The following is a 57169-nucleotide window of genomic DNA, read 5'->3' as shown; positions in this document are numbered from 1 at the left end:
GCTGTGGCGCCGCTTCGCGCCGCGCACTCAGGTCGCGTTCGGCATCGGCACCAACCTGACCCACGACTTCGGCCCGCAGTTCCCGGCGCTGGAAATCGTCATGAAGCTGGTGCGCTGCAATGGCAAGCCGGTCGCCAAGCTGTCCGACTCGCCGGGCAAGACCATCTGCGACGACCAGACCTTCCTCGCCTATCTGCGCAGCGTGTTCGACGTCGGCGGCAGCCGCTAACGGCTCCAGGGGCGGGCGCCCGCGGCCTTTCGCTCCGCGTGGCGCCCGCTACACTCCGGTTTTACCCGGCTTGGTCGCACGGGCCTTGTTGCTCCGCAGCGCATCCGGCACACTGTCGGGCGTTGCCTATGAAGAAATCCATCATGATCACGCTTACTCCACCGTCCAGGTCGCGCTGGCGCCGCTTTGCCGACGACCTGGTTCTGACCATCCTGCTCAACACCTGCGCCGGCGTGCTGGTGGACCTGGTGTTCGGCCAGCGGCAAGAGCTGTATAGCCAGGTTGTCTACTCGCTGACGGTCGGCGTGGTCGCGGTGGCCATCATCGACGGCGCCCGGCTGCTGCTGGGGGACCATCCGGCGCAGCGGCGGCGCTGGCGCATGCCGCTGCTGGCGCTGGGCGTCGCCAGCGCGCTGGTCGGCCATTTCAGCGCGCTGCTGATCGGCGGGCTGGTCATGGGCGACAGCTGGCCGGCCCAGGCGCGCTATCCGGCCTGGAAATTCCATACCGTCCTGTTCGCGCTGCTGTCGGTCGGCGCGACCATGTTGCTGATACTGAGCCGCGAGCGGCTGGAGCGCATCAGCGCCGAGCGCGGCGAAGCGCGGGCCCGCGCCGATGCCGTGGAGCGCCAGGCCCTGCAGGCGCAGCTGCGCCTGTTGCAGGCGCAGATCGAACCGCATATGCTGTTCAACACCCTGGCCAACCTGCAGGGATTGATCGAGCGCGATCCGCGCCAGGCCACGCATATGCTCGGCCAGCTGATCCTGTACCTGCGCGCCAACCTGGCCGCGACGCGCTGCGAGCATATCGCGCTGGCGCAGGAGTTCGACGCGATCGCAGCCTATCTGGCGCTGATGAACATGCGCATGGGCGAGCGCCTGCGCTACCACTGCGTGTTGCCGGACCCGCTGCGCGCCGCGCAATTGCCGCCGATGCTGCTGCAACCGCTGGTCGAGAACGCCATCGTCCACGGCCTGGAACCGAAGATCGAAGGAGGGGAGATCGCCGTGGTCGCCGCCGAGCGCGACGGCGCGCTGCAGATCACCGTGATCGACACCGGCCTGGGTTTGCCCGACGCCGCCGCGATGGATGCCGACGATAGCCGCGGCGTCGGCGTCGGCACCACCCGCGAGCGCCTGCAGGTGCTGTACGGCGAGCGCGCCAGCCTGGTGCTGGCGGCCCATCAACCACACGGCGTGCTGGCCCGCCTGACACTGCCATTGGAGTTTGCATGAACGCCACCAGCACTGAACGGCCAGCGCGCACGGTCCGCGCGCTGATCGCCGAAGATGAACCGATCCTGGCGGATGTGCTGGCGCAAGCGCTGCGGCAGTTGTGGCCGGATCTTGAGCTGTTGCCGATCGCGGCCAATGGCGTCGCCGCAGTGGAGGCGGCGCTGTCGCTGAGGCCCGACATCCTGTTCCTGGACATCAAAATGCCAGGCCAGACGGGACTGGAGGCCGCCCAGGAACTGGCCGAGCGCTGGGACGGCGGCGCCGCCTTTCCTTTGATCGTTTTCGTCACCGCCTACGATGGTTATGCGGTGCAGGCGTTCGAGCAGGCGGCGCTGGATTATGTGCTGAAGCCGGTCGATGCCGCGCGCCTGGCGCGCACCGTCCATCGCTTGCAAACCCGGTTGGCGGCCGATGCGGCGTCGGCCTCGCCGGCATGGCTCGGCGACGACGGCCTGGCGCGGCTGGCGGCGCAAATGCGCGCGCTGCTGCCTGCGCCGGCCACGCCGGCGAAGGCGCGGCTGAACGTGATCCGCGCGTCGGTGGGCAACAATATGGTGCGGCTGATACCGGTGGCGGACGTGTTGTATTTCCAGGCCTTGGACAAGTATGTCGAGGTCGTCACCGTCGAAGGCAATGCGCTGATCCGCGTCAGCCTGAAGGAATTGCTGGGACAACTCGATAGCGCGCAATTTGCCCAGATCAGCCGCAGCTGCATCGCCAACCTGCAGCACCTGACGGCGGCCCGCCGCGAGGACAACGGCAGGCTGACACTGCACGTGCGCGGGACGGCGGCCAGGTTGCCGGTCAGTCCGCTGTTCGCGCATCTGTTCCGCCAGATGTGAGTTCGACAACAATGATGCGCGGATATGGCCATGCCGTCCCGATGCATCGCCAGGCCATGGACATCCGCGCCCGATTTACGGTTAGAATGACTTTATGCTAAGGATATTCACCGACTGCCGAATTCGCTACGCTGGCGGGCTACGCAGCCATGTCCATGGCGCGCGCGCCCGCCGTGCGCCGTGTATGGATTTCATCTGCCTGGCCGCCATGCGCCAGGTATGCAAGCATCGGGCGGCCTGACATGGACGGCATGCTCTACCTCTATCTGACCAACGCCGCCATGTTCGTCGTGATCGGGGTGGCGCTGCTGCTGGTCTGGCGCCGCCACCGCAGCCAGACCTTCGCCCGCGACATGGGCCGCTCCACGCTGTTCGCCTCGCTGCTGGCGTTCGGCTACCTGGTGCACACCGAAGCGGCCGCGCCGTACGGCGTGCTGGGCCTGCCGCTGATACTGGCCGGCGCCGTCGGCAACCTGATCTTCCTCGCTTCCAGCGTGGCGCAGCTGGCCGGCCGCCGCCTGCCGCGCAGCGCCGCCATCGTCATCGGCGTGGGCGCCGCCGTCGCGCTGCTGGCGCCGGCGCCGGCCGCCAAGCTGCTGTTCTGGCCGCTGTTCAATCTGGCGGTGCTGATGGCTACCGGTGTGCTGGCGATGCGCTGGCTGTGGCGCACCCATGCGCTGGAACGGCTGGTCGGGCCGCTGCTGATCCTGCTCGGCCTGAACCAGCTGCTGCTGGTGTTCTACGGCGAGCAGGGCGTGGCCGCCAGCATCTTCTTCGCCACCTTGCTGCGCGCCGCCATCGGCACCGTCTCCGTGCTGTCGGCGCTGGAAGGCGCGCTGCGCGACGCCGGCAAGCTGGCCGCGCGCTTCCAGCTGCTGACCGAACACTCGGTGCAGGGCGTGGTCGTCACCGACGGCCAGCGCATCCTGTACGCCAACCCGGCGGTGCGCGGCATCTATGGCATGCCGCTGGGGCAGGGCAACTACGTGGTGTTTGCCGACCTGCCGCCGGAAAGCTTCAGCGACGAGCAATTGCAGCGCCAGCACCGCCTGCTGCAGGAAGGCAAGCTCGCCATCGCCAACTGGGAAGGCCGGCGCGAAGTGGCGGGCGGGCGCGAGCTGGAGCTGCGCTTCGAAGCCTGGCGCGTCGAATGGGACGGCGTGGCCGCCACGCAAATCCTGATCACCGACGACACCGAACGCAACGCCAGCGCCCGCGCGCTGGTGCACCAGGCCACCCACGACAAGCTGACCGGACTGCCCAACCGCACCGTGCTGATGCAGCGCCTGCGCGAATACTGCTACCTGGCCGACGGCTCGCTGCACTGCACGCTGGTGGTGCTGAACATCGACCGCTTCAAGCTGTTCAACCAGAGCCAGGGCCACGTCACCGGCGACCACGTGCTGAAAGCCTTCGCGGCCAAGCTCAAGGAAGCGCTGGGCGCGCGCGCCGAACTGATACGGCTGGGCGGCGACGAGTTCGCCATCGTCGATCCCGACGAAGGCAATGCGCGCGACATCGCCGAGCGCCTGCAAAGCGCCTGCGTGCAGGCGATCAAGGTGCCGGCCGGCGAATACTTCATCGATGCCTCGATGGGCATGGCGGTCTTCCCCGAGAACGCCGGCAACGCCGAAGCGCTGCTGCGCGCCGCCAACGCCGCCATGTACCAGGCCAAGCGCACGCCCGGCACGGCGCTGGCGATGGCCGAGCAGCGCTTCGAGCAGATGTCGAGCAAATCGCTGGACAACGAACAGGCGCTGCGCAAGGGCATCCGCAACCACGAAATCTACCTGGACTACCAGCCCAAGATCGACGCCGTCAGCGGCAAGCTGCTCGGCTTTGAAGCGCTGGCGCGCTGGGTGCGGCCGGGCGTGGGCATGATCAGCCCGGTGGAATTCATCGCCATCGCCGAGCGCACCGGCCTGATACCGGAGCTGGGCGCCATGCTGCTGGAGCTGGCCTGCCGCCAGATCGCCGCCTGGTACGCCGAGCTGGGCGACTGCATGCCGGTGGCGGTCAACGTCTCGCCGATGCAGCTGCTCAACCGCGGCTTTTTGCAGCTGGTCGAACGCGTGCTGAGCGAGACCGGCATCCCGCCGCGCTGCCTGACCTTGGAGATCACCGAAAGCGCGGCCGTGGACAACCTCGACGACACGCAGCTGCAACTCCAGCAGCTCAGCGCGCTGGGCATCGATGTGGCGATGGACGATTTCGGTACGGGGTTTTCGTCGCTGAGCATGCTGCGCCAGCTGCCGCTGAGCACGGTGAAGATCGACCGCGGCCTGATCGACCCGCTGCCGGCGCCGGACGCGGTGGCGGTGGTGATGGCGATCTGCCAGCTGGCGGCCGCGCTCGACCTGCAAGTGGTGGCCGAAGGCATCGAAACGCTGGAGCAAGCGGTGGCCGCGCGCGACGCCGGTTGTCACGCGCTGCAAGGCTTCTTCTACGCGCGGCCGCTGACGGTGGCCGACGCCGGCGAATGGATGCGGCGCCAGCAGGCCGGCGCCGACAGCGGCGGACTGGCCGGCCTGCTGGCCGGCTGACTACGCCGCCTTGGAGCCGAAGCCGCCCATGATGGCGTCGGCTTTCTGGCCCTCGTCTTCATCGTAGATATCGATGGTCAGCATGGCGCCGGTGCGCAGGCGGGCCTGCGCGGCGGCGGCCGGGCCGCCCGGCGTGAGGGAATCGAGCAGATTGCCGACCATGCTGGTCGACACGCTGGGCGGCAGCGTCGTATGCTTGGTCAGCTTGACGCAGGACGGCGGAAAGCCGCTGGCCAGCAGGGCGCTGCGGGCGCTTTCGGCGTCCGTCACCTGATCGAAGTTGCGGTGGATGGTGCGGGTCATGATGAGCCTCCTTCTTGAGACTGCGCAGTCATGGGCGGCTTAAAAGCCGGAGACCACGGTTTCGAAATGTTCCACTTTCGGTGGCAGGGCGAAATGGCTGCCCACCAGCCCGCGCCAGGTCAGGAAACCCTGGCTGCCGCGAAAATCGACCGTATGGTGTTCCACCGTCTGCCAGCCCACCACCAGGTGATAGGTATCGGGCACCTCGATGTCGCGGTCCAGGCGCATCGACAGGCAGCCGGCGGCGTTTTTGAACACCGGCACCGCCTCGGCCACCGCAGCCTGGAAGGCGGCGTGCGACTCGGGTTTGATGTACAGCTCGGCGATTTCATAAATCATCAGGCATTCCTTTCAAGATATGCCTCTATTGTGCCTCAAGCGCGGCCGGCGTGCGCAGGATGAACAACATCGCCTGTTGCGCCAGCTGCTGGATATCGGCGCCGCTGCCGGGCTTGTACCACTGCACGGTCCAGTTCAGCGCGCCGAAGATCAGCAGGCGGTCGAACTGCGAGGGCATGGCCCAGTCGCCGGAGCGGTGCAGGGCGGCGATGGCGTGGTCCCAGACGGCCTCGTAGCGGTCCTTGAGCGTGATGATGCGCGCGCGCGAGGCGGCGTCCAGCGAGCGCCATTCGTACAGCAGCACGGCGATGAAATGGTGGTCGGGCGCCAGCAGCGTGTGCAGGTGGGCCTCGACCAGCTTGCGCAGCAGCGCGCACGGCGGCAGCGGCTGGCGGGCGATGGCCTCGATCTCGGCCAGCGAGTGCGCCAGGCCTTGCTCCATGATGGCGGCCAGGATGTCCTGCTTGGTCTTGAAATGGTAGAACCAGCTGCCGGCCTGGATGCCGGCGGCGGCCGCGATATCGCGCACGGTGGTGTTGTCGTAGCCCTTGGTGCGGAACAGCTGGGCCGATTTCTCGATCAATTCCGCGCGCAAGCCGCCGCCTTCCCCTTTCTGGGGGCGGCCGCGTTTCTTCGGGCTGGGGGCGTCGAGGGCAGCGGCACTGGGCATGGCGTAGGTCGGGCGCGGTGGTGTGGCTTTCATTTTAATGCAGCGCGATGGCTGTGTTGAGAAAAAACCATACGGACACCGTATTTTGTGCTGCATCGCAACAACGTGGCGCAAGGATGGGCTTGAGGCAGATCAGGACTGCGGTTCGGAGCCGGGATTAAGCTGGCCGGACAGGGGTGGGCCGTGTGATGACAGCGAAAAATAGCGCGTTAGCTCAGCTTGACAACGGCCGGCATGGTGTCGAGGATGAGGTGATGGACGCCCAGATTGAAACATTGAGGCAGGAGAGCGGGCTTGGTTTCAGGGAAGTCAACGCCCGCATCGACGAGCTGCGCCGCGAGACCACGGAGCGGATAGACCAGTTACGCCGCGAGACCACAGCGCGGATTGACCTCTTGCGCGGCGAGACGATTACCCGCATGGATGCCATGCAGAGTCGCATGGACGCTATGCACCGTGATTTAGGTAGTCGTATCGACAATATGCACCGCGAGACTAGTGCCCGCATGGACGCCATGAACAGTGATTTGGGTAGCCGTATCGACAATATGCACCGCGAGACTACTGCCCGTATGGACGCCATGCACAGGGATCTAGGCAGTCGTATCGACAGCATGCACCGCGAAATCACCGTCCGCATCGACACGGTGATCTATGAAAGCCAGAAGCGTATGGATCGCAGCGACGCCCAGTTCCGCTGGCTGGTTGCGCTATTGCTTTCCGGTTTCCTGGGCATGTTCGGCCTGCTGGCCAAGTCCATGGCCGTGCTTTAGCGGGCTGGGGGAGTGTTGGTGCCGGTATATTTCCCGACCGCCGGCGCCGGTAGTAGCCGCCTCGGAGAGGCGCTAATTGGTCGTTCTGTGTGAGAACTGCGCTCACTATAACGGGCAAATATGACGGGCGTTTGACGTGCGGTTGAGAGTGAGGGTGCGTAGCCGGGCAAAGTGCGGTAGAATGAAGTTCTGTGGGGACGACCTGGTTTCGACGTGGGTTGCAAAGCAGAACAGGGCATACCGAGGCCTGGCTACCTCGTAAATACACCCAGAAAAACTTAACTGCAAACGATAACTCGTACGCACTGGCAGCTTAATTGCTGTTAGCTCCTAAACGCTTCTTCCCTGGGGCGGACCGTTAAAAGTCATGGAGTCATTTACAGGGAATCGCACTGTGAGGGGTCACTTCAATCCGTGCTAAATCTAAGGTGAATCGCTAGTCCAAAACGTGCACGTCCGTGTTGTACTGGTTAAATTAAATGATAGTGCTAAGTATGTAGAACTGTCTGTAGAGTGCTTGCGGACGCGGGTTCGATTCCCGCCGTCTCCACCACTGGATTCAAGAAAAAGGCCCCGGCGCGAAAGCACCGGGGCCTTTGTTTTTTAATCCTATGGCCGCAACCGGCAGCGGAACTCCCATCCAGCAGTCGATGTCCAATCCAAGACTCATAGCCGCCGGCGCGCGCGCCGTCCTTGTGCATAAAGGCCCGTCATGGAGAAGGAATCGAAGTCAGCAGGCGGCATTCCCTTCAGCGGGCTCATGGCCATCGTCATGCTCACGGCCGGCGGACTGTTCATCCGCGCCGTCCCGCTGGAGGCCACGCGCCCGCCGGTCAGCGAGCAGAAGATCGAACGCACCAGTGCCTCGCAGGACATGGATGCACGGCTTTGGCAGGATCCCTTTGGCGCCGTGGCGAGAGCGCGCGAGGAAGCCCAAAAGCACAAGCCGGCCCAGGCCAAGGCGGCCGACCGGCTGCGCAACGAGCGGTTGCGGGCAAGCATGAAGAGCCCGAACCGCACCAAGTCCAGGGTGGAGGTGCTCGCAGTGATGCTGCCGGGCGGTAGCTATTCGGAGGATATCGAGAGTCGGCGACGGATCCGCTACGCGGTGCTGGCCGGTCTGAATGCCAGTGGCCTGGTGCCGTTCGACGCCGAACACCTGGGTTATTTCTTTGCCGGTTCCCGCGACGCCGAAACACCAGATCCGCCGCTGCCTGAAGTCGTGCCCTTTGAATGGTTCGAACCCGGCACCCGGCAGGACAGCGCTACGGCCCCCTGGATGCTGGTCATGTGGGTCGACAGCGCCGGCTTCAAGACCTATCCGCTGCGCCAGTTGCGCGAACTGACCCGAGGCTTCGCCGATCTGCCGGTTAGCTGGCGCGTCCTCGGTCCCCACCGCTCGGATGGCTTGCGCGACATGGTGACGGAAGCTGAACCTCCCGGCGCCACGCCGCTGCCGGATGCGCCGCCCCTCCATATCTATTCGGCCGTTGCCACAGTGCCGGACACGCTCCTCGTTCCCCAATGGCGGTCCGGCGATACCCTGCCTCACTTTTTTGCCGGGCACAAGGTTAACCTGATACGCACCATCGGCGACGACGACCAGCTGGCGGATGCGATGATCAGGGAACTGGCCTTGCGCGGGCTGCATGCGGTCGAGCGCGCGAACAAGCAGGACGCGACTTGCCAGTTATGGAACATCGGCCCGGATACACCCAGCCACATCGCCATCGTCTCCGAATGGGACACGCTGTATAGCCGCAGCTTGCGCAACGAGTTCAAGGCTAGTCCCGACGAGCCCGGCTTTTGCACCCACCGCGCCAGCTATATGCGCGGCCTCGACGGACAACTGCCTGCCGCCGGCGGCGCCGACACTGCGGCGGCCAAGGCTGGCCAGGCCAAATTCGGGACCGAGAACAAGAATGACAGCCGCCAGCGCGATGGCAGCTACATCGAGATCGCCGAGGGACAGAGCCAGTTCGACTACCTGCGGCGCCTGGCAAAGCACCTGACCGAAGTCGACCGGGATATCCAGAAGAACAGCCCGGACGGCAAGGGCTTGCGCGCCATCGGCGTGCTCGGCTCGGACGTGCACGACAAGCTGCTGGTGCTGCAGGCTTTGCAGCCGGAGTTTCCCAACGCGATCTTCTTCACCACCGACATGGATGCGCGCTTCCTCCACCCGCGCGAGAAGGCGTGGACGCGCAACCTGCTTGTCGGCTCGCACTTCAACCTGCGCCTGTCGGAGATCATGCAAGGGGACATGCCCACCTTTCGCGACAGCTACCAGACCTCGGTCTTCCTGGCGACGCGCCTGGCCGTGGACGATGCGCGGCGCGCGCTGGCGGCGCGCACCGGCGCCGCATCGTCGAGCACAGCGCCGACCAGCCAGCAGACCATTGCCAACTGGTTGTCCGAGCCACGCCTGTTCGAGATCGGCCGCACCCAGGCCTTTGACTTCAGCCCGCCGCCGGCGGCGCCGGTGGCGGGCCACGAACCACGCAGCGCCTGCAAAGGTCCGGACTGGAGCCACTGCGGCGGCAGCCTCCATCCGATGCCCAGCCCCCTGTATCCGCGCTTGCGCATGGCCACGCTGCTGTTCATCGCGAGCCTGCTGGTCCTGATGCTGTGGCTGCCGCCTGTCCTGGTCAGCCGCACCGCGCGCCGGCGGCTGGTCAAGGTCTTCGTCATCGGATCGGCGGTGCAACGGACGTGGCGCTGGCAGACCTTTGCCGCCTTGTTCGTACTGGTGCAGATCGCGCTGCCGCTGCTGCTGGCCTGCTATTGGGAAGCGTTCGCCAACTGGCTCACCCGCGATGGCAAGCCGCTGGTCGCCCTGGAAGGCATCAGCTCCTGGCCGACCGAGGCCATCCGCCTGCTCACGCTGCTGCTGTGCCTGTATCTTATCTTTGCCGGCTGGAGCGCGCTCAGCCAGAATCTGGATGACATCATCGAGCACCTTCAGCTCGGGCCTTTGCGCAGCAAACTGCTGGCCGAACAGCGCGCAGCGGATCGTCGCCTGCCGCGTTGGCTGCGATTCATCAACATGTTTGCGCTGCACCTCGCCTTCCCGCCGGACGTGCCCGCCGGCCGCCCGGACGAGGACTTCCTGCGCCGATACATCGTGCAAAACCGTATCAGCGCGCGCGCCTTGCGCACCACCGCCGTCGTGCTGCTGGCCGCCGGCGGCAGCGGGTTCCTGTGGCTGGCGTTGCACGGCCCCACGTTCACTCCGCACCGGGGCGGCTTGTCGTTGACGGTGCATCATTGGCTGCACTCCCTGATGTTGATTGCCATGTATTTCCTCGTATTCTTTGTGGTGGACGCCACGATTTTTTGCGTGAGCTTCGTGCGCGGACTGCAGGGAGCCAACTGGCCGGCCGCTACGCTGGCCCAGTTCGAGAATGAACTGGGGATTCCGCGCGCCTACCTGAACGACTGGATCGACCTGGAGTTCATCGCCCTGCGCACCAGGTGCGTCACCCGTTTGATCTACTGCCCCTTTATCGTGCTGTCGCTCTTCCTGGTGTCGCGCAGCCCCGTCTTCGATCACTGGTACATGCCCGCCACCGGGTTCGTGCTGGCGGTGCTGGGCGCAGGGGTGGCCCTGGCCTGTGCGGTGACGCTGCGCTGCGCCGCCGAGACCGCGCGGCGCAATGCGACCAGGAAGCTGCGCAATGAGATCATGCGTGCGAGCGGCGAGGGCGCGGCGGACACGCCCAAGCCAGCCCAGCTCACGCTGCTGCTGGAACGCATCGAGCACCTGCACGAAGGCGCCTTCGCCCCCTTCTGGCAGCAGCCCTTGCTCAAGGCTGTCTTGCTGCCCTTTGCCGCGTTTGGCGGGACCAGCCTGCTGGACTACTTGGCGCTGGCGAATATCTAGGACAGATCCGGGGGCATGTCATGGGCAGAGGACGACCAAAGCAGGGCGAGCAGCCGCCGGCAAGCGAGGCCCCCGCCACCTACCGCAGCCACATGGCCGAAGAGCGCAGGCGGGCCTGCGAGCGGCGCAGCGCGATGTCCCTGAGCACACTGCGCAGCCAAGCCGATCAGCAATGGGGACTGGCGCTGTCGGGCGGCGGCATCCGCAGCGCCACGTTCTGCCTCGGCGTGTTGCAAGCGCTGAGCCGGATTCCTGCCGCTGCGCTGCCCGCTCCGCCCGGTGTCGCCAGGAGCGGCCAGGCCACCGCCGCGCACGACTGCCTGCTGGCCCAGTTCGACTACCTGTCCACGGTCAGCGGCGGCGGCTATGTCGGCAGCTTCTTCGGCAGCTTGTTCATTCCCGACCGCCTGGGGAGTCCCACGCCCGGAGGCCAGCCCCAAACCGACCAGCAGGCCGCGCAACAGGCCTACCAGGTGTTCACATGCGATCCCCCGCGCATGCGCGAAGCGCTGCGCGAGCATCTCGGCACGGCCGGTGGACGCGCCGAGATGGCCATGGCGTGGCTGCGGGAAAACGGCCGCTACCTGTCCCCGGTCAGCGCCGGCGATACGCTGTACGGCGCCGCGACCGCGCTCAGGGCCTGGCTGGGCATGCAATACGTGCTGGGCACGCTGCTGGCATGCCTGTTCCTGGTGCTTGCCCTGGCAAAGCTGGTCTACGGATACGGATTGGCTTGGGCTTATGCCGCTTATGGAGCGGCCGGCGCGGCCGGCCCGGGCGGACTGCTGCCCCAGTGGCTGAGGTTCGATGCCGGCCCTGCGCTGTGGTGCAGTCCGCTGTGGGATCTGGTGGCGCTGCTGGCGGCCGCATGGGTCGCGCCCTGCATCCTGGCATTCTGGCTCATCTATCCGCGCCCCAGCAGTACGATCGGCGACAAGCCCGACCTGCGGGCTGCGCTCACGTCCTTCTCCCGAAGCCTTGGCCGGCAATCGGGCTGGCTCCCGGCGGTCGTCATGGCTGGTTTGATCCTGCTGTTGAGTGGCGTCACGGCTGCCGTGTCCGCGCTGCATGACGCCGATTGGACTCGTCTGTTTTATGTGGCCGTCGCGACCTCGGGCCTGATGCTGCTGGCCATGATCTGGTGGTTCGGCACCAGCGTCGGCGACCACGCGGTGATCGGCAACCACCGTGTGGTGCTGACCCGCTGCCTGACCAGCGGCTTGCGCTGGAGCGGCGCCGTGCTGTTCGTCGCGCTGGCCGACACCGTCGCGCAAGGGCTGTACATGAACCCCGCGCTGCGGGTGCACTGGCTGTCGCAGCTGACGCTGGGCGGCGTGATGACCTGGCTGGTGCACATGACCCAGCACCAGATCAAGGCCGGCACCAGCCGCCCCAAATTGCGCTTGCCGCTGGACCTGCTGTTCGGCGTGCTGGGATTGTTGCTGGCCTTCGTCTTGTGCGTGTTCTGGGACATGGCGGTGCTGTGGCTCGAATGGAACGGCGGCATACCGCAGCCCGGCGCGCTCGCCGCGACACTGGCGGGCCGCTTGCCCTTGGTGTCGATCAGCCTGGCCTGCGCGCTGGCCCTGGTGCTGATCGTCGCGCACTATCCGCAATTTCTCAACCTGTCGACGCTGTCCGGACTGTACGGCGGCCGCCTGACCCGCGCCTACCACGGCGCCTCCAACGGCAAGCGCTTCGAGCACGCCTCGGCAGCGGCCCGCAGCTCCGCCGAACCCGACGCCAGCGACCATATCGACTATGCCGCCTACACCAGGAACCAGATGGCGCCCATGCATCTGATTAACATTTGCCTCAACCAGAACGTCGACCCGTCGGAACAACTGGTGCAACGCGACCGCAAGGGGCGGCCGATGGTCATCCTGCCCGGCATGCAGAACCATCCTGTCGTGCCCAACATCGCGGTCGACGGCCAGATCCTGCACCCGGACCCGGCCCTGCTGGCACAGAGCGACACGCTGACCATCGGCGAGTGGGTGGCGGTCTCGGGCGCCGCGGTCAGCAGCGGCATGGGGCGCGGCACCACGGCCGCCAAGGCTTTCCTGCTGGGCCTTGCCAACGTGCGGCTGGGACGCTGGTGGCAGTCCGGGATCCCGGCGAAGCCGGACGACGAGCGCAACCGCCTGGCCAGATGGATGCGCCGCTACTTCCCGACCCAGGTGTATCTGGTCGAGGAATTGACCGCCCATTTCCACGGACTGCGGCGCCGCTTTCACTACCTGAGCGACGGCGGCCATTTCGACAATACCGGCATCTACGAGTTGCTGCGGCCGGAGCGCCAGATCAAACTGATCGTGGCCTGCGACTGCGGCGCCGACCCCGCCTACCAGTACCACGACCTCGGCGTCCTGATCCGCCTGGCCCGGATCGACTTTGGCCTGGACCTGCGCCTGGCGGAGGGCGCGCAAGCGGCGGCGCTGGAGGACGCCTTCGGCAGTTTCGAGACCATGCGGCGGGGCGACCGCAACGGTCATTGTGCCTTGCTGCTCAACGGCTACCGTCCGGGCAGCGTACCGGGCGGCGCACCGGACGTGCGCATCGTCGTCCTCAAGCCGGTGCAGGTCGGCGCCATGCCGGGCGACCTGTGCACGCATGCCGCCGACCAGCCGCAGTTTCCCCAGCAGACCACGGCCGATCAGTTTTTTGACGAGGCGCAGTGGGAGAGCTACCGCAAGCTGGGCGCGCTGATCGCGGAGCGTGTGCTGGGGGCCGGCCAGGCGCATGCCGCCGTGCTGTGGCCATGCCTGAGCAGCTAGCGTGCGGCGCTGGTAGAATCGTTGTCCCAGTCTCTCCGCACAGGCCGCCATCCATGCTCAAATTCGCCCAACCCCAACTCGATGAAGACACCATCCAGGCCGTCGCCGCCGTGCTGCGTTCCAACTGGATCGCCACCGGCCCCAATGTGACGGAACTGGAGCGCGCCTTGTCCGAGAGCTTCAGCGGCCGCCCCTCGCGCGTGCTGACGTCGGCGACGGGCGCGATGGAAATCGCGCTGCAAGTATGCGGCATCGGCCCCGGCGACGAAGTGATCACCTCCGCGCAAAGCTTCTTCTCCGCGATGAACATGATCGTCAAGGTCGGCGCCACGCCGGTGTTCGTCGATTGCGAGCTGCACACCCGCGCCATAGACCTGGCGCAGGTGGAGGCGGCCATCACGCCGCGCACCAAGGCCATCATGCCGACCCACTTCCCCGGCGCGCTGGGCGACATCGACGCGCTGTACGCGCTGGCCAAGCGCCACCAGCTGCGCGTGATCGAAGACGCCGCGCTGGTGCAGGGCTCCTACTGGAAGGACCAGCCGGTCGGCGGCTTCGGCGACATCGCCACCTTCAGCTTCCACCCGAATAAAAACATGACCACCATCGAAGGCGGCGCCATCGTCGTCGCCAGCGAGGACGAGGCCAAACTGGTGGACCTGCTGCGCTTCCACGGCATCAAGCGCCTGCCCGACGACACGCGCGACGTCGCCGTCGCCGCCGGAAAATTCAATATGTCCGACGTCTCGGCGGTGATCGGCGTGCACCAGTTGAAGCAGCTGCCGCGCTTCCTGGTGCAGCGCGCCGCGCTGGTGGAGCGCTACTTCGAAAAATTCCCGCCAGTGCCGGGCGTGGTGCTGCCGCCGCAAGGCGTGCCGCGCCAGAGCTGGAATATGTTCAACGTGCTGATCCCCTACGAACAGTTCGGCCACACCCGCAAGAGCTTCCGCGCCGCCTTGCAGGAGCAGGGCGTGGGCACCGGCATGTCGTACGAAGCCTGCCACCTGACCACCGTCGGCCGCGGCTACGGCTACACCGACGGCCAGTTCCCCATCGCCGAACGCATCGCACGCGAAACCGTCACCCTGCCGCTGCACGCGTCGATGACGGCGGAGGATGTCGACCACGTCTGCGCCGTGGTCGCACAAATCCTCAAGGCCTGACCTTACATGCCGGGCGCCGGCACTTCAGGGATCTGGTTGCGCAGGCTGGCGTTGATGGTGTTCCAACCCTTGATCACGGCGATGGTGTAGCTGATCTCGGCGATCTCGTTGTCGGTGAAATGCTGCTGCAGCAGCGCGAAATCATCGTCGCTAGGGTGCTGGTGCGGGATCGCGTTGACCGCCTCGGCCCAGTTCAGCGCTGCGCGTTCGCGCTCGCTGAAGAAGGGCGCTTCGCGCCAGCCGGCGATGGCGTTCAGGTGGCGCGGATTGGCTTCCTGCTTGATCAGATCGCGCCAGTGCATATCGATGCAGACGCCGCAGCCGTTGATCTGCGATACGCGCAGATTGATCAGCTCCACCAGGCGCGGGCCCAGCGAACTTTTCTTGACGGTGCCGGACAGCGCGATCATCGCGTGCAGGTTGGCTGGCGCGAGCTGGAAGAAGGGGATGCGTGCGGAGTGGTTCATGATGGTGCCTTTCGTTCGTTTGAGGGCACACCATTGCGCCCTCCATACCTGTTAGACGCCCCGGCTTCACATCCTGTGACAGCTTTTTAAAAAAATCTCAAATAAATTGCGGCACACCGGTCAGCTTGTCCGGATTGCGCACGATGAAGATCGAAACGATGGCGCCGTCCTCCACCAGGAAGGACTGCGCCGACTCCAGCTTGCCGTCCACATAGCGGATCAGCCCCGGAGCGCCGTTGACGCGCGCCGACAGGTAGACGACCTTGTTCGGATTCTGGTGCTCCAGCGACCAGTACACCCCGGCCACGCGCCCGGCGCCGTGCAGGATGTGCAGGAAGGAGTTGACCTTGCCGCCGCCGTCGGCTACCAGTTGTACGTCGCCCGCCATCATCGCCTTCATGGCCGCGCGGTCGCCGACCTTGGCCGCCTCGATGAATTTACCCAGCAGGTCGCGGTGCTGGTCCTTCGGCACGTCGAAGCGCGGCTTCTGCTGCTGCACGCGCTCCTGCGCGCGGTGCACCATCTGCCGGCAGGCCGCTTCGCTCTTGCCCAGTACCTCGGCGATATCGGCATAGTCGTGATCGAACACCTGCCGCATCAGGAACGCCGCGCGCTCCTCGGGCGACAGCCGCTCCAGCACCCACAGGAAGGCCACCGACACCTCGCTCGCCATCTCGGCGCTGCTCTCGGGCGTGCGCTCGTCCAGTTCCACGATGGGCTCCGGCAGCCACCAGCCGACATAGGACTCGCGCTCCGCCATGCGTCCGCGCAGGCGGTCGATGGCGAGGCGGGTGGTGATCGTCACCAGCCAGGCCTCGGCCGACTGCACGGCCTCCTGCGCGCTGCCGTGCCAGCGCAGCCAGGCATCCTGCACCACGTCCTCGGCGTCTGCGCGCGTGCCGAGCATGCGGTAGGCGATGGAGAACAGTCGTGGACGCAGGGCGTCGAAGGCGATGGTGTCGGTCATGGCAGGTAAAAGTAGGAGTCGTTCAGCTTAGACGTGGCGGCATTCCATTTTGTGACAGTGTTGCACAACTGTTGATCCCATGTTGGTTTTGCAGCACCTCGCAGTGCAGCAAATGAAATACAACACTGTCCGAAAAATCATTTTACGTTCCCGCCGCAAGCCGCACCAATCCACAGCAGTGGCGATGCCTCTTTATCCAGAATGTGAATTTAGATGTACGTAATGATTCGTGTGCGCCGCAACAAATTTTCCCTACTCTGGCATGACTACTCAACAATAACGGGAACCGCCGTGGACAATCTACTTACCTTCCCCGACCAGTCCGGGATGACCTTGTCGATCCGCGCCAAGGCCTTGCTATTTCACGATCCGCGCTCGTCGGAACTGCTGCAACAGGTGGAGCGCATCGCCCGCAGCGACGCCACCACCCTGATCGTCGGCGAGACCGGCACCGGCAAGGAGCTGATCGCGCGCCACATCCACAACCAGAGCGGGCGGCGCGGTCCCTTCGTCGCGGTCAACTGCGGCGCCTTCAGCGAAACGCTGATCGATGCGGAGCTGTTCGGCCACGAAGCGGGCGCCTTCACCGGCGCCACGCAGGCGCGCTCCGGCTGGTTTGAAGCGGCCAACGGCGGCACCCTGTTCCTCGACGAGATCGGCGACCTGTCGCTGGCGCTGCAAGTGAAGCTGCTGCGCGTGCTGCAGGAGCGGCAGGTGGTGCGCCTCGGCGCGCGCCAGCCGATACCGCTGAACGTGCGCCTGGTGGCGGCCACCAACGTCGACCTGCACAAGGCGATAGCGGCCGACCGCTTCCGCTCCGACCTGTACTACCGCCTCGGCGTGGCGACCGTGCACCTGCCGCCGCTGTGCGAACGCACCGGCGACATCCTGCCGCTGGCCCGCCATTTCATCGACGTCTACAGCGGCAAGCTGAAACTGGAGGATGTCACGCTGTCGTCGGACGCCAAGGTGGCGCTGCTGTCCTACGAATGGCCGGGGAATATCCGGGAGCTGGAAAACGTCATCCACTTCGCGCTGATCGTCTGCCGCGACAACCAGATCCAGGCCGAAGACCTGAAGCTGACCGGCATCTCGCACCGCCATCACACGCACCTGGCGCGGCAGGCGCCATCCGCGCCGCCGCCTCCGAGTGCGGACAGCTTGCAGCAGCAGCTGTCTGCGCTGGTCAACAGCATGATAGACAGTGACCAGCCGGACCTGTTCGACCGCTTCGAGGAAGCCGTGGTGCGCACCGCCTTCGACTCCTGCCACCGCAACCAGGTGCAGACGGCGCGGGTGCTGGGCATCAGCCGCAACATCCTGCGCACGCACCTGAAGCGCTTCGGCCTGATCGGCTTCGACGCGGTGGGCGAGTTGGGTGCGGTGCCTGGCTCCGCCGGCCACGGCGAACTGCTGCAGCATTGATGGGGGCCGAAACCATGCGTCTACAGGCGCACCGGCTGGCCTGCGCGCGCGGCGAGCGGCAGCTGTTCAGCGATCTGAATTTCGAACTGCAAAGCGGCGAAGCCTTGTGGCTCAAGGGCGGCAACGGCAGCGGCAAAACCAGCCTGCTGCGATTGCTGTGCGGCCTGGGAAGGCCGCTGGCGGGGGAGGTGCGCTGGAATGGACGGCCTATCCAGCAACTGCGCGAAGACTATCACCGCCAGTTGATTTACTGCGGCCACGCCAGCGCTGTCAAGGACGACCTGTCGGCCTGGGAGAACGTCGCCACCGCCAGCACCTTGTCCGGCACCGCGTGCAGCCGTGAGCAGGCCGTGGTGGCGCTGGTCAGCGTGGGACTGGGCGGCGCGGCCGACTTGCCGGCGCGCGCGCTGTCTCAGGGGCAGCGGCGCAGGGTCGCACTGGCGCGGCTGGCGATCGATCCGCTGCCGCCGTTGCTGCTGCTGGATGAGCCCTTCGTCGCGCTTGACCAGACGGCCGTGCAGTCCCTGTGCCGCACGCTGAACCGGCACCTGGCGTCGGGCGGAATGCTGATCTACACCACGCACCAGGCGCAGGCCTTGCAGGCGCGGAGGCTGGAGCAGTTCGACCTGGACCGGCTGCTGCCATGCTGACCGCGCTGGCGCATGTGGTACGGCGCGACCTGCTGCTGGCCTTCCGCCGGCGCACGGACATTTTGAGCACGCTGACGTTCTTCGTCATCGTCTGCACCTTGTTCCCGCTGGGCGTGGGGCCGGAGCCGGAACTGCTGCGCACTCTGGGCCCCGGCGTGCTGTGGGTGGCCGCGCTGCTGGCCAGCACGCTGGCGCTGAATCGCCTGTTCGGCCTCGATCACGCCGACGGCACGCTGGAGCAGATGCTGCTGTCGTCCGAGCCGCTGGTGCTGATCGTGGCCGGAAAGGTGGTCGCGCATTGGCTGGTCAGCGGCTTGCCGCTGGTGCTGTTGACGCCCTTGCTGGCCTTGCAGTTCGGCCTGGACGGCCCGGCGACAACGTCGCTGGCTCTGAGCCTGCTGGTCGGCACGCCGGCACTGAGCCTGGTGGGTGCCATCGGCGCCGCGCTCACGCTGGATGTACGGGGCGGCGGAGTGCTGGTGGCCTTGCTGGTGCTGCCGCTGTACGCACCGGTGCTGATCTTCGGCGCCGGCGCCGCGGTCGCGGATGCGGGCAGCAGCACGGCCGAAGCCAACCTGTTGCTGCTTGGCGGCCTGCTGGCCGGCGCCGCCGCGCTGGCGCCGTGGGCCACCGCATCCGCATTGCGTATTTCATTGGAATGACTGAAGAAGGAACATCATCGTGCTGAGTATCCGAACCACCTACACCGCCGACGCGGGAGCGCCGCGCACCGGCCGCTGGCTGCGCTACGCTGCGCCGCAGGCCTTCTTCCCGTTGGCCGGCCGCGCCATTCCCTGGCTGCTGGCCGCCGCGCTGCTGCTGTCGGCGATTGGCCTGTATATCGGCCTGTTCGCCGCGCCGACCGACTTCCAGCAGGGCGACGCCTACCGCATCATCTTCGTCCACGTGCCTGCGGCCTGGCTGTCGATGCTGATCTACGTGGCGATGGCTTTCTGGGCCGCCGTCGGCCTGGTGCTGAATACGCGGCTGTCATCGATGATGGCCAGCGCGCTGGCGCCAACGGGCGCGTTGTTCACCTTCCTGGCGCTGTGGACCGGCGCGCTGTGGGGCAAGCCGACGTGGGGCGCATGGTGGGTGTGGGATGCGCGGCTGACGTCGGAGTTGATCCTGCTGTTCCTCTACATCGGCTTCATGGCGCTACAGGCGGCGATCTCGGACCCGCGCCGCGCCGACCGCGCCGGCGCGGTGCTGGCGCTGGTGGGCGTGGTCAACGTGCCGGTGATTTACTTCTCCGTCCAGTGGTGGAACACGCTGCACCAGGGCTCGTCGATATCGCTGCGCAGCGCGCCGACGATGGCGACGCTGATGCTGCAAGGGATGCTGATCATGACGCTGGCGCTGTGGGCCTACGCCATCGCCGCCACGCTGCAAAGGCTGCGCGCCATCGTGCTGGAACGCGAGCGGCACACGGATTGGGTACAACGTTACGTCACGGAGCAACGATGATTTGGGATAGCTGGAGCGATTTGATCGCGATGGGTGGGTATGCGAAGTACGTGTGGGGTTCGTTCGCCGTGGTGGCGCTGGTGCTGGCCGGCGAGCAGGCCGCGCTGGCGCTACGCCGCCGCGGGGCGTTGAAGGCGGCCCGCTCGGTGCAGGCATCGGGAACGCGCGCATGACGCGCCGTCAACAGCGCCTGGCATTGCTGGCCGCCGCCTTGAGCGCGTTGCTGGTGGCGGCCTGGCTGATACTGTCCGCGTTCCAGAAAAACCTGGTGTTCTTCTTCACGCCCAGCCAGGTGCTGGCGGGCGAAGCGCCACGCAACAAGAGCTTCCGTATGGGCGGCATGGTCGAACCGAACAGTTTGAAACGCGAAGCCGACGGCATCACCGTCAGCTTCATCGTCACGGACACGGTGCAGCGCCTGCCGGTGCACTATCGCGGCATCCTGCCGGACCTGTTCAAGGAAGGCAAGGGCGTGGTCGCGCAGGGAAAGCTGGGCAACGACCACCGCTTCGTGGCCGAGGAAGTGCTGGCCAAGCACGATGAAAACTACATGCCGCCGGATGCAGCCTACGCGCTGAAGAAGGGCCGTCAAACCGCCAAGGTGGACAAATGATCGCCGAACTGGGTAACTTCGCGCTGATGCTCGCATTGGCCCTGGCGCTGGTGCAGGCCAGCCTGCCACTGCTCGGCGCATGGCGCGGCAACCAGCGCTGGATCGCACTGGCGCGGCCTGCTGCTGCCGGACAGTTTGTCTTCGTCAGCGCCGCTTTCGGCTGCCTGCTGGTGGCGTTTGCCGTCAATGACTTCTCGGTGGCGTATGTAGCTTCCAATTCCAACTCGATGCTGCCGATTTACTACCGCGTGGCAGCGGTGTGGGGTGGGCACGAAGGCTCGCTGCTGCTGTGGGTGCAGATACTGGCCGGGTGGACGGCTGCGGTGGCGGTGTTCAGCCGCCGCTTGCCGCCGGCGATGACGGCGCGCGTGCTGGGCGTCATGGCGTGGATCAGCGTCGGCTTCCTGCTGTTCATGCTGTTCACGTCCAACCCGTTCGAGCGCCTGCTGCCGGCCGCGCGCGATGGTCGCGATCTCAATCCGCTGCTGCAGGACTTCGGCATGATCATCCATCCGCCCTTGCTGTACATGGGCTACGTCGGCTTCTCCGTGGCCTTCGCGTTCGCCATCGCCGCGCTGCTGGGCGGCCAGCTGGATGCGGCATGGGCGCGCTGGTCGCGGCCGTGGACGCTGGTGGCGTGGGCCTTCCTCACGCTGGGCATTTTCATGGGCAGCTTCTGGGCCTACTATGAACTGGGCTGGGGCGGCTGGTGGTTCTGGGATGCGGTGGAAAACGCGTCCTTCATGCCCTGGCTGGTCGGCACCGCATTGATACATTCGCTGGCGGTGACGGAGAAGCGCGGCAGCTTCAAGAACTGGACGGTGCTGCTGGCGATCGTCGCGTTCTCGCTGTCGCTGCTAGGAACCTTCCTGGTGCGTTCCGGCGTGCTGACATCGGTGCATGCTTTCGCCACCGATCCGCGCCGTGGCCTGTTCATCCTGGTCTTCCTGGCGATCGTCATCGGCGGTTCGCTGGCGCTGTACGCGTGGCGCGCGCCATCGGTGGGCTTGGGCGGCCGGTTCGCGCTGTTCTCGCGGGAGTCGCTACTGCTGTTGAATAACGTGCTGCTGCTGACGGCGGCCGCCACGGTCCTGCTGGGGACTTTGTATCCCTTGCTGCTGGATGCGCTGGACCTCGGCAAAATATCGGTGGGCGTGCCTTACTTCGAGGCGGTGTTTGTGCCGCTGATGCTGCCGGTGCTGGCGCTGATGGCGGCCGTGCCCTTCGTCGAGTGGAAAACGGCGGAGCTGCGGCCGGTGCTGGTGCGCTTGTCGCGCATCGGCCAGGCCTCGCTGCTGTTTGGTTTGGCGGCCTGGCTGGGCTGGAAGCTGACGCCGGCCGTCGCGGGCGGCTTGATGCTGGCGGTGTGGATAGTACTCGGCACGGCGCTGCATCTGTTCCAGCGCGCGGCGACGGCGGGGGAGGGCGTGTCGCTTGGCCGCCATCTTGGCAAGCAGCCGTTGAGCTACTGGGGCATGCTGGCGGCCCATGCCGGCGTGGCGGTGTTCGTGGTCGGGGTCACGCTGGTCAAGGGCGGCGAGGTATCCGAGGACATCAGCTTGCGCGTCGGTGACAGCATCGTCAGCAACGGCTGGCGCTACAGCTTTACCGCGCTGGAAAAAATCGACGGCCCGAACTACATCGCCGCCCGCGCCACCTTCGAAGTACGCGGCGCGGATGGCCGGGTGCTGGTGCTGCGGCCGGAAAAACGCTACTACACCGTGCAGCAGATGCCGATGACCGAAGCGGCCATCGATCGCGGCTTCACGCGGGATATCTATTTGTCGCTGGGCGAGCCGGGCAAGGATGGCGCCTGGGCGGTGCGTTTGCAGAACAAGCCGTTCGTCGGCTGGATCTGGGCGGGTTGTCTGATTATCGCCAGCGGCGGCCTGCTCGCCGCATCCGATAAGCGCTACCGGCTGGCGCGGCAGGGAAGCGTCTCCCCGTCCGCTACTGCAGTTCCGATTTAATCTGGAGAGAATATGAAACGATACATCGTGCCGCTGGGCGGCTTTGCGGTGCTGCTGGTTTTCCTGGGCATAGGTTTGCGGCTCAAGCCACAGGAGATACCGTCGCCGCTGATCGGCAAGCATGCGCCGGAATTCTCGCTGCCGCAAGTCGAGGATGCGGGGCGCACCTTCAATTCGAAGGACATGGCGGGCAAGGTATGGGTGCTGAACGTGTGGGCATCCTGGTGCGCGCCGTGCCGCGCCGAGCATCCCGCGCTGCTGGAGTTTTCGCGGCTGGCGGCTGCGCCGGTGGTGGGGCTGAACTACAACGATGTGCGCGGCGACAGCCAGAAGTGGCTGCGGGAGTTCGGCAACCCTTACCAGGTGTCGGCGTTCGACGGCGACGGCAAGACCGGCATCGAGTTCGGCGTGTACGGCGTGCCGGAGACCTTCGTCATCGACAAGCAAGGACAGATACGCCTGAAACTTACCGGGCCACTGACCTCCGAACTGATACGCGAAAAGCTGTTGCCGATCATACGGGAGCTGAATCATGTCTGAGCTGCGGCGTAGTCTGGCATGTCTGGCTGCGGTTTGGTCTTTGCTGTCGCAGGCTGCGCCATCGTCGGCCGAAGCAGCGCTGGAGCTGCGCGTTCAGCACGTGGCCGAACAGCTGCGGTGCCTGGTTTGCCAGAACCAGACCATCGCCGATTCGCACGCCCAGCTGGCGCTGGATCTGAAGAAGGAAGCCCGTACCCAATTGGCCCGCGGCCGTTCGGAGCAGGATGTGATTGATTTCATGGTGCAGCGCTACGGCGACTTCGTGTTGTACCGGCCGCCGTTCAAGGCCAATACCTGGCTGCTTTGGCTGGGACCATTCGCGCTGTTGGCCATCGGCCTGCTGACGCTACTGCATCAACTGCGGCAACGCGGTTTCGCAATGGAGGATTCGGAATGACGAGGTTCATCCTGATCGCGGGCGCCATGCTGGCCTGCAGTCTGCTGTTTGTATTGCCACCGTTGTTGCGCCGCGAAGTTGGCGGCGACGCGCTCGTGAAGGCGCCGCGCCAGCGCTGGTCCGTGATACTGGTCGGACTGTTCGTGCCGCTGCTGGCGGCGTCGCTGTATGCATTGCTGGGCACTCCGGCGGCGCTGGAGCGTCCATCGGAGCCGGCGCTGCCCGCCGCATCGCCCGACGCCGCCGTCGGCCCTGAACAGGTCGAAGCCATGGTGGCCCGCCTGGCCGCGCGTCTCGCCAGGGAGCCGAATGACGCCGATGGCTGGCGCATGCTGGCGCGCTCCTACGAAACGCTGCGCCGCTTCGATCAAGCGGCCGATGCCTACCGCCATCTGCTGGCGCTGGAACCGGCCACTCCGGAACTGCTGGTGGACTATGCGGTCGTACTGGGCATGACGCTCAATACCTCGCTGGTCGGTGAACCGGAAGCCCTGATCGCCCGCGCGCTGGCAATCGACCCGAATCACATCCAGGCCTTGGCGCTATCGGGCAGCGCGGCGCTGGAGCGCGGCGATTATGCAAGCGCCGTCAAGCCGTGGAAGAAGATACTGGCGCTGGTGCCGGCGGATTCGGATATCGGGAAATCGATCTCGGCGAACATCGCCCAAGCGGAGGCACAGGCACAGCGGCGATAGCGCGCCGCGCCTGCGCAGGCGGCCGTCAGGCCGCTTCCTCGAGATGATGGTGGTCTTCGCGCGCCTGAGCCGGCAAGGGGATGGTATAGATACCGGCATCGGTGGTCAACAGCAGACCGGCAATCGACGCCGCGTTTTGCAGCGCCGCTTTTGTCACCTTGGCCGGATCCAGTACACCCAGTTCAAACAGATCGCCGTAGCTGCCATTGGCTGCGTCGTAGCCGAAGTCCCCGCTGCCCTCAATGACCCGCGCCAGCACGGCGGCAGGCTGGCCGCCTGCATTGGCGACGATCTGCCGCAAAGGCTCTTCGAGCGCGCGCAGCACGATTGCAATGCCCGCATCCTCGTCCGCGCTGTCGCCACATAGATGCAGCGCGGCCTGCCTTGCGCGCAGCAGCGCCACACCGCCTCCGGGCACAACACCCTCGGCGATGGCGGCGCGTGTCGCGTGCAGCGCATCCTCCAGCCTTGCCTTCTTCTCGGACAGTTCGGCCTCGGTGGCGGCTCCCAACCGTATCACCGCCACGCCGCCGGACAGGCCGGCCAGGCGTTCATGCAGTTTGTCGCGGTCGTAGCCGGCGGACGTGTCGGCTATCTGGGCCTTGATCTGCGACGAGCGTGCTGCTAGTCCTGCCGCAGGACCGCCGCCGTCGATGACGATGGTGTGCTCCTTGCCCACCTCAACCCGCCGAGCCGTACCCAGATCGGCCAGCGTAACAGCTTGCAGCGTCAAGCCACTGTCGCCGGATAGCACACGGGTGCCGGTCAACGCCGCCAGATCCTCCAGACTCTCGCGGCGGCGCTCGCCGAAACCCGGCGCCTTCACCGCCACCGACTTCAGCAAACCCCGTGCGTGATTGACCACCAGGCCGGCCAGCGCCTCACCCTCCACATCCTCGGCCACGATCAGCAGCGGCCGGCCGGTTGTGGCGACCAGTTCCAGCAACGGCAACAGCTCGCGCACGTTGGCGATCTTTTGATCGGCCAGCAGTATCAGCGGCCGTTCAAGCTCCGCCACCTGCCGTTCCGCATCGCTGATGAAATAGGGCGACAGGTAGCCGCGCTTGAACTGCAAGCCCTCGGCGATGGTCAGGTCATCCTGCAACGACGGCCCGTCCTCCACCGTAATCACGCCATCCCTGCCCACACGTTCGAAGGCGCCTGCGATCAAGTCGCCGATAGCCGCATCGGCGTTGGCGGAAATGGTGGCCACCTGCGCGATTGCCTGGTTGGTGGCGACCGGGCGGGCGGCCGCAGTCAATTCAGCCACGACGGCGGCCACCGCCTTGTCGATGCCGCGCTTCAGCCCTATTGGACTGAAACCGGCCGTGACGTACTTCAGGCCTTCGCGCACGATGGCTTGCGCGAGAACGGTGGCGGTGGTGGTGCCATCGCCCGCATCGCTGCCGGTGCGCGCGGCGACTTCCTTGATCAGTTGCGCACCCATGTTCTGCAACGGATCGGCAAAGTCGATCTCACGCGCCACGGTGACGCCATCTTTGGTCAGCGCCGGCGTGGCATGGCCGCGCTCCAGCACCACGTTTCGGCCCTTGGGGCCTAGCGTCAACCTGACCGCATTGGCCAGGACATCGACGCCGGAAGCCAGGCGCCTGCGGGCGCCGTCCCCAAATACGATACCTTTCGCCGTCATCAGTTGGCGGCGAAGCAGTACAGCAGGCCGGCGCCGCCGGTGGCAACCAGGTTCGCCTGGCCGCAGCCACGGCTTGGATGCGCCGCGTTCCAGGACGTATTGCCGCCGCCCGTGCGGTCGAAGTGGCCCAGCTGCGTGGAGCCGTCGGCGGCGCTGCTGGTGTAGTTTTTACACGTATGGTCGGCGGCATCGGCGTAGGCGCGGCCGTCCGGCTGCGAACCGGTGATGATGTCATGCTCGTTCGGTTTGTCGCCTGCGCCCTTCACCGGCTCGTTCTTCTCGGTGAAGACGGTGGTGCGCGTCAGGTTGTTGCCGAGGCGCGCTGCATCGAGCGTATCGCCATGCAGGTGCGCCACGTCACGCGCCACCACGGCGCCGCGGGTGTTGAACCAAGGTCCATTGCCGATGCGGTCGCGCGCATTGACCGCAGGCTTGCCATCGGCCGTCTGGGTGCTGAGGTAAGCGCGCCAGGTCTGCTTGCCCGCGCCGACCGACTCGGCCAGCTTCTGGCAGTGCGCGTCGGCGCCGGCCAGGCCGCCGAGGTCCGCACCTTTGCCCAGGCCTTCGCTGGTGACGAAGAAGCTCAATGGCTTGGCTGGATCGGTGGAACGCGCGATGTTCGGCTGCGCAGGCGCGGCAGGTGCTTGCGCCAGCGCCGCATGGGAGAGGCACAGCGCCGTGACGGCGCCGCAGATCAGGGATGCTTTATGTATGGTCGTGGTCATGTTCAGTCTTTGGATTTGAAATCGTCGTGGCAGGATTTGCAGGTGCGCTGCAATTTGCCGAATTGGGCCTTGATCGCCGCCACATCGCCGCCACCCGCCAGGGCGGCCAGCTCGGTGGCCTCCTTGCCGAAGCTGGCATTGAGTTCAGCGAAGTGCTTGCCGTCCTTGAACAGCTCCGGCTTGGCGCTGGTGTCGTGCCAACCCTTGCCTTGCTCGGTGCCGGCCGCGAACAGGCCGCCCAGGCCGGAGTTGGCGATGGCGGCGATGGTGTTAGCCGCGCGCTGTACCTCGTCCTTGTTGTACTGGCCTTCGACCGACGCCTTGATACGGCCGGTATTCCACGCCACCAGCTGGAAGGCCGACTGGCGCCACTTGATGAGGTTCTCCGGCTTGGGCGCCTGCTGCGCCAGCACGCCGGCCGAACCTGCGAGGAGGGTGATCGCCAGCGTTGGGATCAGTACTTTCTTGAGTCCTTGTTTCATCTGTTTTCCGTCGTCGAGTTGAAAAAAACGTTACTTGGCGCGTCCGCCATAACCCTCTGCCAGCAAGGCGATCTTGTAGGCCGCGCCGCGTCCGACCACATAGAGAGTCTTCTTGTCCGGCCCCGCGAAGGCCAGGTTCTGCGGCGCCTTCGGCAGCGCCACCACGCCCAGCGCCTCGCCCTTGCTGGAGAAGATCTGGATGCCGGCGGTGGAGGCCACATACAGCCTGCCGTTGTTGTCGACGGCCAGGCCGTCGGCGCCGCTGCTGTTGCCGGTGTCCGTCTTGCGCCAGCCTTCCAGGCGCGCGAAGTTGCGGCGCGGGCCTATGCTGCCGTCGGCGGCGATGTCGTAGGCCAGCACGTGTTCTCCTGCGGTGTTGGCGACGTACAGCACCTTCTCGTCTGGGCTCAGCTGGATGCCGTTGGGGCGTTCGATATCGGCGGCGATGCGCTGCAGCTCGCCCGATGGCGTGATGTGATACACGGCGGGCTTGGCCACCACCGGCTGATCCGCCGGCGCTGGCGTGCCCGCCGGACGTGGCGGAGGGCCGGAGTCGGTGAAGTAGACGCCACCCTTGCGGTCCACCACCAGATCGTTCGGGCGGCCGAACGGCTTGCCCTCGAACTGGTCGGCCAGCGTACGTGCATGCGATGGCGGATAGACGATGCCGACGCGTGGCTTCAGCACCTGCACCGCATACAGATCGCCGCTGGCGTTGAAGCCCAGGCCATTCGAACCGTTGCTGTTGTCGAGGAAGGTGGACGTGCTGCCGTCGGCGGCGATGCGGGTGATGCGGTTGGCCGTGGTCTCGGTGAAGATCAGGCTACCGTCGGGCAGCACGACCGGGCCTTCGGTGCCGGTAAAGCCATCGCGTATCAGCTCAATCGGCGTGCCGGCTGCCACCACGCCCGCGATGGCTGGCGTGGTGGTGGGGCCTGCCGCAGTCTGCGCGTTGGCGGTGATGTCGGCCGCCACCAGCGCCAGGCCGGTCGCGACCAGGGTTGCGAGGTGAGGCCGCCAGGTGGTATAGCGTTTGATCATCGTCGTGCTCCTCAAGATTTTTTGGCCGGACGCTGGGCCAGTTGCTGCACGGCCGCCAGCGCCTTCTCGACGTTGGCCTCCGGCGTCAGGCCACCCACGGCGGCGGCTATCCTGCCGTCCGGCGTGATGACGAAGGTGGTGCGTTCTGCCGCCGCGTGGTCGATCTCGACGCCGCGCGTATCCTTCTTGCCGGCGGCGATTTCGCGGATCGCCAGCTCGTAGGACTTGGCGATGTCGCCGTTGACATCGGCGGCGACAGGGAATTTTCCGGCGCAGTAGTTGGGATCGGCCGAGAACTCGTTGAGCCGCGCGATGCTGTCCAGCGAAACACCAACCACCGTGGCGCCGGCGGCGCTGAACTTGTCGTGGTTGACGGCGAAGGTATGCGCCTGGATGTTGCAGCCGCCGGTGAAGGCGGACGGGTAGAAGTACACCACCACCGGCCCTTTCTTCAGCGCGTCCTTGAGCGAGAAGGCGAAGGCCTTGCCGGCCTGCGACGCCTGCACCTTGAATGCGGGAGCGGCATCGCCTTCCTTCAGCGCGGCGGTGGCGGGCAGCGCGACTGCGGCCGCCAGCAGCGTAGCGATTAACATGCGTTTCATTGGTACTCCTGTTCTGGTTAGTGGTCTACATTTCGGATACATAGCGGGCCAGCGCTTCGATCTCGGCGTCGCTGAGCGGCGCCGCAAACTGGTTCATCACGCCGCCGGCACTGTTGTTGCGGCTTCCGCTGCGCCAGTCGTGCAGTTGCTGCTCCAGGTAGCGCTGGCCCTGGCCGCCGATGACCGGGCCGGCGCCCGCCGTGCCTTTACCGCCTTCGCCGTGGCAGCTGGTGCAGGCGGGCAGCTTGCGCGCGGGGTCGCCTTGTGCGTACAGCTGCTGCGCATGCGACAGCGGGGCGGTGGCCTGCTGATGCGCCTGTGCTGACTTGGCGGCGGCCGGCATCGGCGGCAGCGTGGCGAAGTAGGCGGCGATGTCGGCCAGGTCGGCGTCGCTGATCCCGGTGGCCATCATCTTCATGAATTCATGCTTGCGTTTCCCGCTGCGAAAATCCTGTATCTGCTTGATGATGTACTCCGGGTACTGGCCGCCCAACTTGGCGAACTTGCCGTCCGTGCCAACGCTGAAGCCCTGGCCTTCGCCGCTACCGCCGTGGCATTCCAGGCAGCGCTCGGAGTCAGCCTTTTCCCTGCCCACTACCGGATCGCCACGTGGAGCGGCGGAGGCAGGCAGCTGCGCCAGCAGCAGCCACGCCAGCGCGGCCGTTTGTAAAACTCTGCGAATACGCTACTCCTTCTTGTAAAAAGTGTGGCAGGTGCGGCAGGTGCGCGACAAGGTGGTGGCGGCCGTGGTGGCCGATTCAAAATTATTGACCGCCACGAAGCCGACGATATCCGTCGACAGCTCCTTGCTTTGCCGCGCCAGGTCTACCGCGTTCTTTGCATCGCCCTTGTGGTCGAAGAAGGTCTCGACCTGCGCGAACATCTGCGTCAGTTCCTTCGCATCCGCCGTGGCGGCCTGCTTGTTACTCAACGCGATATTCGACGACAGGCTTTTGTTGGTATCCTCGATGGACTGCATCAGGTCCACACTCAGCTCTTCAGCCGACCGGACCCCGGCCGACAGCGCCATCGAGACTGCAAACAGCAAAATGACTTTACGCATGGCGGCCTGTTCTCAGGCGATCAGTTCTTTGATGACTTTTCCATACACGACGGTCGGACGTTCCGAGCGGCCGTTGTTGAGGAAGGTGGTTTTCAGGTGGTCGAGGCCCAGCAGTTGCAGTACCGTCGCGTGCAGGTCATAGGTGTCGACAGCCTTGTCCTTGTCCGCCACTTGCAGGCCGATTTCGTCGGTCGCGCCGTAGGTGCTGCCGGCCTTGATGCCGCCGCCCGCCACCCATTGCGTATAGCCCCACGGGTTGTGATCGCGGCCGTTGCCGCTTTGGCCGTAGGAGGTGCGGCCGAATTCCGAAGTCCACACCACCAGCGTCGAGTCGAGCAGACCACGCGACTCCAGGTCGGCCAGCAGGCCGGCGATAGGCTTGTCGATCATGCGGGCGTTGACGCTGTGGTTCTTTTCGAGTTCGCTGTGAGCGTCCCAGCTGGTGATCTCGGTCTGGCCATCGGGTGCGCCGGATACCACCTGGATGAAGCGCACGCCGCGTTCCACCAGACGGCGAGCGCGCAGCAGCGTGGTGCCGTAGCTCGCGCTGGTCTCGTCGTTCAGGCCATACAGCTCCTTGGTAGCGTCGCTTTCCTTGCCCAGGTCCACGGCTTCCGGCGCGGCGACCTGCATGCGGTCGGCCAGTTCGTAGGAACGTACGCGGGCTTTCAGTTCGGTGTCCGCCGAGTAGCGCGCCGCGCCTTCGTTGTTCAGGCGTTTGAGCAGGTCCAGCGAGGCGCGCTGCTGCGACGCGGTGCGCAGTTCCGGGCGTTCCAGGTACAGGATGGGTGACGGGCCGGGACGGAAGGCCGTGCCCTGGTACACCGCCGGCAGGAAGCCGGAGTTCCAGTTGACCGAACCGGCGCTAGGCTCGCTCTTGCCGTTGTAGAGCACCACGTACGGCGGCAAGTCGGGATTGGCCGAACCCAGTGCGTAGCTGACCCACGCGCCCAGCGAAGGGCGGCCGGGACTCAGGTCGCCGGTATTCAGCTTCAGGATCGAGATGTCGTGGGTGGCGCCGACGGTCACGCTGGATTTGATGAAGGCGATCTTGTCGGATTGGGTGGCGATGTTGGGCACCAGGTCCGAGAACCACGAACCGCTGTCGCCATGCTGCTTCCATGTGCGCTTGGATGCATACAGTTTGCCGACGCCGCCCTGGGTACTGGTCTTGATCCCTTTCAGGAAGGAGGCCGGTACATCCTGGCCCGCCAGCTTGATCAGGTCCGGCTTGTAGTCGAACAGGTCCAGCGTGCTCGGGGCGCCGTTCATGTGCAGCCAGATCACGGATTTGACCTTGGCCGGGAAGTTCGGCTGCTTCGGCGCCAGTGGATCTGCCAGTTCGGCGGCGGTGGCCGCGTGCAGCAAGCCGCCGCCAGGCAGCAGGCCGGTGAGCGCGCCGGCGCTGAGGCCAAGACCGGATTTAAGCAGGAAGTCGCGACGTGTATTGATACTCATGGTGCAGTCCTTTTAAATAGTTTTAGAAGCGGTAGGCAAAGTCGTTGGAGTTGGAGACCGCGTGCACCAGGTCGACGAACGCCGCCGCCCGCACCGGATTCACTTGCTGGTTTTCTTTCAGGCCGAGCGGCACGGCGATTTCAAACTTGCCGTCCGCGTTTTTGGCCAGGATGATTTTTTCCTCCTTGTCGAGGAAGTCCTTCAACGCCGCCTTCTCGGACTTGTTCGGTGCGCGGGCAAACAGGATCTCGTACAGACGGTTCAGCTGCGCCGTTTCATCCTTGCCTGCCTCGCGGATCACGCGGCCCGCCAGTGCTTGCGACCAGCCGAATACCACGTCGCTGTTAAACAGCGTCAGCGCCTGCAAAGGCGTGGTGGTGACATCGCGCTTGTGGTGTGCATGCGATGGATCGGCCAGGTCGAAACTCTGCATCAGCGGATACGGCACGCTGCGGCGCACGAACACGTAGACGCTGCGGCGGTTCTGCTCCGCGGGATCGGCGGACGGCGTCCACAGGTTGCCGGCGTTGAAGTTGGCCGGCACCGGCGGGAACACGGCAGGGCCGCCGATCTTGTCTTCCAGCTTGCCGGAAGCGGCCAGCAGCGAATCGCGGATCTCTTCGGCTTCCAGGCGTTTGCGCGGGTAGACCGCCAGCAGCTTGTTGTCCGGATCGACCTTCAGCACATCGTCACGCTGGCCGGAAGACTGGCGGTAGACGCTGGACAGCAGGATCTGGCGATGCAGCTTCTTGACGCTCCAGCCCTGCTTGACGAAGTCGGTCGCCAGGTAATCAAGCAGCTCCGGGTGCGTAGGCTTCTGGCCTGCGCGGCCGAAGTCGGCCACGGAGGCGACGATGCCGTTGGCGAAGTACTGGCTCCACACGCGGTTGACGAACACCCGCGCCGTCAACGGGTTGTCGGCGCTTGCAAGCCAGTTGGCCAGCGCGGTGCGGCGGCCGGACGAGGTGGCGGTAGGCTTGATATCCAGCTTGGCGTTGGCGCCGGCCCATAGCACCGGCAGCGCCGGTTGCACTTCGTCGGTCGGACGCTCATGCACGCCGCCGAAACGGACGAAGGTCGGCGGCGAGTCGGCGTGACCCAGCTCGGTGGCTGCAGTCAGCGTCAAGCTGCCTTTCTCCGGCTTCAGCTTGTCGAACTTTTTCATATCGGCAGTCAGCTTCTGATACTGCTTCCATTTGTCGACGTTGGCCGGGGTGTAGTCCGCGCTGTCCTTGTCTTCGGCGGTCAGCTTCAGGTAGGCCACCACGTCCTGGTCGGTGCTGACGGTTTTCAGGCGGAAGTTCACCCAGCGGTCCATCGCCGTCCATTCGGCTTCAGGCTTGAAGATCGCCTCGCGGCTGTCGGTCAGGTAGCGCTCCTTGTGGTACTTGACTGCCACCGTGCGGATGGTGTCGAGGATGGCCTTCTGCTGCGCGCGGATATCCTTGGTCGCTTCGCGGTAGGTGGCCTGCTGCTTCTCGTATGCCAGTTCGGCCTCGCCCTTGATGGCGGGGGCCTTTTCGTCGAAGCTGGTGTTGGCGAAGAAGGCCTGCAGCTGGAAGTATTCCTTCTGACTGACCTTGTCCGCCTTGTGGTTGTGGCAGCGCGCGCAGCCCACGGTGGCGGCCAGGAAGGTTTCGCCGACCAGGTCCGTCATGTCGGTCGCGATCTGGTATTTGCGCTGCACCAGGTCGCGCGAGTTCGAGTTGTCCGGATAGCCGGCCAGGAAACCGGTGGCGATCTTGGCTTCCTGGCTGTCGGGCCACAGCTCGTCCCCGGCCAGCTGTTCCTTGATGAAGCGGTCGAACGGCTTGTCGGCGTTGAAGCCGGTGATGACGTAGTCGCGATAGCGGTAGTTGTTCGGACGAGTGGTGTCGTTTTGGAAGCCGGCGCTGTCGGCGTAGCGGGCCAGATCGAGCCAACGGCGCGCCTGGCGCTCGCCGTAGTGCGGCGACGACAGCAGGCGGTCCGCCAGCTTCTCGTAGGCGTCCGGCGATTTATCGTTGACGAAGGCGCGTACTTCCTCAGGCGTCGGGATCAGGCCCCAGGTGTCGAGCGTGGCGCGGCGGATGAAGGTGGCGCGGTCTGCATCCGGCGACGGCTTCAAGCCTTTCTCTTCCAGCTTGGCCAGTACGAATGCGTCAACCGGTGTGCGCACCCAGCTTTTCTGTTTGACGATGGGGGCGGCCGGCTGCTGCGGCGTGGTGTACGCCCAGGCCTTGTTGTTTGCAGGCGCTGCGGCCTTGGGTGCGTCGTCGGGCGCCGCCGACAGCACTGCGGAAAAGCTTAGCAGCACGGCGATCGATAGCGTCTTTATTGCGGGCTTGTTCACTGACTTGCTCCTTCTGTATGCGTGGACGAGATAAGGCATCACTGCTTTAGATAGCAACTATCGGACCAGCAGTCGCCTGACGCTCATGTACTTGATTTGACTAGGGATTCTGCTGCGGGCAGCAGGAGCGCCTGCTGCCGCGCGGTCAGTTGCGGCGGCCTGCTGTTGAATATCCAGCAGGCCGCTGCTGCGATTACAGCTTGCCGCTGAAGCTCAGGCCAAACCAGCGCGGATACGGATTCGGCGAATAGCTGGTCCATGCCGGTTCGTGCTTGCGGTTGTCGGTGGCGTTCTTCACAATCAGGCTGACGTCGAAGCCGGCCTTGGTGGTGAGGCCGATGGCGATGTCGGTGATGGCGTTCCCCGGCACGTAGCCATAGTCGGACAGGGTGTCCGTGTTGTTATAGCGGCTGGTGAAGGCCGTATTAAAGCTGGCGTGGAACTGCTTGTTGGCCCATACCGGGATGCGGTACTCGGCGCCGACGTTGCCGGTCCACTTGGCCACGCCCGGCAGCGTCAGGCCGCTCTGGTCGACGTAGGGCGCCGTCAGGTAGGCCTGCTCGTCCGGCTTGGCGGCCAACGGGAAGCTGATATAGCGCGCGTCCGTATAGGCGCCGGCCACGCGGATGCTGAGGTTCTGGATGCCGGAGTAGACCGCATCCAATTCCAGCCCGCGCGCCCGCACCTTGGGCACGTTGCCCTGCGCCGTCACGTAGGCGGTCGGATTGGCCTGGCCGTTGGCGATATTGGTCTGTGTGGTGAAGTCGTCCACCACCCGTACCGTCGACTGGTAGTCACGGATGTTCATCTGGAACAGGTCGGCGTTGAGTATCAGCGTGTTGTTCAGCAGGCTGGATTTCAGGCCCACTTCAAACGCGCTGGTTTTCTCCGGCCGCACGTTGGCGGACAGGCCGTTGACGTTGAGCGCGGAGCCGGACTTCTCGCCGTACTGCCACGAGGTGTAGCCGGTTACGTTGTCGTTGAAGCGGTAGCTCGGTCCCAGAGTGGCCGTCACCAGGTTGTCGTCGTAGTGGCTGGTGATGCCGCCGATGAGTTGACCAATCTGACCCGCGCGCAGCGCCTTGGCGGCAGCTACCTGCGCCTGTTGTGTGGCAGTCAGCGCGGCATACGAGGCGGCGCCGAAGTAGCGGATGGCCACTGCGTCCGCCAGCGCCGTCTGCGCCGCGCTGTTGCCGGCGGCGAGCGCGCCGGTGGCGGTGGAGTTGAAGCCGCCCAGCGCTACGCCGCGCACAGCGACCGGATTGAGCGCAGCGCCGGCGCCGTTTGCCGTCAACAGCTTCACGTCGGTGGTGGTGCGGTTCTCATGCGTCAGCCGCAGGCCGCCGTTAAGGCTGATGGCATCGGTCGCGCGCCAGGTGGCGTTGCCGTAGATGGCGGTGCTCTTGGTGTTGACGATGGTGTCGCCCTTGGTGATCGCGTCGTCCAGCGTATCCTTCAGCAGCGCCAGGCCCGCGCCGCGGTTGGCGCCCGCCAGGCGGTCCAGCGTGTTGTACTGCGCGGTGGTGGCGAACCATGCGCCGGCGTCCGAACCCCAGCCGGTTTTGGATGCGATGTCGTCTTCAGTCTTCAGGTAGAACAGGCCGGCCACATAGTCGAACGATCCGCCCGGCTTGGACTTCAGCTTGAGCTCCTGGCTGAATTGCTGGTAGTCGACGCCGCCGCCGCCGTTGCGGTTGATGTCGAACGGCGTGCCTTCGTCGTTGTGCGCGTCGAAGGTGTACTTGCGGGTGGCGGTGATGGAGCTCAGCGTGTGGTTGGCCAGGTTCCAGGTCAGGTCGATCTGTCCGCCCTTGTTGTGGACAGTCTGGCCCTGGTTCTCGTTGAAGTTAAGGTTGTTATCGCCGATGTAGTTCTTGTCGTAGGTGTAGGGCGAGCCGTTGAAATCGCGGCCGGCAAACCATGCGCGGCCGGGCGTGAAGGCGCCGGTGGCGGATGTGTATCCGGCCAGCTTGGCGCGCGCCGTGGTGCCGCTTGGGTCGGTGAGCGAGCCGTCGGCAAAGCGGTCGGGCTGGTTCTTGTAGAAGGTCAGGCCATTCTGCACTTGCGGTGCGTGGGGTTCCAGGTCGAAGCTGACGCGCGCATTGAAGTCCGCGCTGGGCGTGAACAGGAACTGCGTGCGGCCGCTGACGCGGTTCTTGTTATACAGGCTGTAGTTGCTGTCGAAGTTGTTGACGTAGTAGCCCCGGCTGCGGTCGACGAGGAAGGAGCTGCGCCACGCCAGCAGGTCTTCGATGATCGGGCCGCCCAGATTGGCTTTGGCAATCAGCGTGTCGCGCTGGCCGTAGGTGATCTGGTAGTCGGCGCTCGGGTAGAACGATGGCCGCTTGGTGTTGATGCTGACGACGCCGGAGCTGGCGCCTTTGCCACCCAGCGTGCCTTGCGGGCCGCGCGTGACATCGACCGAATCGATGTCGTAGAAATCGAAGTTGGCCAGCTGCGACAGGCCGTAACTCACGCCATCGACCACCATGCCGACGCTGGGGTCTTGCGTTTCGGTGAAGGAGCGCTTGCCCAGGCCGCGTATCGACAGCGAGGCGCCGCGCGTGTTGTTCTGGTTGAACTGGATGCCGGCGCCGCGCTTGGTGATGGCGCTCAGATCCTGTGCCAGTTCGCGGTCCAGTTCCGCGCCGCTGACGACGGAAACCGATAGCGGCACATCTTTCAGCAGTTCGATTTTTCTCTTGGCGCGTACAGTGACGGCGCCTAGTGCCTGCGGTTCCTCTTCGGCTGGTGTGCTGGCGGCTACCGGCTCCGGCTGGGCGGCGGGAACGATGGTGCCGTCCTTTGCGGCCAGTGCCTGCTTGAGCCTTGCGATTTCGGCTTGCAGCTCGGCGATGGTTGGCGTATCGGCGGCGTGCAGGGTTCCTGATGACAGCAGCCCAAGCGCGGCAACGACTGCGGCCGCCAGCGGTGCCGCTCGGAAGTGGTTGGGTAAGGCGTTATGCGCTTTGCTCATTACTATGCTCTCCTGATGGTGACTGATGTTGACGGTGGTATTGACCGCTATTTCGCAAGTAGCGTGCCATCACGGAGAAATCGTTTATACAATTAATGCATATGTTTAAGCATGAGTATCCGGCTGCGTGTGCGCCTTTTCGTCCTGCTGCGATGGAGCAGGGGGCTGCAGGACAGGGCTGTTGATTTTGCAGCAGCCCTGTTCCGGCGTGTGGTGGTCTGACAGCACATGCGCCGCAGCCGAAAATTCGATAAAGCCCATGAATACAGGCTTTGCGCGCCATCGGCAGGTTTGGCACGATAGTTGCAGAAGTGATCGGTGAGGAATCCCACTCATCCACTTTGAAGGCAACGACACCATGAAGACATTCCGTATCGCCGCACTGGCCCTGGCGCTGACCGCCACCGTATCCGCATGGGCGCAGCAAGCGCCGCAGCCGTGGACCTACAAGACCAAACAACTGGAGCGCGCAGAAGTCGACGCGCTGCTGGCCAAGCCGGAAAAGCTGGTGGTGCTCGACGTGCGCCGCCCGGACGAAGTCACCGCCAAGGGCAGCTTCCCTGTGTTCCTGAACATCCAGGCCAAGGACGTTGAAAACCAGCTGGCTTATATACCGAAGGACCGCGTCATCGTCACCGTCTCCAACCACGCGCACCGTGCCGGCGCCGTCGGCGACCTGCTGACTGCCAAGGGCTACAAGGTGGCCGGCGCCACCGGCTCGGAGGACTACGAGTCGCAGGGCGGGAAGATCGTCCGCATCGCTCCGCCGGCCAAGCAGGTCGCCGCCGCAGCGCCTAACTAAGCAAGCCTCATCATGAACCAGCGCGCTACCTATGAGGAGTTGCAGCCTGCGGCAGCAGCCGTGCAAACGCGCCGCCGCATCCTGGTATGGGATCTGCCTACGCGCGTGTTCCACTGGTCGCTAGTGCTGGCGGTGACGGTCGCCATCGTCAGCGGCGAGATCGGCGGCGACTGGATGGAAGTGCATGGCAAGGCCGGACTGGCGATACTTGGCCTGGTGGCGTTCCGGCTGGCGTGGGGTTTTGCCGGATCGACGCACGCGCGCTTCCTCAACTTCCTGCCGACCGCCGCCAGCCTGCGCGCCTATCTGCGTGGCCGCTGGAAGGGACAGGGCCACAACCCGCTCGGCGCGTTGTCGGTGTTTGCGCTGCTTGGGTTGTTGGCGGTGCAGGCGACGACGGGATTGTTCGGCAACGACGAGATTTCCTTCACCGGACCCTTGTTTGCGTTGGTGGAGGAGGGGCTGGCCAATCGCCTCACCGGCCTGCACAAGCAGCTGGCCTACGTGCTGCTCGCGGTGCTGGCCCTGCATATCCTGGCGATCCTGGTCTACCTGTTCCTCAAGAAGGACAACCTGGTCAAGCCGATGGTCACAGGATGGAAGGAGGTACGCGCCGGTACCTCGGCGGCCAAGGGCAGCTGGACGGCGCTGCTGCTGTCGTTGGCCTTCGCTGCCGCGGTGGTGGCTTTCGCCAGCGGGGCTGTTCGCTGGTGAACAGCGTTTTGAATGAAATCAGTTACACAATCGAGAGGGCTACACCATGACCGCAATGACTTTTGAGAGTATCAACTATTCGCCGCGCCGCGCAGCTGTCCGGCGGCAGGCAAGGCCCGCGCCGGTGGTGCAGGTTGCGTTGCCGGTCAGCGTGGCGATCCCGCAGGCCGGCACCATCGCCGGTAAGGGCGACAGGCGTGGCCTGGTTGCCGTGGTCGGGCTGGCGGTGGTGCTGCATGCCGGCGTGATCGTCGCCTTCCAGCAGGGCGGACAGATCGATCCGCTGCCGCCGAAAGCGGCCGAGCCGCTGGCGATTGAGTTCGCGCCGCCGCCGCCGCCGCCACCGGAACCGCCGAAGGTGCAGCCGCAGGTGGCCAAGGTGGCGCCGGCCCCGGCGAAAGCTCCGCCGCAAGTGCCGGTGGTGGCACAGGCGCCGGTGGACGATGGCCCGCCGAGCGCCAACACCGTGCAGGTGGCGACGCCTGCACCGCCGGCACCGGTCGCCGCCGCGCCAGCACCGCCGCCGCCACCAGAACCCGTCACCGAACCGCGCGGCTACGCCGGCTACCGCAGCAACCCGGCGCCCGACTATCCGGCCCTGGCGCAGGACCGTGGCTTGCAGGGGAACGTGGTGCTGAAGGTGCACGTACTCGCATCCGGCAAGCCGGATAACGTCGCCGTCGACAAATCCAGCGGCCACAAGATCCTCGACGATGCCGCCGTCAAGGCGGTGCTGGCCTGGTCCTTCGATCCGGCCAAACGGGGCCAGACGCCGATAGACGGCTGGGTCAAGGTTCCACTGAATTTCAAACTTTCCTAATCCTTTTTTATACTGAGAGCGCTATCCATGTCTTCCTACTACTTAGATCTTATCGTTCAAGGCGCCCTTTACGCATTGGTGCTGTTCTCCGTGATTACCTGGGTGCTGATACTGGCCAAAGGCGTGCAGCACTACCGTCTCGGAAAACGGGATAAACAATTTACCAAGCAGTTCTGGAGTGCCAGTACGCTGGATGCGGCCAGCGCGCTGGCCAGCGACGCCAGTCCGAAATCGCGTCTGGCGAATGTCGGCTTCGCGGCGCTGCATGTCAGCGAATCGGGCGATGCCAGCAGCGACCTGGAACACAGCTGGGACAGACAGGAGCTGCTGGAGCGTCATCTGCGCCAGCAAATCCAGAAGGAGTACCAATCGCTGGAGAGCGGCCTGGCGGTGCTGGCGTCGATCGGCAGCACGGCGCCGTTCGTCGGCCTGTTCGGCACCGTGTTCGGCATCATTCACGCGCTGGGGGCGATCGGCAAAAGCGGTTCCGCCAGCATCGACGTGGTGGCCGGCCCGATTGGCGAAGCGCTGATCGCAACCGGCGTCGGCATCGCGGTGGCGGTGCCTGCGGTCCTGGCGTTCAACTTCTACGTGCGCCGCCTCAAGGTGACGGCTGCGGAACTGGATAACTACGCCACCGACTTCGTCAACCTGGCGCAGAAGAACGGCTTCCGCGTGACGCGTCCCGCAACCAAGGCTGCACCGCAGGCGGCCCGTCCGGCCAGCGCGCCGCAGCAGGGAGCATACGCATAATGGCCTTCTCGACTGGTAGAGACAGCAGTGACGTGGTCAGCGAGATCAACATCACGCCCCTGGTGGATGTGATGCTGGTGCTGCTGGTGACATTCATCCTGACCGCGCCGCTGCTGAACAACGCGGTGCGCATCAACCTGCCCAAGACCTCGACCACTACGCCGGCCAATCCGTCGAAGACGGTCACGGTCAGCATCGACGGCAGCAACAAGATCTTCATCGACAAGCGGGAAGTGGAGCCGGCCGCGCTGGAGCCTGAGCTGAAGGAGTTGGTGGGCAAAGACCCTGAGCTGGCACTGAGTCTGCAAGCCGACCAGGGCGTGCCATACCGCGCCGTGGCCAAGGTGATCGCCAACATCCAGCGGTCCGGCGTCACCAAGCTGTCGGTGCTGACGGAGCCGGGAGGTTGAGGAGGAAGGCGGATTCCGCATATTCAAACGCGATTTAATTCCTTGGGCCCTCCGCGATTTTGTCCTATTCTTAAAGATGGTTTTTACATAACATCATCGCGGAGACCGTATGAAACTCGAAACCATTGCCGTCCACGGCGGCTACAAGCCCGATCCCACCACGCGCGCTGTGGCGGTGCCGATCTACCAGACCGTCGCCTATGCGTTCGACGACACCCAGCATGGGGCCGACCTGTTCGACCTCAAGGTACCCGGCAATATCTACACCCGCATCATGAACCCGACCCAGGATGTGCTGGAGCAGCGCGTGGCCGCGCTCGAAGGCGGCGTGGCGGCGCTGGCATTGGCCTCTGGCCAGGCCGCCGTCACCTACGCGATCCAGACCATCGCCGAAGCGGGCGATAACATCGTCTCAGCCTCGGCGCTGTATGGCGGCACCTACAATCTGTTTGCCCACACGCTGCCGCAGTTCGGCATCACCACCCGCTTTGCCGATGCGCGCGATCCATCGTCGTTCGATGCGCTGATCGATGAGCGCACCAAGGCCGTGTTCATCGAATCGATCGGCAACCCGCTCGGCAATATCACCGACATCGAGGCCATCGCCGCCATCGCCCACAAGCACGGCGTACCGCTGATCGTCGATAACACCGTCGCCACGCCTTACCTGCTGCGTCCCTTCGAGCACGGCGCCGATATCGTCGTCCATTCGCTGACCAAGTACCTGGGCGGCCATGGCAATTCCATCGGCGGCGCCATCGTCGATTCCGGCAAGTTCCCCTGGGCTGAGCACAAGCAGCGCTTCAAGCGCCTCAACGAGCCGGATGTGTCCTACCACGGCGTGGTCTACACCGAGGCGCTGGGGCCGGCGGCCTACATCGGCCGCGCACGCGTGGTCCCGCTGCGTAACACCGGCGCGGCGATCTCGCCGTTCAATGCCTTCCTGATCCTGCAGGGCATCGAGACGCTGGCGCTGCGCATGGAGCGCATCACCGAGAACGCGCGCAAGGTGGCGCAGTTCCTCAGCACGCACGCCAAGGTCAAGTGGGTCAACTACGCGGGGCTGGAAGACCATCGCGATCACGCGCTGGCCAAGAAGTATCTGGGCGGGCGGCCGTCCGGCGTGCTGACCTTCGGCGTGGAAGGCGGCGTCGAGGGCGGGGCGCGGTTCCAGGATGCGCTGCAGTTGTTTACGCGGCTGGTCAACATCGGCGATGCGAAATCGCTGGCCTGCCATCCGGCGTCGACCACGCACCGTCAGCTCAACGAGGAGGAATTGGCCAAGGCCGGCGTGACGGTGGATACGGTGCGGCTGTCGATAGGCATTGAGCACAGCGACGACCTGCTGGCCGATCTGGCGCAGGCGCTGGCCGCTGTGTAGGAGGAGGGGCGTCATTCCCGCGCAAGCGGGAATCCATGCGCCACGTGATTGGCCGATTCAGCATGGGTTCCCGCCTGCGCGGGAACGACCAGGTCAGGATTTGGTTTTTTCCGGCACGCGGGTGACGAGCACTTCGCCATCGACGATGGTGCAGTCGATGATGTGGTTGCGCGATACCGGCGCGTGCTGCGAAAACAGGTCGTGGTACTTGCCCGGGTCTTCCAGGCGCAGGTCGATGCGGAAGCTCTCCAGATGGTTGGCGGCTTGCGCTTCGCGCAGGCGCTGCTTGCGGATCTCGGCTTCCTTGTCGCTGCGGCCGTGCATCATCGGGCCTTCGAAGTAGCGTATCAGCGCGCATTCGACGATGTCGATGCGGTCCTTCAGCAGCACGTCGGCGGCCACCGGGTTGTCGTTGGCGGGCAGCTCGGCCGGGTCGCCGTCGTCGGAGATCACTTCCACGTTCATGCGCTGGATCAGCAGCAGCATGTCGTTGTCTTCGCTGTGGAGCTGGTGGATCTTCTGCACCGCCGCCAGACGCGCGCGGGCCAGGCGGCCCACCGGATCCTTGGTCTGGCCGACGTACTGCACCTTGCTCTGGAAGGTCAGCGAATTCTCGTACTGCTGCAGCACGTCGTGGATCGACAGCGCTTCGATCAAGCCGCCCCAGTTCAGGGTGATGAAGCGGTCGGTGACGACCACGCTCGGCTTTTTCAGCGTGGCGGCGAACGGCACTTCCAGCTCGATGGTGATGCTGTCGCGTTTTTCGTCGGCGCCGACCAGGATGGGCACCGTCAGCTTCAGCGAGAAGAAGCCCCAGCTGGTGCTGCGGCTGGCGTCGAAACGCACGCGTGGACGGTTGACGGCGAAATAGATCAGACGTTTTTCCATGGTCGCTTCCAGGTCGAACTGCATGCGGCGCAGGTGGCGGCCGACCGGGTCGCGGATGTCGGGAATTTCAGGGAAACCGGCCACCAGGTCGTACCAGTGGAACTTGGCGTCGGCCACGGTGACGACCCAGGTTTGCGGCGCGGCGGTACGCTGCGGCATCAGCGGCAGCAGTTCGTCGATCGCCTCGGTCGGCGGGGCCAGCAGGTCGTGGAACGGTTCAGGCGCCTCGGCAAACAGCGCCCCTACGCCCAATTCCTCGGGGGAGGGATCGGGATAGTCGTCGTCAGCGATTAGTTCAGGGTAATCGCTCGGCATGGCGTGCGCTCCAGGATCTCAGTAGTTGTTTGCAATAGTATAGTACGTCCCCGAGGATATTTCCACATGGCAATCTAGAGGCGGCGACAATTCTTCACGCAATGTAACACCGCTGGCGTTTCGTTGTCAGCCCTTTGCACCTTTGGCCTGCGGCGGCAGCGGCAGGGGCGCCACCTTGGCCTGGCCGTCGGCGATGAAGCAGCTCAGCAGGTGGCGCTTGGCGCTGTCCACCTGCCCGGAGCACAGGTAGTTGTAGCGTCCGGCGTCGGGGTATTGCAGGTCGATGGTGAACTGCGCCAGGTTTTGCCCGGCCTGCACGGCGCCCAGGCGGGCGGCGCGCAGCGTGCGCTGCTCATGATTGCGCGTGGCGGCGCCTTCGAAATAATGGATCAGGGCCGCTTCCACCACGTCCATGCGCTCGCCCTGCAGGGTGTCGGCCGCCAGCGGATCGGCGTACTGCGGCGCTTCGGCCGGATCGCCGTCGGCGCAGCTGACCTGCACGTCCAGCTGCTGCACCAGCAGCAGCGTGTCGAAATGCTCGCTGTGCTGCGCGTGCAGCTTTTGCAGCGCCGGCAGGCGGCCCTTGCCCAGGCGGGCGTCGTTGTCGCGGGTCTGGCCGACGTAGACCACCTTGCTCGGGATCTTCAGCGCGTGGGCATAGTTTTGCAGGATGTCGTGGATGGAGAACGCCTCGATCAGGCCGCCCCAGTTCAGGGTGACGAAGTTCGGCGTCAGCATCACGGTCGGCTTTTTCATGGTGGCCGCGAACGGCACCTTGAGCTCGATGGTGATGCTTTCCTTGGCCTCGTCGGCCCCCATCAGCAGCGGCAGCGTCAGCTTGAGCGAGAAGAAGCCCCACTGGATCGCGCCCTTGATGTCGAAGCGCACGCGCGGCCGGATCACGGCGAAGAACAGGTGGTGCTTGGCCGCCAGCGCCTCCAGTTCGAACTGCATGCGGCGCTGGTAGCGGCCGATCGGGTCGCGGATGTCCGGCGTCTCAGGGAAGCCCGCCACCAGGTCGTACCAGTGGTATTTGGCGTCGGCGACGCTGACCATCCAGCTTTGCGGTGCGCCGGCTTCAAGCGGTGGAAGGGGAAGGACGTGGTACTGCTCGGAGTTGGGCTGCGAGGTTGGGGCAGCCAGCTCAGGAAAATTCATGATGCTCCTGAATGGAAAGTTGAGATAGTGGTGACTGTCTCTCTTTCCATTCAGCGAGGTTGTGGCTTGCAGGAAGTAAGTGATACTACGCAGTCGACGCCGATTATACGGAGTTCAACTTGTTGAACAACCAATTAGTGTGCCTGTTCAAATGGCAGCGATATCATTGACTCGTCTATACAACGGTTAGCGTTATCAAATGCCAAATCGCCAATCTTACGCGGCCAGTTCGGATCTGCCCGACAACGATTCCTGCATCAGGGCCAGCAATTCCGACGGATGGCCGAACAGGTAGTCGGCCTGCCAAGCTTGCGGTTCGACCGGGCCGCAGTAGCCCCAGCCGCAGGCGATGGTCGGCATGCCGGCGGCCTTGCCGGCCTGGATGTCGCGCAAGTCGTCGCCCACGTACCAGCATTGTTCCGGCGCCAGGCCGAGGCGGGCGGCCGCTTCGAACAGCGGGGCAGGGTGGGGCTTGGCGTGCGCCGTGGTGTCGCCCGACACCGCGCAGCCCGCGTGGCCCAGGCCGATCTGCGGCAGCAGCGGATCGGTGAAGCGCGCCGGCTTGTTGGTGACGATGCCCCATTGCAGCCCGGCCTGCTCGATGCCGGCCAGCAGCTCGACGATGCCGGGGAACAGCGTGCTGTGCACTGCCATCGCCGCCTGGTAGTTGGCGAAGAAGCCGTCGCGCAGCGGAATGAAACCCTCGTCCTCCGGTTTCAGGCCGAAGGCCGCGCCTATCATGCCGCGCGCGCCGGCCGAGGCGGTCGGGCGCAGCAGTTCGTAGGCGGTCGGTTCCAGGCCGCGCTCGGTGCGCAGCAGGTTGACGGCGGCCGCCAGGTCGGGGGCGGTGTCGGCCAGCGTGCCGTCGAGGTCGAACAGGATGGCGCGCGGAGGATTGATCTGGGTCATAAACGGTTTCTTTACAGCGGACGGGTGGTGGCCACCAGGTAGTTGACGCTGGTGTCGTCGTTGAGGGAATAGATCTTGGTCAGCGGGTTGTAGCCCATGCCCTTGAAACCCTGCACGTCGAGGCCGGCGCTGCGGATGAACTGCGACAGTTCGGACGGCGTGATGAACTTGTCGTAGTCGTGGGTGCCCTTGGGCAGCATGCGCAGCAGGTACTCGGCGCCGAGGATGGCGAACAGGTAGGCCTTGGGGTTGCGGTTCAGCGTAGAGAAGAACACATGGCCGCCCGGCTTGACCAGCGTGGCGGCGGCGCGCACGATGGCGCCCGGGTCCGGCACGTGCTCCAGCATTTCCATGCAGGTGACGACGTCGTACTGGCCCGCCTCCTGGGCCGCCATCTCTTCGGCGGCGATCAGCTTGTAGCGCACGGCCACGCCCGATTCCAGGCTGTGCAGGTCGGCCACCTTCAGCGCTTTTTCCGACAGGTCGATGCCGGTCACGGTGGCGCCCTTGCGCGCCATCGATTCGCTCAGGATGCCGCCGCCGCAGCCGATGTCGATCACCTTCTTGCCGGCCAGCGGCGCGCGCGCGTTGATCCACTCCAGGCGCAGCGGGTTAATCTCGTGCAGCGGACGGAACTCGGAAGTCGGGTCCCACCAGCGATGGGCGAGGTCGGAAAATTTCTGCAGTTCTAATGGATCGGCGTTCATGAGTGCAATCGTGTTGGGTATGCCCGCTATTTTAACTCGCGGGACGAAAAAAAACCCCGCCGGAGCGGGGTCTTAAGCTGCGGTACGAGCAATTACTTGCTGGTGCCGACTACTTCGATTTCTACGCGACGGTTCTTGGCGCGGCCTTCTGCAGTTTTGTTGTCTGCAACTGGCTGTTTCTCGCCTTTGCCTTCGGTGTACACGCGGTTAGCTTCAACGCCTTTGGAGATGATGTAGGCTTTGACGGCTTCAGCGCGGCGTACCGACAGCTTCTGGTTGTATTCATCGCTACCAACGGAGTCGGTGTGGCCGACGGCGATGATGACTTCCAGGTTGATCGAACCCAGTTTCGAGGTCACGTCGTCCAGTTTCGCTTTGCCTTCTGGTTTCAGAACGGCTTTGTCGAAGTCGAAGAACGCGTCCGCTGCGAAGCTGACTTTTTGTGCGGTTGGCACTGGAGCGACTGGCTTAGGTGCTGGAACGGCTGCTGGTGCGACTGGCGCAGGAGCTGCTACAGGAGCTGGAGCGACGCATTTGCCGTCAACCAGTTTCTCTGGCTCGTTGCAGATCGGCAGATCGCAACCTGGAACGGCATCAGCCGGGGTCCAGTAGCCGGTGCGCCAGCACAGACCGAATGGATCGCGAGCGATCACACCGCGTGCATCTTGCACGTAGGCGCTTTTCGGGGTTGCTGCCTTGATGTCCTGGGTAACAGGTGCGTAAGGAGGGGCGGTTGGCGCGGTTTGTGCAATGGCCGAGCCGGCGAATGCAGCCGAGATGGCCAACATAGAAATCAGTTTTTTCATATTTTTCTTCCTTTCGGGGGTGATATCCGCAGAAAAACTGCGCGACGTAGTGATACGTGGGGCGAATTCTACCACGCAGGGGCGTCACGCCTGTCTCCCGATTGCGAAACGAGCAATTAACTTCTAATCCATTTTGCCACAAGCTATCTTTGGACGTGAAAAGGGTCCAACACGAGCCCTTTTTGATTCCGACCAAAATGTTGTTTTGTTGCAACGTGATTATCGATAATAATTGAGTAATGTGTCATGAATATTACATGGCGTTACAAGCTGCGCAGCCCGCAGCGGCGGGGGCTCCGCCGGAATTGTGCTGGTTGCCGTGCGCGCATGCTAAAATCGCACGCTTGCCTGTCCGTAGTGAGGGGCGACGTTAGAAATGCAGTAAGTGCGGCATACATTGCTTAAAAGATAAACCACAGTCAAAGATCAGTCGACCCGCCAATGGATCAATTCGCAAAAGAAACAATCCCTATTTCCCTCGAAGAAGAGATGCGCAAGAGCTACCTCGATTACGCCATGAGCGTGATCGTCGGCCGCGCCTTGCCGGACGTGCGCGACGGCCTCAAGCCTGTGCACCGCCGGGTCCTCTTCGCGATGCACGAAATGAACAACGTGTGGAACCGCCCTTACGTCAAATGCGCCCGTGTGGTGGGCGAGACGATGGGTAAGTACCACCCGCACGGCGACGCGTCGATTTACGACACGCTGGTCCGTATGGCGCAGGATTTCTCGCTGCGCTACATGCTGGTCGACGGCCAGGGTAACTTCGGTTCGGTCGACGGCGACGGCGCCGCGGCGATGCGTTACACCGAGTGCCGCCTGGACAAGATCTCCGCCGAGCTGCTGGCCGATATCGACAAGGAAACCGTCGACTTCCAGCCCAACTACGACGGCAAGGAAAAAGAGCCGACGGTACTGCCTACCCGCATCCCCAACCTGCTGATCAACGGCTCGTCGGGTATCGCGGTCGGCATGGCGACCAACATCCCGCCGCACAACCTGCATGAAGTGATCGCCGGCGCGCTGCACGTGCTGCGCAATCCGCAATGCTCGATCGACGAGCTGATCGAACTGATCCCTGCGCCGGACTTCCCGACCGGCGGCACGATCTACGGCGTCTCGGGCGTGCGCGACGGTTATCGCACCGGCCGCGGCCGCGTGGTGATGCGCGCCAAGACCCACTACGAAGAATACGGCAAGGACGGCGGCCGCACCGCCATCATCGTTGACGAGCTGCCGTACCAGGTCAACAAGAAATCGCTGCTGGAACGCATCGCCGAAAACGTGCGCGACAAGAAGCTCGAAGGCATTTCCGACATCCGCGACGAGTCCGACAAGTCGGGCATGCGCGTGGTCATCGAACTGAAGCGCGGCGAAGTGCCGGAAGTGGTGCTGAACAATCTGTACAAACAGACCCAGCTGCAAGACACTTTCGGCATGAACATGGTGGCCCTGGTCGACGGCCAGCCGCGCCTGCTGAACCTGAAGGAAATGCTGCAATGCTTCCTGTCGCACCGTCGCGAAGTGGTCACGCGCCGCACCGTGTTCGAGCTGCGCAAGGCGCGCGAGCGCGGCCACGTGCTGGAAGGCCTGGCCGTGGCGCTGGCCAACATCGACGACTTCATCGCCCTGATCAAGACGGCGCCGACGCCGCCGGTGGCGAAAACCGCCCTGATGGACCGTTCCTGGGATTCGTCGCTGGTGCGCGAGATGCTGGCCCGTACCAGCGAAGGCAGCACCGTCGGCGGCATCGAGGCGTTCCGTCCGGAGCACCTGCCTAAGCACTACGGCATCCAGCCTGACGGCATGTACCGTCTGTCGGACGACCAGGCGCAAGAGATTCTGCAGATGCGTCTGCAACGCCTGACCGGCCTGGAACAGGACAAGATCGTCAACGAGTACAAGGACGTGATGGCGGAAATCGCCGACCTGCTGGACATCCTGGCCAAGCCGGAACGCGTGACCACCATCATCACCGACGAGATGACCCACGTGGTCAACGAATTCGGCGACCCGCAGAAGGATCCGCGCCGCTCCAACATCGAGCACAACGCGACCGACCTGGGCACCGAAGACCTGATCACGCCGCAGGACATGGTCGTGACCTTGTCGCACACCGGCTACATGAAGGCGCAGCCGATCAGCGAATACCGTTCGCAGAAACGCGGCGGGCGCGGCAAGCAGGCCATGGCGACCAAAGAGGAAGACTGGATCGACCAGCTGTTCATCGCCAACACGCACGATTACATCCTGTGCTTCTCCAACCGTGGCCGCATGTACTGGCTCAAGGTGTGGGAAGTGCCGCAAGGTTCGCGCAACTCGCGCGGCAAGCCTATCGTCAATATGTTCCCGCTGGCGGACAATGAGAAGATCACCGTTATCCTGCCGCTGTCCGGCGATAACCGCACCTTCCCTGAAGACCACTACGTGTTCATGTCGACCAGCCTGGGCACCGTGAAGAAGACGCCGCTGAAAGACTTCAGCAATCCGCGCAAGGCCGGCATCATCGCGGTCGACCTGGACGAGGGCGACTTCCTGATCGGCGCGGCGCTGACCGACGGCGAGCACGACGTGATGCTGTTCTCCGACGCCGGCAAGGCCGTGCGCTTCGACGAGAACGACGTGCGTCCGATGGGCCGCAATGCCCGTGGCGTGCGCGGCATGAACCTGGACGAAGGCCAGCGCGTGATCGCGCTGCTGGTGGCGGAAAACGAGCAGCAGTCCGTGCTGACGGCTACCGAGAACGGCTTCGGCAAACGTACTCCGATCACCGAGTACACCCGCCATGGCCGTGGTACCAAGGGCATGATCGCGATTCAGACCTCCGAGCGTAACGGCAAGGTAGTGGCGGCAACGCTGGTCGATTCGACCGACGAAATCATGCTGATCACCACCGGCGGCGTGCTGATTCGCACCCGCGTGGCCGAGATCCGCGAGATGGGCCGCGCCACCCAGGGCGTGACCCTGATCGCGGTGGAGGATGGCACCAAGCTGTCCGGCCTGCAGCGCGTGGTGGAGACCGACATCGACGAAGTCGAGCTGGAACCGGGCCCCGACGCCAAGCCAGACGAAGCTCAAGCTGAGTAAGTCCTAGCAAACACGCCCCCGGATGCGAGTCCGGGGTCAGCGGGGTCAGGTTTATTTCGCGGATAAATGCGACAATAAGGCTGGCCCCGTTTTTATTTTTTGAGACCATAAAATGAAAAAAATCCTGGCAACGCTGGTAACTTCCCTGGCCCTGATCGGCGCCGCTCCCGTCTACGCGCAGGCCGACGCCGCGTCCACCGCCGCCGCCCAAGAGCTGTTCGACGCGATGAACCTGCGCTCGGTGATGACCGGCGTGATGCAGCAGATGTCGCAAAACCTCGGCACGTCGATGCGCGCCGGCGCCGAGGCGGCGATCAAGAACAACCCGACGACCACGCCGGAACAGAAGAAGCAGGCGCTGGCCAAGATGGAAGCCGAACTGCCGCCCGCCATCAGCACCTTGCAGAGCGCCATCAACGATCCGGCCATGATCGACGAGATCCTCGCCGAATCGGTGCCGCTGTACGCCCGCACCTACAACGCCGATGAACTGAAGCAGATCGCCGCCTTCTACCGCTCGCCGGTGGGCGCCAAGATGCTCGCCACCATGCCCAAGCTGACCGCCGAGAGCATGCAGATCGGCCAGGCGATCGCGATGCGCCGCCTTGGCCCGCTGATGCAGCAGCAACAGGTGCAGCACCAGCAGGCGCAGGCGCAGGAGCAGGAACAAAAGCAGAAGACGAAACAACCCGCCAAAAAATAAGGACCGCAACGTGACTCATATCTACAACTTCTCCGCCGGCCCTGCCGTATTGCCGAAGGAAGTGCTGGCGCAAGCCGCTGCCGAAATGCTGGACTGGCATGGCAGCGGCATGTCCGTCATGGAGATGAGCCACCGCGGGCCGGAGTTTATTTCGATTTACAAGGCAGCCGAGCGCGATCTGCGCGAGCTGCTGGCAGTACCGGACAATTACAAGATCTTGTTCATGCAGGGCGGCGGACTGTCGCAGAACGCCCTGATCCCGCTGAACCTCGCCGGCCACAAGCCGCAGCCAGCGACCATCGATTTCATTCATACCGGCTCGTGGTCGGCCAAGTCCATCAAGGAAGCCGCCAAGTACGCCAACGTGAACGTCGCCGCATCGTCGGCGACGTCGGTGCCGCCGCAATCGGAGTGGAAGCTCACGCCCGGCGCCGCCTACCTGCACATGTGCACCAACGAGACCATCGACGGCGTCGAGTACGACTTTGATTCGGGTGTTCCCGCATCTCAGGAAGGCGTGCTGCTGGTGGCCGACATGTCCTCGCACATCCTGTCGCGCCGCATCGACGTATCAAAGTACGGTTTGATCTTCGCCGGCGCGCAGAAGAACATCGGCCCGGCCGGCGTCACCATCGTCATCGTGCGCGAAGACCTGCTGGGCAAGGCGCTGCCTGCCTGCCCGTCGGCGTTCGACTTCAAGCTGGTGGCCGACAACGAGTCGATGTACAACACGCCGCCCACCTACGGCATCTACATCGCCGGCCTGGTGTTCCAGTGGCTGAAGCAGCAGGGCGGCGTGGCCGAGATGGAGCGCCGCGCCATCGCCAAGGCCAAGCTGCTGTACGACGCGCTCGACGCCAGCGATTTTTATGAAACCCGCGTAGCGAAATCCAACCGCTCGCGCATGAACGTTCCCTTCTACCTGAAGGACGAAAGCAAGAACGAAGCATTCCTGGCCGGCGCCAAAGCGCGCGGCCTGCTGCAACTGAAGGGCCACAAGTCCGTCGGCGGTATGCGCGCATCGATCTACAACGCGATGCCTATCGAGGGCGTGCAAGCGCTCGTAGACTACTTGAACGAATTTGCCTCCAGTGCAGGCGCCGGAAAATAGACCCATCATGAACGACAAACTGACACCCCTGCGCGAGCAGATCGACGCCATCGATGCGCAGATCCTCGACCTGTTGAACCAGCGCGCCAAAGTGGCGCAGCAAGTCGGCCACGTCAAGGCCGAGACCAACGCGCCGGTGTTCCGTCCCGAACGCGAGGCGCAGGTGCTGCGCGGCGTGGCCGATCGCAATCCCGGCCCGATGGGCAACGTCGAGCTGCAAACCATCTGGCGCGAGATCATGTCCGCCTGCCGCTCGCTGGAGAAGCGCGTCACCATCGCCTTCCTCGGCCCGGCCGGCACCTACAGCGAGCAGGCTGTGTACCAGCAGTTCGGCACCGCCGTCGACGTGCTGCCTTGCTCGTCGATCGACGAAGTGTTCCGCGCCACCGAAGCCGGCACCGCCGAATTCGGCGTGGTGCCGGTCGAGAATTCGACCGAAGGCGCCATCGGCCGCACGCTGGACCTGCTGCTGCATACGCCGCTGACCATCAGCGGCGAGGTGTCCATCGCCGTGCGTCACAGCCTGCTGACCGGCACCGGCAATATGGACGGCGTCACCGCCATCTGCGCCCACGCGCAGGCGCTGGCGCAGTGCCAGATCTGGTTGAACAACAACTACCCTGAGATCGAACGCCGCGCCGTGTCGTCCAACGCCGAAGCGGCCCGCATGGCGCGCGACGACCACACCATCGCCGCGATTGCCGGCGAGCGCGCGGGCGTGCGCTACAGCCTGGGCACGGTCAAGGCCAATATCCAGGACGACCCGCACAACCGCACGCGCTTCGCCGTGATCGGCCACCTGCAGGCCGGCCCGTCGGGCAAGGACCGCACGTCGCTGGCGCTGGCCGCGCCGCACAAGGCGGGCTCCATCTACCGCCTGCTTGGTTCGCTGGCCCGCCACAATGTGTCGATGACGCGCTTCGAATCGCGCCCGGCCCGCACCGGCACCTGGGAATACTACTTCTACGTCGACGTCGAAGGTCATGTGCATGACGAATCCGTGACCAAGGCGCTCGATGAACTGCAAGGCAATGCAGCCTTCTTCAAGGTGCTGGGTTCCTACCCGGTCAGCCTGACCTAATTCGTAACTTCAATAGAGAGAGACCATGTCCAAGAACTACGGCCCGGAATACGTCCGCGCTATCGCTCCTTACCAAGCCGGCAAACCGATTGCGGAAGTCGCGCGCGAATTCGGCCTCGATGAAGAGGCTATCGTCAAACTGGCGTCGAACGAGAACCCGTTCGGCGTGCCGCCGTCGGCAGTGCAGGCGATGACCGCCGCCGCCGCGGACCTGGGCCGCTACCCGGACGCCAACGGTTTCGACCTGAAGGGCGCGCTGTCCAAGCGCTACGACGTGCCGGCCGAGTGGATCACGCTGGGCAACGGCAGCAACGACATCCTGGAAATCGCCGCCCACGCCTTCGTCGAGCGCGGCCAGTCGGTGGTGTACTCGCAGTATTCGTTCGCCGTGTACGCGCTGGCGACCCAGGGCGTCGGCGCGCGCCACATCGTGGTGCCGGCCAAGGACTACGGCCATGACCTGCCGGCCATGCTGGCCGCGATCCAGGAAGACACCCGCCTGGTCTTCATCGCCAACCCGAACAACCCGACCGGCACCTTCATCCCAGCCGCCGACATCCAGGCCTTCCTGGATAAGGTGCCTGCTGGCGTAGTGGTAGTGCTGGACGAGGCCTACAACGAATTCCTGGCTGAAGAAAACCAGTTCGAATCGGCGGAGTGGGTCAAGAAGTACCCGAACCTGCTGGTGTCGCGCACCTTCTCCAAGGCTTACGGCCTGGCCGGTCTGCGCGTGGGCTTCGGCATCGCCCAGCCGGCGCTGACGGACCTGATGAACCGCATCCGCCAGCCGTTCAACGTCAACTCGATGGCGCAGGCTGCGGCCATCGCGGCGCTGAACGACAAGGCTTTCCTGAAGCAGAGCGCCACCAACAACGCCGCCGGCTACCAGCAGTTCACCGAAGCGTTCGACAAGCTGGGCCTGCAGTATGTGCCGTCGTACGGTAACTTCGTGCTGGTCAAGGTCGGCAACGATCTGGCGGCCGGCGCGCGCGTCAACCTGGCGTTGCTGAAGCAGGGCGTGATCGTGCGTCCGGTCGGTAACTACGGCTTGCCGGAATGGCTGCGTATCTCCATCGGCCTGCCGCAGGAAAACGCGGTGCTGATCGCGGCGCTGACCAAGGCACTGGCGCAGTAATGCTCATGCTGAACAAGGTCGTCATCTTTGGCGTGGGCCTGATCGGCGGATCGTTCGCGCGGTCGCTGAAGAAGGCCGGCGCCGTCGGCAGCGTGGTCGGCATGGGGCGCTCCGCCGCCTCGCTGAAGCGCGCGCAGGAGCTGGGCATCATCGACGTGATCGGCAGCGACATGGGTGAGGCGCTGGACGGCGCCGACCTGGTGCTGCTGGCCGCGCCGGTGGCGCAGACCGAGGCTATCCTGGCGGCGATTGCGCCGCACCTGCAGCCGGGCACCGTCGTCACCGATGCGGGCAGCACCAAGTCCGACGTGGTGGCGTCGGCGCGGCGCGCGCTGGGCGGCAAGATCGCCCAGTTCGTACCGGGCCATCCGATTGCCGGCCGCGAGACCAACGGCCCCGAGGCGGCTATCGACGATCTGTACGTCGGCAAGAAGGTGGTGCTGACGGCATTGGATGAAAACGCGGAGGCCGACGTGGAACGCGTGGCCGCCGCCTGGCGTGCCTGCGATGCGATCATCCATCGTTTGACGCCGCAAGAACATGACAAGGTGTTTGCCGCCGTGAGCCATCTGCCGCATTTGCTGGCGTATGCCCTGGTGGACGACATCGCGAACAAACCGCATGCAGATTTACTGTTCCAGTATGCGGCCAGTGGCTTCCGCGATTTCACAAGGATCGCCGGATCGTCGCCCGAAATGTGGCGCGACATCAGCCTGGCCAACCAGTCGGCATTGTTGACGGAGCTGGATTCCTATCTGGCACAATTGACGGGCCTGCGCGCCCGTCTCGCCGCCGGCGACGGGGCAGGACTGGAGAGCGTGTACAACAACGCCCAGCGCGCCCGCCACCAGTGGATTACAGCGATCGAGGCGGCCGAGGCGCCGCCGTCGCAAGACAAGGCAGACTAAATCAGGAAATCAGCATGACTCACGAATATATCGACCTGCAAACGGTCGCCCATGTGCAAGGCGCCGTGCGCCTGCCTGGCTCGAAATCCATCTCCAACCGCATCCTGCTGTTGTCCGCGCTGTCGCAGGGCGACGTCGCCATCGTCGACCTGCTGGCCTCCGACGACACCGCCGTGATGCTGGCCGCGCTGCGCTCGCTGGGCGTGCAGTGGACCGAAGAGAAAACCGCCACCGGCACCATCCACCATGTCAAGGGCGTGGCGGGTGTGCTGCCGAATAAATCGGCCGACCTCTTCATGGGCAACGCCGGCACCGCGATCCGTCCGCTGACCGCCGCGCTGGCCGTCATCGGCGGCGACTACACGCTGCACGGCGTGCCGCGTATGCACGAGCGTCCGATCGGCGACCTGGTCGACGCGCTCAACGCCGCCGGCACCAACGTCGAATACACCGGCAACCCGGGCTTCCCGCCGCTGCACATCAAGCAGGGCAAGATCCACGCGCAGCGCCTGTCGGTGCGCGGCGATGTGTCGAGCCAGTTCCTGACCGCGCTGCTGATGGTGGCGCCGCTGATGGCGCGCGAGCACGCCATCACCATCGACGTCATCGGCGAGCTGATCTCCAAGCCCTACATCGAAATCACGCTGAACCTGATCCGCCGCTTCGGCGTGACGGTCGGGCAGAACGGCTGGGAATCCTTCACCATCGAACCCGGCCAGGTCTACCAGTCGCCGGGCGCCATCCACGTCGAGGGCGACGCTTCGTCGGCGTCCTACTTCCTGGCGGCCGGCGCGATTGCCGGCGGCCCGGTGCGCGTTGAAGGCGTGGGCAAGGACAGCATCCAGGGCGACGTGCGCTTCGCCGCCGCGCTGGAGCAGATGGGCGTGCAGATCACCATGGGCGACAACTGGATCGAAGCCAAATCGAACGGCGTATTGAAAGCCATCGACGCCGACTTCAACCACATCCCCGACGCCGCCATGACCATCGCCATCGCCGCGCTGTACGCCGACGGCACCAGCACGCTGCGCAACATCGCCAGCTGGCGCGTCAAGGAAACCGACCGCATCGCCGCCATGGCGACCGAGCTGCGCAAGGTCGGCGCCATCGTGGAAGAGGGCAGCGACTACATCAAGGTTACGCCGCCGGCCGTCATCACGCCTGCTACCATCGATACCTATGACGACCACCGCATGGCGATGTGCTTCTCGCTGGTGTCGCTGGACGGCGCGGCCCGCAAGGGCAACGTCATGCGCATCAACGATCCCAAGTGCGTGGGCAAGACCTTCCCCGAGTATTTCGCGGCATTTGCCGCCATAGCAAAATAAGCAAAGTAAAACAAATGGCAACTTCCGCAATTCCAGTCATCACCATCGACGGCCCTACCGCATCCGGCAAGGGCACGGTCGCACATCGCGTTGCCGATACGCTCGGCTTCCATTACCTGGATTCCGGCGCCCTGTACCGCTTGACGGCGCTGTCGGCCCTGCGCCGCGGCACCGACCTGGCCGACGAGCATGCGCTGGCCAAGCTGGCCGAGCACCTGCAATGCAGCTTCCAGGGCGGCGACATCATCCTGTCGCATGAAAACGTCACCGACGCCATCCGCGCGGAAGAGGTCGGCAACACCGCTTCAAAAATTGCAACATTTCCCTCCGTGCGACACGCGCTGGTGGGGCTGCAACTGGGTTTCCGCAAGGCTCCGGGCGTGGTCGCCGATGGCCGCGACATGGGCTCGGTGATCTTCCCGCATGCGGCTTTGAAGGTGTTTTTGACCGCCAGTGTGGCGGCCCGCGCGGAGCGCCGATATAAGCAATTGATTGGCAAGGGATTTTCTGCTAATATGGAAGACCTACTGATGGATTTGCAGGCGCGTGACGACCGGGATACAAACCGGGCCATCGCGCCGCTGGTCCCCGCAGAGGGGGCGCATGTGCTCGACACCTCGGAAATGACGGCTGATGAAGCGGTCGACCAGGTGTTGCAGTGGTATGCGGCCATCGGTAAATAGCACGTGTCGCGGTCGCTCTGAGGACTGCGGCGTTTATTAACCTCAACCCAACTGAAGTCGCATATCGCGAGCCTTGTTGGTAACCTGGAAGTTACAATGTCTAATATGGAAAGTTTTGCAGCCCTCTTCGAAGAGTCCCTGTCGCGTCAAGACATGCGTTCGGGCGAAGTGATCTCGGCTGAAGTCGTTCGTCTGGATCACAACTTCGTGATCGTCAACGCCGGCCTGAAATCGGAAGCATTCATCCCTGTTGAAGAATTCAAGAACGACCACGGCGAACTGGAAGTCAAAGTAGGCGACTTCGTTTCCGTGGCGATCGAATCGCTGGAAAACGGTTTCGGCGATACCATCCTGTCGCGCGACAAAGCCAAGCGTCTGGCTTCGTGGCTGGCACTGGAAAAAGCAATGGAATCGGGCGAAATCGTCGTCGGTACCGTCAATGGTAAAGTCAAGGGCGGCCTGACCGTTCTGACCAACGGCATCCGCGCGTTCCTGCCAGGCTCCCTGGTTGACACCCGTCCAGTTAAAGACACCACCCCATTCGAAGGCAAAACCCTCGAATTCAAAGTGATCAAACTGGACCGCAAGCGTAACAACGTCGTTCTGTCCCGCCGCGCTGTCATCGAAGCTTCGATGGGCGAAGAGCGTCAGAAGCTGATGGAAACGCTGAAAGAAGGCACGGTCGTGACCGGCGTCGTCAAAAACATCACCGACTACGGCGCGTTCGTGGATCTGGGCGGTATCGACGGCCTGCTGCACATCACCGACCTGGCATGGCGTCGTGTGCGTCACCCATCGGAAGTGCTGACCGTTGGCCAGGAAATCACCGCCAAGGTTCTGAAGTACGATCAAGAGAAGAACCGTGTGTCCCTGGGCGTTAAGCAACTGGGCGACGATCCTTGGACCGGTCTGTCCCGTCGTTACCCACAAGGCACCCGCCTGTTCGGTAAAGTCACGAACCTGACCGACTACGGCGCGTTCGTTGAAGTTGAACAAGGCATCGAAGGCCTGGTTCACGTTTCCGAAATGGACTGGACCAACAAAAACGTCGCTCCAAACAAAGTTGTCCAGCTGGGCGACGAAGTTGAAGTGATGGTTCTGGAAATCGACGAAGAGCGTCGCCGTATTTCGCTGGGCATGAAACAGTGCAAAGCAAATCCATGGGATGACTTCGGCGTGACCCACAAGAAG

At 64.6% G+C, this 57169-nt stretch carries 53 protein-coding genes and 1 other RNA gene (2 of these 54 only partly in view); 34 read left to right on the top strand and 20 right to left on the bottom strand.

Annotated features, from left to right (window positions below; genetic code table 11):
• The 4 genes from pncB to GEV01_RS11625 all read left to right on the top strand — a co-directional run.
• Positions 1-229, top strand: partial view of a nicotinate phosphoribosyltransferase gene (gene pncB / locus GEV01_RS11640; RefSeq protein WP_152804452.1) — the final stretch only. It extends 989 nt beyond the left edge of the window; 229 of the gene's 1218 nt are visible here — the last part of the coding sequence; its start codon lies off the left edge, out of view; it ends in the stop codon at positions 227-229.
• Positions 230-357: 128 nt separating this feature from the next.
• Positions 358-1464 carry a sensor histidine kinase gene (locus tag GEV01_RS11635; protein ID WP_152804450.1) on the top strand — a complete coding sequence of 369 codons (1107 nt, stop codon included), beginning with the start codon at positions 358-360 and terminating at the stop codon, positions 1462-1464.
• Entirely contained in the window at positions 1461-2306 is an 846-nt protein-coding gene (locus tag GEV01_RS11630) for a LytR/AlgR family response regulator transcription factor (RefSeq protein WP_152804448.1), read from the top strand. Before GEV01_RS11635 ends, GEV01_RS11630 begins: the two co-directional genes overlap by 4 nt.
• A 242-nt stretch (positions 2307-2548) precedes the next feature.
• Entirely contained in the window at positions 2549-4849 is a 2301-nt protein-coding gene (locus tag GEV01_RS11625) for an EAL domain-containing protein (RefSeq protein ID WP_152804445.1), read from the top strand.
• On the opposite strand, the gene GEV01_RS11620 is transcribed toward GEV01_RS11625, so the two are convergent.
• The 3 genes from GEV01_RS11620 to GEV01_RS11610 are packed head-to-tail and all read right to left on the bottom strand — an operon-like array spanning position 4850 to position 6161.
• Positions 4850-5152: a hypothetical protein gene (locus GEV01_RS11620; RefSeq protein ID WP_152804443.1), complete on the bottom strand. Its 303-nt coding sequence runs from the start codon at positions 5150-5152 to the stop codon at positions 4850-4852.
• A gap of 39 nt (positions 5153-5191) precedes the next feature.
• Positions 5192-5491: an antibiotic biosynthesis monooxygenase family protein gene (locus tag GEV01_RS11615; RefSeq protein WP_152804441.1), complete on the bottom strand. Its 300-nt coding sequence runs from the start codon at positions 5489-5491 to the stop codon at positions 5192-5194.
• A gap of 25 nt (positions 5492-5516) precedes the next feature.
• The gene (locus GEV01_RS11610; RefSeq protein ID WP_152805638.1) at positions 5517-6161 is read right to left on the bottom strand and encodes a TetR family transcriptional regulator; all 645 of its coding nucleotides are present in this window, start codon (positions 6159-6161) and stop codon (positions 5517-5519) included.
• Positions 6162-6346: 185 nt separating this feature from the next.
• On the opposite strand from GEV01_RS11610, the gene GEV01_RS31105 reads away from it, so the two are divergent.
• The 5 genes from GEV01_RS31105 to GEV01_RS11585 all read left to right on the top strand — a co-directional run bounded on the left by GEV01_RS31105 (position 6347) and on the right by GEV01_RS11585 (position 14757).
• Positions 6347-6934 (top strand): apolipoprotein A1/A4/E family protein, encoded by a 588-nt coding sequence (locus tag GEV01_RS31105; protein ID WP_235914335.1) that lies wholly within the window; start codon positions 6347-6349, stop codon positions 6932-6934.
• Between the two features lie 193 nt (positions 6935-7127).
• Positions 7128-7487, top strand: a transfer-messenger RNA (tmRNA) gene (gene ssrA / locus GEV01_RS11600).
• 159 nt (positions 7488-7646) lie between these two features.
• The gene (locus GEV01_RS11595) at positions 7647-10817 is read left to right on the top strand and encodes a hypothetical protein (protein WP_152804440.1); all 3171 of its coding nucleotides are present in this window, start codon (positions 7647-7649) and stop codon (positions 10815-10817) included.
• A 20-nt stretch (positions 10818-10837) separates the two neighbouring features.
• Complete coding sequence (locus GEV01_RS11590; protein WP_152804438.1) at positions 10838-13594, top strand: patatin-like phospholipase domain-containing protein; 2757 nt, start codon at positions 10838-10840, stop codon at positions 13592-13594.
• A 53-nt stretch (positions 13595-13647) separates the two neighbouring features.
• Positions 13648-14757: a DegT/DnrJ/EryC1/StrS family aminotransferase gene (locus GEV01_RS11585; RefSeq protein ID WP_152804435.1), complete on the top strand. Its 1110-nt coding sequence runs from the start codon at positions 13648-13650 to the stop codon at positions 14755-14757.
• 2 nt (positions 14758-14759) lie between these two features.
• On the opposite strand, the gene GEV01_RS11580 is transcribed toward GEV01_RS11585, so the two are convergent.
• Both GEV01_RS11580 and GEV01_RS11575 read right to left on the bottom strand, forming a co-directional pair.
• On the bottom strand, positions 14760-15224 hold the full coding sequence (locus tag GEV01_RS11580) for a carboxymuconolactone decarboxylase family protein (protein ID WP_152804433.1): 465 nt from the start codon (positions 15222-15224) through the stop codon (positions 14760-14762).
• Positions 15225-15321: 97 nt separating this feature from the next.
• Positions 15322-16191, bottom strand: coding sequence for an RNA polymerase sigma-70 factor (locus GEV01_RS11575; protein ID WP_152804431.1), 870 nt, complete (start codon positions 16189-16191; stop codon positions 15322-15324).
• Between the two features lie 291 nt (positions 16192-16482).
• Here GEV01_RS11575 and GEV01_RS11570 point away from each other — a divergent pair, with 291 nt between their 5' ends.
• Genes GEV01_RS11570 through GEV01_RS11525 form a run of 10 tightly spaced genes read left to right on the top strand, consistent with a single transcriptional unit; the run spans position 16483 to position 23948 of the window.
• Complete coding sequence (locus tag GEV01_RS11570; RefSeq protein ID WP_328595495.1) at positions 16483-17616, top strand: sigma-54 interaction domain-containing protein; 1134 nt, start codon at positions 16483-16485, stop codon at positions 17614-17616.
• Between the two features lie 14 nt (positions 17617-17630).
• Positions 17631-18266, top strand: coding sequence for a cytochrome c biogenesis heme-transporting ATPase CcmA (gene ccmA / locus GEV01_RS11565; RefSeq protein ID WP_235914334.1), 636 nt, complete (start codon positions 17631-17633; stop codon positions 18264-18266).
• The gene (ccmB, locus tag GEV01_RS11560) at positions 18260-18928 is read left to right on the top strand and encodes a heme exporter protein CcmB (RefSeq protein ID WP_152804427.1); all 669 of its coding nucleotides are present in this window, start codon (positions 18260-18262) and stop codon (positions 18926-18928) included. The genes ccmA and ccmB overlap by 7 nt, the downstream gene beginning before the upstream one ends.
• A 19-nt stretch (positions 18929-18947) precedes the next feature.
• A complete protein-coding gene (ccmC, locus tag GEV01_RS11555; protein WP_328595494.1) occupies positions 18948-19733 on the top strand; it encodes a heme ABC transporter permease CcmC in 786 nt (261 codons plus the stop codon).
• Complete coding sequence (gene ccmD, locus GEV01_RS11550; RefSeq protein ID WP_152804425.1) at positions 19730-19906, top strand: heme exporter protein CcmD; 177 nt, start codon at positions 19730-19732, stop codon at positions 19904-19906. Before ccmC ends, ccmD begins: the two co-directional genes overlap by 4 nt.
• The gene (gene ccmE / locus GEV01_RS11545; protein ID WP_008446144.1) at positions 19903-20346 is read left to right on the top strand and encodes a cytochrome c maturation protein CcmE; all 444 of its coding nucleotides are present in this window, start codon (positions 19903-19905) and stop codon (positions 20344-20346) included. The genes ccmD and ccmE overlap by 4 nt, the downstream gene beginning before the upstream one ends.
• Entirely contained in the window at positions 20343-22316 is a 1974-nt protein-coding gene (locus tag GEV01_RS11540) for a heme lyase CcmF/NrfE family subunit (RefSeq protein WP_152804423.1), read from the top strand. The genes ccmE and GEV01_RS11540 overlap by 4 nt, the downstream gene beginning before the upstream one ends.
• Before the next feature lie 12 nt (positions 22317-22328).
• On the top strand, positions 22329-22856 hold the full coding sequence (locus tag GEV01_RS11535; RefSeq protein WP_152804421.1) for a DsbE family thiol:disulfide interchange protein: 528 nt from the start codon (positions 22329-22331) through the stop codon (positions 22854-22856).
• Positions 22849-23253, top strand: coding sequence for a cytochrome c-type biogenesis protein (locus GEV01_RS11530; RefSeq protein WP_152804420.1), 405 nt, complete (start codon positions 22849-22851; stop codon positions 23251-23253). The genes GEV01_RS11535 and GEV01_RS11530 overlap by 8 nt, the downstream gene beginning before the upstream one ends.
• Positions 23250-23948, top strand: a complete 699-nt coding sequence (locus GEV01_RS11525; RefSeq protein ID WP_152804418.1) for a tetratricopeptide repeat protein — start codon at positions 23250-23252, stop codon at positions 23946-23948. Before GEV01_RS11530 ends, GEV01_RS11525 begins: the two co-directional genes overlap by 4 nt.
• A gap of 25 nt (positions 23949-23973) precedes the next feature.
• Here GEV01_RS11525 and groL read toward each other — a convergent pair whose 3' ends face one another.
• From groL to GEV01_RS11475, 10 genes are all read right to left on the bottom strand, one after another.
• Positions 23974-25599, bottom strand: a complete 1626-nt coding sequence (groL, locus tag GEV01_RS11520) for a chaperonin GroEL (RefSeq protein WP_152804416.1) — start codon at positions 25597-25599, stop codon at positions 23974-23976.
• Complete coding sequence (locus tag GEV01_RS11515; protein ID WP_152804414.1) at positions 25599-26324, bottom strand: lectin; 726 nt, start codon at positions 26322-26324, stop codon at positions 25599-25601. The genes groL and GEV01_RS11515 overlap by 1 nt, the downstream gene beginning before the upstream one ends.
• Before the next feature lie 2 nt (positions 26325-26326).
• A complete protein-coding gene (locus GEV01_RS11510; protein WP_152804412.1) occupies positions 26327-26806 on the bottom strand; it encodes a c-type cytochrome in 480 nt (159 codons plus the stop codon).
• Between the two features lie 30 nt (positions 26807-26836).
• On the bottom strand, positions 26837-27847 hold the full coding sequence (locus GEV01_RS11505) for an SMP-30/gluconolactonase/LRE family protein (protein WP_152804410.1): 1011 nt from the start codon (positions 27845-27847) through the stop codon (positions 26837-26839).
• An 11-nt stretch (positions 27848-27858) separates the two neighbouring features.
• Positions 27859-28449: a peroxiredoxin gene (locus GEV01_RS11500; protein ID WP_152804408.1), complete on the bottom strand. Its 591-nt coding sequence runs from the start codon at positions 28447-28449 to the stop codon at positions 27859-27861.
• Positions 28450-28474: 25 nt separating this feature from the next.
• Positions 28475-29044, bottom strand: a complete 570-nt coding sequence (locus GEV01_RS11495) for a c-type cytochrome (RefSeq protein ID WP_328595493.1) — start codon at positions 29042-29044, stop codon at positions 28475-28477.
• Between the two features lie 90 nt (positions 29045-29134).
• Positions 29135-29512, bottom strand: coding sequence for a hypothetical protein (locus tag GEV01_RS11490; protein ID WP_152804404.1), 378 nt, complete (start codon positions 29510-29512; stop codon positions 29135-29137).
• Positions 29513-29524: 12 nt separating this feature from the next.
• Positions 29525-30970 (bottom strand): DUF1501 domain-containing protein, encoded by a 1446-nt coding sequence (locus tag GEV01_RS11485; protein ID WP_008446170.1) that lies wholly within the window; start codon positions 30968-30970, stop codon positions 29525-29527.
• Positions 30971-30992: 22 nt separating this feature from the next.
• Positions 30993-33302: a DUF1549 and DUF1553 domain-containing protein gene (locus GEV01_RS11480; RefSeq protein ID WP_328595492.1), complete on the bottom strand. Its 2310-nt coding sequence runs from the start codon at positions 33300-33302 to the stop codon at positions 30993-30995.
• Between the two features lie 193 nt (positions 33303-33495).
• Positions 33496-36279: a TonB-dependent receptor domain-containing protein gene (locus GEV01_RS11475; protein WP_152804400.1), complete on the bottom strand. Its 2784-nt coding sequence runs from the start codon at positions 36277-36279 to the stop codon at positions 33496-33498.
• A gap of 358 nt (positions 36280-36637) precedes the next feature.
• Between GEV01_RS11475 and GEV01_RS11470 the strand changes: the two genes are divergently transcribed.
• From GEV01_RS11470 to GEV01_RS11445, 6 genes are all read left to right on the top strand, one after another.
• The gene (locus tag GEV01_RS11470; protein ID WP_070358619.1) at positions 36638-37081 is read left to right on the top strand and encodes a rhodanese-like domain-containing protein; all 444 of its coding nucleotides are present in this window, start codon (positions 36638-36640) and stop codon (positions 37079-37081) included.
• Between the two features lie 12 nt (positions 37082-37093).
• On the top strand, positions 37094-37795 hold the full coding sequence (locus GEV01_RS11465) for a cytochrome b/b6 domain-containing protein (protein WP_152804398.1): 702 nt from the start codon (positions 37094-37096) through the stop codon (positions 37793-37795).
• 55 nt (positions 37796-37850) lie between these two features.
• On the top strand, positions 37851-38615 hold the full coding sequence (locus GEV01_RS30755) for an energy transducer TonB (RefSeq protein WP_217428393.1): 765 nt from the start codon (positions 37851-37853) through the stop codon (positions 38613-38615).
• Positions 38616-38642: 27 nt separating this feature from the next.
• The gene (locus GEV01_RS11455; protein ID WP_070358616.1) at positions 38643-39368 is read left to right on the top strand and encodes a MotA/TolQ/ExbB proton channel family protein; all 726 of its coding nucleotides are present in this window, start codon (positions 38643-38645) and stop codon (positions 39366-39368) included.
• A complete protein-coding gene (locus tag GEV01_RS11450; protein ID WP_008446180.1) occupies positions 39368-39778 on the top strand; it encodes an ExbD/TolR family protein in 411 nt (136 codons plus the stop codon). Before GEV01_RS11455 ends, GEV01_RS11450 begins: the two co-directional genes overlap by 1 nt.
• Positions 39779-39887: 109 nt before the next feature.
• Complete coding sequence (locus GEV01_RS11445) at positions 39888-41159, top strand: O-acetylhomoserine aminocarboxypropyltransferase/cysteine synthase family protein (RefSeq protein WP_008446183.1); 1272 nt, start codon at positions 39888-39890, stop codon at positions 41157-41159.
• Positions 41160-41252: 93 nt separating this feature from the next.
• Here the strand turns inward: GEV01_RS11445 and GEV01_RS11440 are convergent, their stop codons facing one another.
• The 5 genes from GEV01_RS11440 to ompA form a co-directional block, all read right to left on the bottom strand.
• The gene (locus tag GEV01_RS11440) at positions 41253-42362 is read right to left on the bottom strand and encodes a hypothetical protein (protein WP_152804396.1); all 1110 of its coding nucleotides are present in this window, start codon (positions 42360-42362) and stop codon (positions 41253-41255) included.
• 126 nt (positions 42363-42488) lie between these two features.
• Positions 42489-43520, bottom strand: a complete 1032-nt coding sequence (locus tag GEV01_RS11435; RefSeq protein ID WP_152804394.1) for a hypothetical protein — start codon at positions 43518-43520, stop codon at positions 42489-42491.
• 216 nt (positions 43521-43736) lie between these two features.
• Positions 43737-44429 (bottom strand): HAD-IA family hydrolase, encoded by a 693-nt coding sequence (locus GEV01_RS11430; RefSeq protein WP_152804392.1) that lies wholly within the window; start codon positions 44427-44429, stop codon positions 43737-43739.
• 11 nt (positions 44430-44440) lie between these two features.
• The gene (gene ubiG / locus GEV01_RS11425) at positions 44441-45136 is read right to left on the bottom strand and encodes a bifunctional 2-polyprenyl-6-hydroxyphenol methylase/3-demethylubiquinol 3-O-methyltransferase UbiG (protein WP_152804390.1); all 696 of its coding nucleotides are present in this window, start codon (positions 45134-45136) and stop codon (positions 44441-44443) included.
• 92 nt (positions 45137-45228) lie between these two features.
• Positions 45229-45942: an outer membrane protein OmpA gene (gene ompA / locus GEV01_RS11420; RefSeq protein WP_152804388.1), complete on the bottom strand. Its 714-nt coding sequence runs from the start codon at positions 45940-45942 to the stop codon at positions 45229-45231.
• A gap of 441 nt (positions 45943-46383) precedes the next feature.
• Here ompA and gyrA point away from each other — a divergent pair, with 441 nt between their 5' ends.
• The 9 genes from gyrA to rpsA form a co-directional block, all read left to right on the top strand.
• On the top strand, positions 46384-49029 hold the full coding sequence (gene gyrA, locus GEV01_RS11415) for a DNA gyrase subunit A (RefSeq protein WP_152804386.1): 2646 nt from the start codon (positions 46384-46386) through the stop codon (positions 49027-49029).
• Positions 49030-49141: 112 nt separating this feature from the next.
• A complete protein-coding gene (locus GEV01_RS11410; protein WP_152804384.1) occupies positions 49142-49732 on the top strand; it encodes a DUF2059 domain-containing protein in 591 nt (196 codons plus the stop codon).
• 10 nt (positions 49733-49742) lie between these two features.
• A complete protein-coding gene (gene serC, locus GEV01_RS11405) occupies positions 49743-50843 on the top strand; it encodes a 3-phosphoserine/phosphohydroxythreonine transaminase (RefSeq protein WP_328595491.1) in 1101 nt (366 codons plus the stop codon).
• Positions 50844-50850: 7 nt separating this feature from the next.
• Positions 50851-51924, top strand: a complete 1074-nt coding sequence (gene pheA / locus GEV01_RS11400; protein ID WP_152804382.1) for a prephenate dehydratase — start codon at positions 50851-50853, stop codon at positions 51922-51924.
• A 25-nt stretch (positions 51925-51949) separates the two neighbouring features.
• Positions 51950-53059 carry a histidinol-phosphate transaminase gene (gene hisC / locus GEV01_RS11395; RefSeq protein WP_070269947.1) on the top strand — a complete coding sequence of 370 codons (1110 nt, stop codon included), beginning with the start codon at positions 51950-51952 and terminating at the stop codon, positions 53057-53059.
• 5 nt (positions 53060-53064) lie between these two features.
• Complete coding sequence (locus GEV01_RS11390) at positions 53065-53967, top strand: prephenate dehydrogenase (protein ID WP_175023059.1); 903 nt, start codon at positions 53065-53067, stop codon at positions 53965-53967.
• 14 nt (positions 53968-53981) lie between these two features.
• Positions 53982-55295, top strand: a complete 1314-nt coding sequence (aroA, locus tag GEV01_RS11385; RefSeq protein WP_152804380.1) for a 3-phosphoshikimate 1-carboxyvinyltransferase — start codon at positions 53982-53984, stop codon at positions 55293-55295.
• 14 nt (positions 55296-55309) lie between these two features.
• Positions 55310-55978, top strand: coding sequence for a (d)CMP kinase (gene cmk, locus GEV01_RS11380; protein WP_152804378.1), 669 nt, complete (start codon positions 55310-55312; stop codon positions 55976-55978).
• Between the two features lie 105 nt (positions 55979-56083).
• Positions 56084-57169, top strand: the 5' portion of a protein-coding gene (rpsA, locus tag GEV01_RS11375; RefSeq protein ID WP_043479897.1) for a 30S ribosomal protein S1. It continues 594 nt past the right edge of the window; only the first 1086 of its 1680 coding nucleotides appear in the window; its start codon is at positions 56084-56086; its stop codon lies beyond the right edge, outside the window.

Origin of the sequence: Rugamonas rivuli (assembly GCF_009380165.1) — a bacterium.
GTDB classification, from domain to species: domain Bacteria; phylum Pseudomonadota; class Gammaproteobacteria; order Burkholderiales; family Burkholderiaceae_D; genus Rugamonas; species Rugamonas rivuli.
Note: the sequence above shows the minus strand (reverse complement) of the source record. Positions and strands in the feature narration are given on the sequence as shown.

Coding starts and splice junctions, on each gene's coding strand:
- GEV01_RS11635 (WP_152804450.1), top strand. CDS start 358: ATGAAGAAATCCATCATGATCACGCTTACTCCACCGTCCAGGTCGCGC.
- GEV01_RS11630 (WP_152804448.1), top strand. CDS start 1,461: ATGAACGCCACCAGCACTGAACGGCCAGCGCGCACGGTCCGCGCGCTG.
- GEV01_RS11625 (WP_152804445.1), top strand. CDS start 2,549: ATGGACGGCATGCTCTACCTCTATCTGACCAACGCCGCCATGTTCGTC.
- GEV01_RS11620 (WP_152804443.1), bottom strand. CDS start 5,152: ATGACCCGCACCATCCACCGCAACTTCGATCAGGTGACGGACGCCGAA.
- GEV01_RS11615 (WP_152804441.1), bottom strand. CDS start 5,491: ATGATTTATGAAATCGCCGAGCTGTACATCAAACCCGAGTCGCACGCC.
- GEV01_RS11610 (WP_152805638.1), bottom strand. CDS start 6,161: ATGCCCAGTGCCGCTGCCCTCGACGCCCCCAGCCCGAAGAAACGCGGC.
- GEV01_RS11595 (WP_152804440.1), top strand. CDS start 7,647: ATGGAGAAGGAATCGAAGTCAGCAGGCGGCATTCCCTTCAGCGGGCTC.
- GEV01_RS11590 (WP_152804438.1), top strand. CDS start 10,838: ATGGGCAGAGGACGACCAAAGCAGGGCGAGCAGCCGCCGGCAAGCGAG.
- GEV01_RS11585 (WP_152804435.1), top strand. CDS start 13,648: ATGCTCAAATTCGCCCAACCCCAACTCGATGAAGACACCATCCAGGCC.
- GEV01_RS11580 (WP_152804433.1), bottom strand. CDS start 15,224: ATGAACCACTCCGCACGCATCCCCTTCTTCCAGCTCGCGCCAGCCAAC.
- GEV01_RS11575 (WP_152804431.1), bottom strand. CDS start 16,191: ATGACCGACACCATCGCCTTCGACGCCCTGCGTCCACGACTGTTCTCC.
- ccmA (WP_235914334.1), top strand. CDS start 17,631: ATGCGTCTACAGGCGCACCGGCTGGCCTGCGCGCGCGGCGAGCGGCAG.
- ccmB (WP_152804427.1), top strand. CDS start 18,260: ATGCTGACCGCGCTGGCGCATGTGGTACGGCGCGACCTGCTGCTGGCC.
- ccmD (WP_152804425.1), top strand. CDS start 19,730: ATGATTTGGGATAGCTGGAGCGATTTGATCGCGATGGGTGGGTATGCG.
- ccmE (WP_008446144.1), top strand. CDS start 19,903: ATGACGCGCCGTCAACAGCGCCTGGCATTGCTGGCCGCCGCCTTGAGC.
- GEV01_RS11540 (WP_152804423.1), top strand. CDS start 20,343: ATGATCGCCGAACTGGGTAACTTCGCGCTGATGCTCGCATTGGCCCTG.
- GEV01_RS11535 (WP_152804421.1), top strand. CDS start 22,329: ATGAAACGATACATCGTGCCGCTGGGCGGCTTTGCGGTGCTGCTGGTT.
- GEV01_RS11530 (WP_152804420.1), top strand. CDS start 22,849: ATGTCTGAGCTGCGGCGTAGTCTGGCATGTCTGGCTGCGGTTTGGTCT.
- GEV01_RS11525 (WP_152804418.1), top strand. CDS start 23,250: ATGACGAGGTTCATCCTGATCGCGGGCGCCATGCTGGCCTGCAGTCTG.
- groL (WP_152804416.1), bottom strand. CDS start 25,599: ATGACGGCGAAAGGTATCGTATTTGGGGACGGCGCCCGCAGGCGCCTG.
- GEV01_RS11515 (WP_152804414.1), bottom strand. CDS start 26,324: ATGACCACGACCATACATAAAGCATCCCTGATCTGCGGCGCCGTCACG.
- GEV01_RS11510 (WP_152804412.1), bottom strand. CDS start 26,806: ATGAAACAAGGACTCAAGAAAGTACTGATCCCAACGCTGGCGATCACC.
- GEV01_RS11505 (WP_152804410.1), bottom strand. CDS start 27,847: ATGATCAAACGCTATACCACCTGGCGGCCTCACCTCGCAACCCTGGTC.
- GEV01_RS11500 (WP_152804408.1), bottom strand. CDS start 28,449: ATGAAACGCATGTTAATCGCTACGCTGCTGGCGGCCGCAGTCGCGCTG.
- GEV01_RS11490 (WP_152804404.1), bottom strand. CDS start 29,512: ATGCGTAAAGTCATTTTGCTGTTTGCAGTCTCGATGGCGCTGTCGGCC.
- GEV01_RS11485 (WP_008446170.1), bottom strand. CDS start 30,970: ATGAGTATCAATACACGTCGCGACTTCCTGCTTAAATCCGGTCTTGGC.
- GEV01_RS11475 (WP_152804400.1), bottom strand. CDS start 36,279: ATGAGCAAAGCGCATAACGCCTTACCCAACCACTTCCGAGCGGCACCG.
- GEV01_RS11470 (WP_070358619.1), top strand. CDS start 36,638: ATGAAGACATTCCGTATCGCCGCACTGGCCCTGGCGCTGACCGCCACC.
- GEV01_RS11465 (WP_152804398.1), top strand. CDS start 37,094: ATGAACCAGCGCGCTACCTATGAGGAGTTGCAGCCTGCGGCAGCAGCC.
- GEV01_RS30755 (WP_217428393.1), top strand. CDS start 37,851: ATGACTTTTGAGAGTATCAACTATTCGCCGCGCCGCGCAGCTGTCCGG.
- GEV01_RS11455 (WP_070358616.1), top strand. CDS start 38,643: ATGTCTTCCTACTACTTAGATCTTATCGTTCAAGGCGCCCTTTACGCA.
- GEV01_RS11450 (WP_008446180.1), top strand. CDS start 39,368: ATGGCCTTCTCGACTGGTAGAGACAGCAGTGACGTGGTCAGCGAGATC.
- GEV01_RS11445 (WP_008446183.1), top strand. CDS start 39,888: ATGAAACTCGAAACCATTGCCGTCCACGGCGGCTACAAGCCCGATCCC.
- GEV01_RS11440 (WP_152804396.1), bottom strand. CDS start 42,362: ATGCCGAGCGATTACCCTGAACTAATCGCTGACGACGACTATCCCGAT.
- GEV01_RS11435 (WP_152804394.1), bottom strand. CDS start 43,520: ATGAATTTTCCTGAGCTGGCTGCCCCAACCTCGCAGCCCAACTCCGAG.
- GEV01_RS11430 (WP_152804392.1), bottom strand. CDS start 44,429: ATGACCCAGATCAATCCTCCGCGCGCCATCCTGTTCGACCTCGACGGC.
- ubiG (WP_152804390.1), bottom strand. CDS start 45,136: ATGAACGCCGATCCATTAGAACTGCAGAAATTTTCCGACCTCGCCCAT.
- ompA (WP_152804388.1), bottom strand. CDS start 45,942: ATGAAAAAACTGATTTCTATGTTGGCCATCTCGGCTGCATTCGCCGGC.
- gyrA (WP_152804386.1), top strand. CDS start 46,384: ATGGATCAATTCGCAAAAGAAACAATCCCTATTTCCCTCGAAGAAGAG.
- GEV01_RS11410 (WP_152804384.1), top strand. CDS start 49,142: ATGAAAAAAATCCTGGCAACGCTGGTAACTTCCCTGGCCCTGATCGGC.
- pheA (WP_152804382.1), top strand. CDS start 50,851: ATGAACGACAAACTGACACCCCTGCGCGAGCAGATCGACGCCATCGAT.
- hisC (WP_070269947.1), top strand. CDS start 51,950: ATGTCCAAGAACTACGGCCCGGAATACGTCCGCGCTATCGCTCCTTAC.
- GEV01_RS11390 (WP_175023059.1), top strand. CDS start 53,065: ATGCTGAACAAGGTCGTCATCTTTGGCGTGGGCCTGATCGGCGGATCG.
- aroA (WP_152804380.1), top strand. CDS start 53,982: ATGACTCACGAATATATCGACCTGCAAACGGTCGCCCATGTGCAAGGC.
- cmk (WP_152804378.1), top strand. CDS start 55,310: ATGGCAACTTCCGCAATTCCAGTCATCACCATCGACGGCCCTACCGCA.